The organism is Methanobrevibacter sp. (assembly GCF_015062935.1).
Lineage (GTDB): Archaea > Methanobacteriota > Methanobacteria > Methanobacteriales > Methanobacteriaceae > Methanocatella.
The window spans coordinates 1-50,917 of sequence record NZ_SUTM01000020.1 but is presented as its reverse complement, the minus strand read 5'-3'; the positions used below and the strand labels follow the sequence as shown (position 1 = coordinate 50,917).

Sequence of the window (50,917 nt, the reverse complement as noted above, 5' to 3'; positions counted from 1 at the left end):
ACTTCATAGTATATAAAATTAAAGAAAAATAAAACAATTAAAATTAGAAAAAATTGTGACTTCGTGTCACATCCTCAAAATCAAATAACAAATTTTATTTAATATTATTTTAAAATATTTTATCATATTTTATAGGTGTTATCATGATTTGGATTACAAGTGAAGTTGATGGTGATGTGTATAAAGAGCCGTTTTCTAAAGGAATTTTGTCAAGATCACTTAATATTGCGGATATAGGTTTTGATAGAGCTCATAAAATAGCTAGTGATATAGAAGATGAGTTAATCGAAAGAAAAATATCTGAAATTCCTAGTTATGAGTTGGCTGAAGTTATTTTACAACACCTTAAACGTATTGATCCGGTCATTGCAAGAAAATATAAAAACTGGAGGTCACTTAGAAATTCCAAAAAACCATTAATTATTTTAATTGGTGGTGCTTCTGGAGTTGGTACTTCATCTATGGCATTTGAACTTGCAAATAGACTTAGATTAAAAAATCTGATAAGTACTGATATGATTCGTGAGGTAATGCGTAAAATTGTTTCTAAGGAACTGAGTCCTGTTATTCATAAATCCAGTTTTGATGCTTATGAAAGCATAAGAACTCCTTCTATTCGTATTGATAATGTTATTGAAGGATTCATCAGTCATGTTGATGTTGTCAATGTAGGTATTGAGGCTATTATAGAACGTTCAGTTAAGGAGGGTATCAGTACTATTATTGAAGGGGTCCATATAGTTCCGGGATTTATAAGGAAAGATTTAATGGAAAATAATAATATTATCATTTTCACATTAACTGTTGATGATGAAGAGTCCCATAAGCAAAGATTCTATTCTAGATGTAGGCAGCCATGGGTAAAAAGGTCTCTTGAAAGATATATGGAAAATTTTGACACAATCAGAAAAACTCAAAAGTTTTTGATGGAACAGGCAAAAATTCATGATTCCCGCATAATTAACAATGTTGATATTAATCAAACCATTGATATTATGGTGAATGATATATTAGAAGAATTTGGAGGTGAAGACAATGATGAATAAAAAGGTTAAAGAAATAATGACTAAAGATGTAATTACAACAACTTCAGATATAGATGTTGTGTATGCATTTGAGAAGTTAATGAAACATAAAATTAGTTCTCTTCCTGTTGTTGAAGATGATAAACTAATAGGGATTATAACTGCAACTGATGTTGGCCATAATTTAATTTTAGATAAATATGAATTAGGGACTTCTGTTGAAGAGATAATGATTAAATCAGTAATCACAGTTTCTCCTGAAGACACTCTTGAAGATGCAATCAACATCATGAAAACTGGTGTTTCTTCATCAGGCATATTAAATCAACTTCCGGTTGTTGAAGATGGCAAATTAGTGGGTATTATTTCTGATGGTGATATTATTCAGGAAATATTTTAATTTTAAATCTTTAACTTTTTTATTTTTTATTTTTATCTGTTTTTATTGATTTACTATAATTTTATTTTTTTCTAGAAACTGTTGTTTTCTGTTGTTTTTCTAATTTTCAGTAATAATTTTTATTTCCAGTAATTAATTTTTTGATAACATTTATATAATATTACTGGCATATATATTAGTGGCTAGACCGGAGGGTTAGGGGTCCTCTGTAAGCACACACCCCCTTTGGTGCGGTCGAAGTTCAAAAGGCGGCTTTTCAAGAGAATATGAGCCTAAAAAAACAACATAGAAACCTCGTCCTACAGGATTGGTGGTGGTGAGATTTTTACTGGAGGGTAAAAATTAGTCATCTTTAGTATGGAAATGGGTCAGGCCCGGAAGGGAGCAGCTTTACTGTTAACATTCAATGCTTGTAGAATCCCGGGGTGGAGTTGGATTTTTAGATCACTTATATTTTTGAGATTAGTCCACTCCTTCACATGCCATTTAAATAAATGATTAACTTTATAAATAAGTTTTAACATATAATGTAATATACTGTTTTTTATATGTCGGGATGGCCCAGCCTGGTACGGCGTCGGACTGCTAATCCGATGGTCATATGACCTCCGGGGTTCAAATCCCCGTCCCGGCGCTTTTATTTATTGTTTATTATTTATCTATTTCTTGGCTGTGTTCATATTCTGAACCTATAGGGCATGTATGAACCAGTGCATATTTAATTTCTGGAATTTCTTTAACGATTCTGTTTTCAACATCATGGGCAATTTGATGTGAATCATTTAAAATCATGTTTCCATCAAGTTCGACATGTAAAATTACTGTAGCATATGCTCCCAAGTAATCAACTCTAATGTTATGTGCATTTTGGGCATGAGGAGTGCTGTCCGCAATCTTTTTTATCTTTTTAATCAAATCCTCTGATGGAATTTTTCCCATAATATTATTAACATTTTCTATCAGTATTTCTCCGGCTGTTTTTAAAATTAGAATGCCTATGATGAATCCTATAATTGGATCTAAAATCGGATAGCCCATATTTGAAACTATTACTCCAAATAATATTGCAAGTGAAGAGAAAATATCTGTTCTTTGATGCTTTCCATCGGCCACAATAGCAGGGCTTTTGATTTCTTTACCTATTTGGATAATGCGGTCACTAACTGCCAAATTAACAATTATTCCTACTACAGCCATTACAGCGGCAAAAACATCAGGTATTGTTATTAAACTTGGATTCAGTAGTTTATCTACTGCTCCTTCCATAATTTCCCAAGCTACAATAACCAAAAATATTACAATAATCAATCCGCTAATTGCCTCTGCACGGCCATGACCGAAGGGATGTTCTTTATCGGCTGGTTTTTGACCGGTATAAAATCCTAAATAAGCGATAATTGATGTTGCAACATCTGAAAATGTATGTGCTCCCTCAGAGACTAATGCATAACTTCCAGAAAGGTATCCTACAATAATATTCAGCAAAGTCATAACGCAATTTGCCACTATTGCTACAATCACCGCTTTTTTAGCGCCTTTCAGGCGAATTTCATCCATTAACAACACGCTCTTCTAAGATGTTCATTGCTTTTTCAATGTTTTCGTAGGAATTTGCATAAGACATTCTTACATGTCCAATTCCATTTGATCCAAACGCTTCACCAGGTACTGTTATTACTCCTGCTTTTGCTGCTTTAGTTACAAAATCTTTATCTTCTATTTTAGGGAATACATAAAATGCGCCTTCTGCATTGACGGTTTCATATCCCATTTCATTAAGTCTTGAAACAATCAAATCTCTTCTTTTTTCAAATTCCGCAACCATCTTTGTTACTTCATCCTGTGGTCCGGATAATGCGGCATACGCCCCCCTTTGTGAGGTAGAACTTGCACAGGCTGAATTATATTGATGTATTTTAAGCAGTTCTTCATTAAATGTTTCATTTGCATTCAAATATCCGATTCTAAGTCCGGTCATTGCATATGCTTTAGAAAAACCGTTTAGTGTAATTACATTATCGCTGTATTTTCCAGGGGAGTAATGTTTTTTGTTATAGATTATTTTTTCGTAAATTTCATCTGAAATAACTAAAATATCATTATCATTTGATAAATCTGCAATCGCTTTAATGTCCTCTTTTTCCATAACTGCTCCTGTAGGGTTTGAAGGTGAATTTAGCATGATTGCTTTAGTATCTTTGGTAATTTTTTCAGCCACATCATCAGCTTTCAATTTAAATTCATTTTCCATTTTACAATCCACAGGCACAATTGTTCCTCCCGCCAGGTTTATGCATGCTTCATATGATAAAAAACTAGGATTTGGGAGTATTACTTCATCGCCTTTGTCAATAAATGCCTGTGCACACATAAATAAAGCTTCACTGGCACCCACAGTAACAATAATGTTGTCAGTATTTGTTTTTATTCCATTGTCATTTTTGAATTTTTTTACTATTTCTTCCCTTAGTTCAATATATCCTTTATTAGGAGTATAATGAGTTTCGTTGTCGTCAATGGAATCTTTCATGGCCTGTTTGATATTTTCAGGAACATCAAAATCAGGTTCACCGATACCTAAGTTAATTGCATCGGGATTTGTTATTTCAAACATTTTTCTCACTTGTGACAATTCAATTGATTTTGTTCTTTTTGCAGGATTTATCATAAATTTACCTCACTTATTATATTATATATTATTATAGTAAAAATTATTTTTTCCAGTAATTATTTACAGGAACCGCAATTATAGCATACTGATGTTTCACACCATGGTGTCTGTTTAAGTGTTGTCAGTCTCCTATGCTCTGTTTTTAAAAAATTCTCATTCACGCCAACATTTATATTTTTCCAAGGCAATTCGTCTTCAATACTATAATTTGGAGTCAGTTCCTTCCATTCTTTCAATGTTGGTTTTTTTGTTAATGATTTTTCAATAAGTTCTCCGACATCACTATTTCCACAGGATAGTATATATTGAATCAATCCTTTTTTAGGACTTTCACATTTGACATTATATCTTTTCATTTCCTTTTTAATTAACCTGGTTTTATTTTTTATATCCTTGAAATCATAGGCCTCCCATTGCAGTGGAGTTTGGGGTTTGGGAATAACGGGATTGATACTGAATTTCACATTTTTTGGATTGCTGTGCATTTTCGCAATCTTTTTCATGTATGAAATCAGTTCCTCAATGTCATCCATTGTTTCAGTAGGTATTCCAATTAAAAAGTACAGCTTAATTTTAAAATCCAATTCAACTGCATCTTCAATGACTGAAAAAATTTTCTCATCAGGAATGTCTTTATTGATTACTTTTCTTAATCTTCCAATTGACTCGGGAGCTAATGTAATGGTTTTCAGTCCGCTTCTTTTCAGGGTTTCCAATGTTTTTCTTGTGATGGATTCTATTCTAAGGGAAGGGGTGGAAATTTGAAAACCTTCCTTTTCAAGACCATCAGTTAATTTTTCTAAATCACTGTAATCTGAAACAGCCGCACCAATCAATGTAATTTTATTCAGACCTGTTTTTTCCCGATTTTCAACAGCCACATCAATCAGTTTTTCATAGTTTGTCTGTCGCATTGGTCTGTAGAGATAACCTGCCATGCAGAATCTGCATCCTCTGGTGCATCCCCTTGAAACGTTTAACATTATTGTGTTATTGAATATTGTCTGATAATCCTCATCGTTGCTTTTACTTAATACTGGCTGAGTTATATGATAAGCATTGTCCATGTCACATATAATGTCAATATTGGTCTTGTTGTTGAGCTCTGGAATATATACTCCAGTTATGTCCAGATATTCTTTTAAATTTTTCTTAGAAGTTTTATATCTGTCTAAAACTTTATTGATTGTATTTTCTCCTTCGCCAATAATGAAAAGATCGATATAATCGGATAAGGGCATTGGATTTGCTGTAGGGCAAGGTCCTCCTGCAATAATCAACGGATCATCAGGGGTTCTTTCAGTCCTTTTAAGTGGAATTTCAGATTTCTTGAGAATGTCCAGCACGTTTACATAATCCTCTTCAAATTGGAGTGTGAAACTTATTATGTTAAAGTATCTGGAGGGTGTGTTTGATTCAATGGATTTAATATCTGGATATATGATTCTCTCACACCATGTGTCTTCACGTTCATTGATTTGGTTGTATAAAATATTATATCCTAAAGATGACATGGCTGTTTTATAAACGTTGGGATAAGCTAATCCAAAACGAATATCCACACTTTTATGATGTTTAATGTAGGTGTTTTTTTCATAAATCATACAATCATCTTTTTTTTTAAAAAATTCTTTATTTTTTGATATAATTATTTTATTTTAAATCATTTTTTCCATTATCAACAATATTTTGCTAATTTTTATTATACATTATTAATATTGAATGTTTTTTTATATAAGTGAATATAATATGAAAATTTCATGTTTCATCGTTCATAAAAAATTTTAATTAAAATTCGAGCTATATAATCTTATCTAACTTTATTTCACTATGAATGTTCTTTTATTTTAATTTTATATATGTTTTCTATCTTTTTTTTAGAATATTCTTAATTTTAAATGGTTTTTCATTTTTTTAAGTTTTAAAAACATTTAAATAATATTAAAATATATCTTTATCCACTCATTATGAAATACTATATGTTAGTATAATCATATTTTACTATAAAATTTTCGTAATGAGAACCAAGAGGTGGAAAAATTTCGATAAAAAATAGAGCATTTATCGTTACTGTTGTTCTCATGTTTTTTGTTGTTTTATCAGCGGCATCAGCAGCAGAAATTGATAATGTTTCAAATACAGAAGATTCAAATTTAACTAATGATAATGTTATCGCATTATCTCAAGAAAAATTAGAAGTTTCTAACGAGGTTTCTATCTCAGAAACTAATATAGTTAATTCTCATGATGATAATTTAAAAGATTATCCTGAAGATGATGCTCTAAAACTTAGCGATGATTCTTATTATGAGGATAATGGGGAACAAAAATTAAGTCTTGCAAATGAAAATATTGAAGACACCGTTTCTATTTCAGAAAATGAATCTGTTATAGCAAGTTCAGCTCAGGATGACATACTCGGTGCTTCTAAAATATCAACTACTATATCTGTGTCCAATACACATTATGATAAAGCAGCTACATATTTCAAAGTAACTTTGCAGGACAGTACAGGTAAAGCTTTAAGCAATCAAAAAATTTCTTTGAAAGTTAAAAGTAAAACTTATTCAGCCACCACTGATAAAAATGGAATAGCAGCTGTCAAAACAGCTGCCTTGGCTATTGGAACTTATGATGTTACTGTTACCTATTCCGGAAATGGTAATTACAGCTCCAAATCTCTTTCAAAAAGTGTTAAAGTTTTATCTTCAGTAAGTGGAAAAGATTTAACTAAGTATTACGGTTCATCTACTTATTACACTGCAACTTTCTGGAAGGATAACTCCGTATTGGCAAATACTAAAGTTGCATTTTATATTGGCGGTAAAAAATATACATATACTACCAATAAGAATGGGGTTGCAACTGTAAAAGTAGGACTTAAACCTGGAAAATATACTATAACCGCAACTAATCCTGCTTCAAATGAAAAATTAAGTAATAATTTAGTTGTTAAAAAAGATAAAACCACCATAACTGGTAATTCAAAAACATATATTCTTCCTTATAACTATTATACTTATCATGTCAGTTTAACTACTGCTCATGGAAGTCCGGTAAAAAATAGTAAAGTATACTTCTCTTATGACGGTAAAAACGTTACCGCTACAACAGACTCAAAAGGGAAAGCATCAACTGTTATTCCTCTTCTTGCAAAAGGTACTTACAAAATAACCTATACGTTTAAAGGAAATAGTGGTTTATACTCTTCATCTTCATCAGGAACAATAGTCATTAAATCTGCAAGTAATAAATTAATCGCTTCCGATTTAAAGATGGCCTATAAAGATGGATCAAAGTTTTCTGTAAAATTCACAGATAATAAAAATAAGGTTTTATCCGGTAAAACAATTAAATTTATTTTGAATAATAAAACTTATTCTGCTAAAACAGATTCAAAAGGTATCGCTAAACTGGATATTGGTGATTTAAAACCAGGTACTTATAAAATTAAGTATTTATTTTCAAAATTGGGAGCTAGTGATTATAATTATGAATATAAAAATGTTATTATCAGCAAATTGACTGCTAAATTAAGTGCAAGTAATTTAGTGATGAAATACAAAGATGGTTCATCATATAAAGCCACTGTTAAAGATTCAAACGGCAATGCACTTAAAAATATTGTAGTCAAATTCACCATCAACGGAAAGACTTACAGTCAGAAAACTGACTCCAAGGGTGTTGCTAAATTAACAATAACATGTCCTGTCGGTTATTACACTATTAAATCTGTTGTTTCAAGTGCTTATTATAAATCAGATGCTGTATCTAAACATGTCTTAGTAAATGGAACAATGTTCGAAGCTACTAATGTCTATGTTTCAACTGGTGAAAGCGTTACTTATTCAGTGAAAGTAATGGATGCAAAGAAAAACCCAATAAAAAGTGCATCTGTTAAATTCAAATTCAACGGTAAAACCTATACTAAAAAAACTGATTCAAACGGTATGGCTAAAGTTAGTTTGGGAAAACTGACTGGAGGAGATTATAAAATACAATATACACATAACTCCCGATCCGGTACAAAAACTATTCATGTAATTGATAAGGTCACTTTAAAACAGGTTATTTCCGCTTCCAAAACTGTAAAAAATTATATTATAAGTAATAATAAATTGCCAACAACTGTTAAAATTGGAAATCTTAAAATTTCCATTGCAGATTATTTATATTTGGCTTCTAAAGCTATTATAAATTTAAAATCTGGAAAAACAGCAAGCATTGGTTTAAAAACAATCAAAAACCCATCTAAAGCAGGGGCTGCTTCTGATATGGGTAATTTGAATGATTATCTTACTGTAGCTAAAAATATTGTAAAAACTGCTGACTCCAAAGGGCAAATGCCAAATTCTGTAAGTTCAGCATTAGGTAATATTGGTTATAAAGGATTGGTTTATGCATTTGCTCGTGTGGTTGCATTTTATGATGATAATGGAATCATGCCTGCATATGTTGTAATCAAAACATTAGATGATACAACTTCAACTACAAGTAAACTAAACTCTAAAAATACTATAAGTAATTTAGCGGCGTACTTGGCGGCTTCTACTAATTGTCAAGTTAACAACACTAAAATTAAGCAGTTAGTTACTAAGTTGACTAAGGGTCTAACAACTGATAAAGCAAAAGCTACAGCAATATATAACTATGTACGTGATACCGTATCATACAGTTTCTACTATAATACTAAGTATGGTGCTGTCGGTACATTGGATGCTAAAAAAGGAAACTGTGTAGATCATTCACATCTGCTTGTAGCAATGTTTAGAACAGCAGGTTTAGCTGCCAGATATGCTCATGGTACATGTACTTTTACAAGCGGTACCTACGGTCATGTTTGGACCCAGGTGTTGATAGGTAATACTTGGACTGTCTGTGACGCTACAAGTGCTAGAAACTCGTTTGGAAACGTAGTAAATTGGAATGCTAATTCCTATAGTCTAAAAGGTTACTATGCAAGTATTGCATTTTAATTTACTATTTTTATTTTTTTTTCAATTTTTTCTTTTTTTATATAGCTAATAATTTATAATAGTTCTTATATAGTTTTAAACAGAAACTAATCTAGGACAATATTATGAATTCGAAGAAATATAGTAAAGTGGCTGTAGGTGGAACTTTTGATAAATTTCATGACGGTCATAAAAAATTATTATCTACTGCTTTTGAGATTGCAGACACTGTCGAAATTGGAGTGACCTCTGATGCTTTCGGCGGTTTAAAAGGGGATATAGATTCTTGTGAAGAGAGGATGAGTAATCTTAAATCTTTTTTTAAAGATAAATCTAATTTTATTATAGTTCCTTTGGATGATCCTTATGGAACCACCATTTATGACGTTGATTTTGATGCCATAGTGGTTAGTGAGGAAACAGAGCCAACTGCTGTTAAAATTAATGAAATAAGAGTTTCTAAAGGTATGGATCCTATTGATATTGTTGTTGTTAGTTTTGTTTTGGCCTATGATGGTATTCCTATTTCATCCACTAGAATTCGCAGTGGTGAAATTAATAAAAATGGGGATATTGTCAACTAAACTTAGAAAATAATCGATATGTTTATATGTTCATTTCGATATATTAAATAATAATGTATATAAAATTATGTTCTATTATGATTTTTGTACATTTATGAGGTGGTTATATGGCAGTAAAAATTGATTCAAATTTGTGTGGACACATTGATAATTGTCCTGTTCAAGGGTTATGCATAAAACTCTGCGAACAAGGCGCAATTGTCGAAGAAAATGGAGACGTTGCTATCGTTCCTGAAAATTGTGACGACTGTGACTTATGTATCCAAAATTGTCCAAATCAGGCCATCTCTAAAGCTTGAGGTGGTTACTATGTTTAGTATTGAGAGAGATGGAGAAGAACACCGTAAATTGTCCTACAAAGATGTAAATTGTGTTGGTTGTGGGATTTGTGTTGATGTTTGTCCTACATCCTCTTTAAGATTAGGTCCTGTTGTACCTATTGTTAGAGGATTAATTGAAATGGATTTAGTTTCAGTTAACGCAGATTCTTGTATATTCTGTGGTTTATGTTCTGTTGCTTGTCCGTTCGATGCACTATCATTAGAAATCAATGATGAAGCAATCAGTAAAATGGACAATTATCCGATTTGGGAAACCGAATCAAAAGTTGATGATGAAGAGTGTATTTATTGCGGTCGATGTTATTCAGTATGTCCTAGGGATTCAATTATTTTTGAAAGAAATCTTCCAGACCCAGTATCTTTAATAAGAGGAGAAATTGAAATAAATAAAGATAAATGTATTTACTGTGGTTTTTGCGCAGATTTATGTCCTGCAGAAGCAATAATTATTACTAATAAACCAACATCCTGTGTTGATTTATTAAATAATTCTATCGAAGTAGATCTTTCTAAATGCGTACAATGTGGTGTATGTAAAAGAATCTGTCCGGAACAAGCAATTAAACAAATTTGTTCTACCTGTATGTTAAGGGAAGAAATCGAAGTTCCTGAAATTACCGGTTCAACATTTATTTCTGAAGAATCATGTGTCAATTGTTCCTGGTGTTCTGAAATTTGCCCAGTTGATGCAATCACAATTACTAAACCTTTCGACGGTAAAATTGAATTAGTAGAAATTGAAGATGAAGATAAAATTTGTAAAGGCGATTCTTGTCATGCTTGTCAAGATGTCTGCCCATGTAATGCAATTGAAATTGTTGATGGAAAATCAGTTACTAATTTAGACTTCTGTAATTTATGTGGTGCTTGTGTAACAGCATGTCCACAAAATATTAGAATTTTAACCAGAACTGGCATGAAATTGACTAATATTAATTCAGAGTCATGGGATGAAATTTTAAATTCAATTTTAGGTGGAAAATAGAGATTTCTCTCTATTTTCAAATTTTATTTATTAAATAATCTCTTTCTGTTTTTAGGAAATTATGTATGCTTGTTTGCGTTTTTTGTGTTATATTTGAAATATAACTTCCAACAAAGAGTACTATTACTATTAATCCTCCGGTGATGAGGATCAGCTCAGCGCTTCCTTGCCCTTTGCTGTCTATTTTTTTACACATGGGTTCTGTTGTCAAGAATTGTGTTCCTGACATCCATGATATCGTCTTTTGCTTTGAGACTGGTGTCACTTGTTTCCATATATGTTCTGTATATGGTAAGTGCAAGTAAAGCAATTACTATTACTCCTCCGAAAAGAAGTATGTATTCTGCGGCACCTTGGCCTGAGTTTTCATTGATGAATGGTTGTATTTTTTTCATAGTTTTTCACCAATATTTCATTTGTTTTTTTCATATATTAATATTACTATTTTTTAAAAAAGTATTATCCGTATTGTTTTTTTCTTCTGTTTTATTGTTCTTTTTCCATTAAATTTATTAATAGTGTTGTAGATATTCTATATTAGTTAAAATAATAGAGTGATTAATTATAAATGAGAGTGACATTATGGGAAATACTATTAAATTAGTTTCAGGTTTTATTTTATTTGTAATAGGTATTCTCATAGCATATGAGACAAGTGTTTATAACTTATTGGACATTTTATTGATAGTCGGTCTTATCATTTCTATTGTGGGTTTAATATTAATAGTCAGTTATTTCGTTGAATATAATGCTGATAGGACCACAAACATGATAAAAGACTTCATAAGTTCAAATAATATAAATGCTCCTAATTTTAATAAACTTGAACGAAAATCAAAAGATGATAAACCTAGGTTAAGAGTTCAAAACGATTTTAATGAATATGATGATTCTGATTATAATGATCTTGTTTTGGATGACGATTATCGTGATTTTGATACAAGTCAGTATATCAGAGATGATTATGAGGATAATCCGAAAGCTGTTTTCACTGTGGTTCCACAAGAAGAAGAGAATGTTAATTTTGATAAACAATTAAACTTTACTCCTCATTATGGAAAACCATTAAAGGTAACTAGGGCTCCTAAAAGACGTCAATCTGACTATTTTGTTGAAGAGATTCCTAGATTTCAGGATGAAAATGATAAGTCTGATGAAATCATTAAAGTTTTATCAGAAGAACCTGAAGTTCCTATCGTTCCGGAACATAATGTTGTGGATACTCAAACCCAAGTTCCACCGGAAGTTGCTGAAAATAGGGATATAAAAATTGATATTAATAATCCTGAAAGTTTACCAGTTCCAAAATCACTTAAAAGTTATGTAATTACTGATACAGGATTGCTGTCTTCACAAGAAGCATTTGACCAGTTAGCAGTTAATGTTAATAAGGAAATCATGCTTGAAATTCCATCATTGAATGATTTGTCTGACAGATTTTTATCCCATGTTCCAACAATCTATTCAAGAGTTATCATTGATGAATTTGATGTTTCAGATATGTCTTACATGTTTTTAGTTTCATCTCTTTTAAAACAGGGAGTTCATATTAAAACAGTTCCAAAAGTTCATACTGTTAATTTAATCACTGATGATTCCCATGCGATGATTATCTCAGAAAGTCAAAATGACTTTGAATATGGAGCAATCTACGAAGATAGAAATTCCATTTCTAATATAAGAGCAGACTTCGAAAAAACTTGGAATATTGCATCTAATTTGGATGAAAATGTTATTATTAATGCAATGGGAGGAACTGCTTAATGGAAATTAGATGGTTGGGTCATTCTGCATTTGAAATTATTAGCGATGATAACGTTAAAATCTTAATTGACCCATTTATCAGCAATAATCCTGCCTGCCAAGTTCCTGTAGAGGAATTGAATCCTGATATTATCCTACTTACTCATGGTCATTCTGACCATTTTGGGGATGCATTAGAAATTTCCAATAATACTAATGCACCTATAGCTTGTATTCATGAAATTTCACTCTTTTTAGCTAAACAGGGAATCAGAAACATTGGTGTTAATATCGGCGGTTCATTCATTTTCAGAAACATAAAATTCACTATGCTGGATGCTAAACATTCATCTGATATAGATATAGTTGAAGAAACAGTTCCAGGTGGAAGTGCAGCTAGTTTCTTAATAACATTCGAAGATGGAACAAAAATATTCCACGCAGGTGATACTGGTCTGTTTGGTGATATGAAAGATATTATTGGAAATATCTATAAACCTGATGTAGTTTTAATCCCGATTGGAGATAAATTTACTATGGGTCCGTTTGAAGCGGCACTTGCTTCAATGTGGTTAAATCCGAAAGTAGTTATTCCAATGCATTATAATACTTTCCCACCTATAGAGCAAGACCCGGCAATTTTTGCTAATTTTGTAAGTCAGTTTAACCCTAACATTGACGTAGTGGTAATGAATCCTGACGAATACTTTAAATATAATCCTGAAGATTATCAGGATTAATTTTTTTCATATTTTTTTCTTTCGTGATATTTTTCATCAATATCGCATTTTCCAGATGGTAAAACTCTTATAATGTCATCTAATGTAAGAAGGTCATCTTCATTTATTTTATTAATTATCTTTTTTGCAAGAGCTTCCTTTTTAGTGTATCCTGGTTTTATTACAACGAAATTTTCACAATGTGCTTCGAGTGCTTCTATTGGTCCTGCCATTATTCTTTTTCCTTCATAATCCACAATTCCAATAGCAAGTTTTACTCTAGCTCCTCGAATATAGTTTCTGTGTCCCCTTATAACAAATGATCCTTTTGGTAGAAACTCCCCTGATTCTGGTGTTTTTGAAACTTGGTCAGGATGCACCCAAAATACGTCTTGAGATGAGAAACCGTTTGACCAAGCAGATGAAAATGATGCGGCAAACTCACCTGATTCTTTAAGGATACTGTCATTTAATTCATGGCCATTTAATTTTATTGCTGTTGATGATGCACCATGTATGTCTGCATGCAAATAAATGTCTTGGGGTTCCAAATATTTCTTCACAACATTTTCATTGGAGTTTGCATCTCTGCCTCCTATTACTAAAACTCCCTGTGAACTTACAAACCATCTCATTTTTTCATACCATTTGAGATTTTTCTTGACTCTCTTTTTAGGTGTTGCAATATGCTCCATTGCTATATCTTTTTTAGCTTTAATTTTTTCAAGTTGTTTTTTGGTATTTTCAATAGCTATTAATGCCCCTTTGGTTTTACGTTTGGCTTTTTTACCTTTTTCATAGTAATTTTCAGCATTTTCAGCAATTGTTAATTTCGGATCGATAATTATGGAAGTATCATCTATGTTCAGTGTTAATACACCCAGCTTGTCAATGGATTCATAAATTTGGGCTTCTTTCATTCCGTCTTTTTTTGCTTTTTTTAATATTTTTCCAATTTCACTAAAAGAGTAGTCCTTACTCCTTGCTGAGTTTACAACATTTATTATGTTTTCAATGGTAGGGTAATTAGAATAGATTACTTCTCCTTTATGTTGGCTTTCTTTGATAGTAGTGTTAAAATTATCAAGTGTTTCTTGTTGTAAACGTAATCGTTTTTCAAACTTGTTTACTTTTTTTGTCCATGCGGATTCTTGTATATTTTTTATAGTTGTGTTAACTTTTTTAGAATAAAACTCGTCACATGCTTCATTGAAAGTTTCAAAGGTGGTTTTTTCAAAGTCTTCATATTTCATTAAATCCAAAGGAACTACGTCTTCCTTGGTGTCTTTTTTTACAATTTGCGGTTTGATTGAATCTTCTTTTAAATTATTAAACAGGTCTTTAAGTCCGGAATATAATGCGGAAATTTGTTCTGCAGTCACATCACTGTTCAAGGTGTTTTTATCTATTTCAACTATTTTATTTGCCCTTTGGATAATTTCTTCAGCATATAAACTGCCCAGTCCGTTTCTAGCCAGTGTTCTGACTACATCACTGTCTTCGCTGAACAGTTCATGAAATTCATCTTCACTAACAGTAATCGGATTGATTCCTCTTTCTTCAGGGAAAATGTATTCCCTTTTGGAACTGATGTCTCTGTCACTCATCAGTTTTCTTTTCAGAGGTTGGATGATATTGTTGTCTTCATCTAAAAGAATAATATTTCCTTTATCGAATAATTCAACAATTATTGCATAGTATTTGTCTTTTTTCACTTTTATTTCAACTACACGGTCAAAATTATGCTGTTTTACGGATTCTACATGAGCTCCTTTAATTCGTTTTCTTAAAAGCATTGGAAAGCTTGGAGGAGTAGTGGGATTTTCAAGGGGGTATTGGCTTGTATGTATTCTAGCACCGCATTGCATCACTAAATCTACTCTACCTGTTCCAGCCACATGGAATCTCACGACAACAATGTCCTTTGTAGGTTGGAATGATTTGTCTACTCTGGCACCTGTTAATAATTTATTTAATTCATCACTTACTGTATAAACATCTACGTTAGACATAGATTTCATAATAAACACCTTTGTTAATCAATACTTTAATATATTATAAGAACTAAAATTTATATTAATATATTTAATAATGGAGGATATCAATGGACACAACTATCAAAGTTACAAGTATTCATGTTATTTTTGCTCTGATTGCAGCATTTCTTTCCACAGTCCTCTCAAAAGGATGGATCGGATTTAAAAATGATATTGCTGCTGCTTTTGTTGCATTAATTATTTTGTATTTTATAGGCCAGCTCTGTCAAAAGATGGCTGGGGATGAAATTTCTGGATTCTCTCAATGGTTATGGGATGGAATTTCACCGTTCTTCTTTACATGGGTCATTGCATATACATTATTTATGATGTATTTATAATCCCCCAAAGAAAATCCATATAAATACTATTAGTAATGAAGTAATCAATAATACTGGAGCTATAATTTTACTGACGGCTACCACGGAACTTATTGTTGAAATCAGTTCTGTTGAATTTTTTGGGCCGAAAGTATTAAGATTTTCTATTTTTTCGGTTCCAGTTCCAACTTCAACTTTTTCCAAATCATCTATTGCATTTTGAATACTTGTTTTAACATATTCTATTATTTCTGCTCTTTTTGCAATTCCAATTGGATTATAACCTCTTGAAAGAGTGTTGACTGTATGTGTATCAGTGGTCATAACTTCAATTTCATCTATTTCTAAATTGCCTACTGCATCAATGATTTCCTGTCTGAATCCGATTTCCATATTGTTGGCATCAAAAAGGACATATGCAGTTCTTTGACCTCCAACTTCAATAACCATTGTTTTTACACCGCTTTCACCGACTCCTTCCTGTTTGTCCAATGTGTCCATATTGTCATGTGAGCAACCGATTTTAACCTCGTATTTTTCTTGATTAGGGTCGATTTTATCAATAACTTCTATGAGATGGAACACTTCTGAGTTTCCCGGAAGAACTTCTCCACTTTCAGGGGTAAATGAGTTATGGCAATCAACAATTACAGAGTTCTCGACGCCGCATCTGCTTCTGCTTTGAGCCATCATTGTTAATCCGACACCAAATTCAATATCATCAACAGCTTCAGGAGCGAATGTGGATAGGATTATTAGTCCCTTATTGAAAAACTGCACTCCTATATTTGCCTTTTCATGTTTGTATCTTATGAATTTGCTGGCAGTTTCACTATATTCCACTTTTTCAAGACCTTTTTTGATGGAATCTTCGATTTTATCGATTTCTGAAACTGCAATTGGATTGAAATCATGGGTTGAAGGTCCATGAGCCACCATAGTGAAATAATCAAATTTATTTGCCAGAATTGTAGGCATGTTGGATCCTCCCAGGTCTCCTAGAGGTCCGGGGTGGACTGATGGTGAAATAAATAATGCTTTAATTCCGGCGTCTGTTTTAAAACTAACGAATGTAACAACTGTATCAATTGCTTCACTCATATTTTCAAACAAACTTTCTAATGAGTTTGATCCTTCATTCATATGTGCAATAAATAAGCTTAATAAATCCAGAACTCCTATTCCCAGATTTTTCTGGAATGGGGATGCAATAATTTTGATAAATGCATAAATTGCCAATACAAATATTATGCCTGCAATCAGGGCTTTTATAATGATTTGTATTATTGCCGGGCCTAAAAAACTTGTATCAATTGCAAAAAATGATATTAAAATAAACATTGCCAATATAAGAGTTGGTTGAATTAAACCTACTCCGGCCGCAACAATAAATCTGACTTTTGAAGTTGCCCAAAATACTAATGTATTGAATCCATAAATCAGCACGCAGCCAAATAATAATGAGTTTAAAAACATGTCAATATTGGTTATTCTGGAGATGATTCCTCCGCTAATCAACACAAGTCCTAAAATGATCATTGAAACTCCGGATAAAAACATGGAATGCTTAATTTTTAGATTTATCCCATGAAATCCACTGATGACCTGTTGATTTAGAGCACCGCTCATAATTGAGGTCACTCCAAAACATATTAGTCCAAAAAGACCTCCTAAAACGATATCTTCTAGAAAATTGTAAGTAGGGACTGAATCTATTAAAAAATATAAACTGCCTATTAAAAAACTAAAAATTAACATTCCTAAAATATTGTATTCAGTTTTAGGCAATGTTTTTATATATTTTGAAAGTCCCGCAACACTGCTCATACTTGACATAGTATTTTATCCTACACTTTTTCTCTAATGATTATATAAAATTTAGTCATAACAAATATATTAAAGTTATCAAATGAAACCTATTCCAATAATTAATTATAGATTTCTATTAATATCGGATTTGGTCACACAGTATGTAAACTAATATAATGATTAATTTTTTTCTTAGATACTATATTGAAGCGTTTGATACTAAGTCTGTCAATGTTACTGTTGATAATTATGATTTAATTATCCATTGAGTAATATAAGTCAATAGGTATATTAATATCAGTTTATCTGCCATCTGTTCTCCAAATACGTTATATATTTATATATTCGTTGATAGACTTTTAGTCATGTTTTATAAGTTTTAAACAAAAGGGAATTATTTCAGAGATTGTTTGAATGATATAAAACATTTATCATGAAATTTATTAGGAGTTTGGAAAGGGATGAAATACAAAAAAAGCATGATCCTACTGCTTCTTGCAATTTTCATATTCTCAATTGCAACCGTTAATGCAGGGGATATGAATGATACAACAAGCGAGGGCATCATGCAAATGGAACCGGTAACACTCAAGACAACTGAAAACGAAATAATAACGGATAATCCGAATACATTCTCACAACTGGACAAGGATATTAATGTATCACATGACACATTTGAAATGAAGTATGACTACACTTTCAGCAATGAAACTGACAGTGGTCCGGTTGTTATTAATAAAAGCGATTTCACAATAAACGGAAACAATCATGTTCTGGATGCAAACATGCAATCCGGAATATTCAATATTACAGGAAGCAATATAACAATCAACAATCTCATATTCATCAACGGTAATAGCAATAAAGGAGGTGCAATATATGCTACAGGCAATATTACATTAAACAATGTGACTTTCATCGCCAATAATGCCAGTCGTGGCGGAGCAATTCTCATTCATGACAGTATATTAAATTGCGCAGGGTCCCGCTTTATTGACAATTATGGTGAAAGGGGATCATCAATATATTTAGATAATGCCACATTAAAGGTCTCAAACTCATCTGTCACATCACACAGCACTGGTAAATATGGTCAAATTTTTGCCACACATTCCTCAGTCAGCATAGATGATTCAGATTTCATTAACATAACTTCTGCTTATGCATCCTCACTCTATTTTGAATATTGTGAAAGTTCAATTACTAATTCCAGATTCATTAACCTTACAGCCGAGAAATCCGCAGGAGCAATTGCCATAAGATGGACAGGCAACTCATGTATCAAAGGCTGTGAGTTCATCAACACCAAATCCATTAAAAATGCCGGCGCAATACTGGTTGATTATGGAATGGAAGCCTACAATGCTACAGTAACTGAGTGTGCGTTTATAAATTCATCTTCCATGATGGGTGGGGCATATATTCAGCTGGGAGGTAGTCTTTTCATGAACAATACAAATTTCACCAGCAATAGTGCAGTCCATAACGGTGGAGCGGTGTATTTGGCATTTTTGGAAAATGCTGAGATTAACAATTGTGTTTTTGATTCAAATGCTGTCGAAGACTTTGAGGATTATCCAGGTCTGGGAGGCGCAATATTTTCCGATTACAACAATATTTTGATAAACAACTCCAGTTTCCTCAATAACTCTGCAAGTGCAGGTAATGCAATACTAGCCGTTGATACATATTATGCCATTGCCAATTCCATCTTTGAAAACAATACGAATGCCCTTTTCACTTATTATGATGTTGGAAATTGTATTTGGAAAAATAATACATTTGACAATGAAATCGTCATCACCAATCAGACTCTAGATTATCCGGCATGTGTTGATTCCCCGGCACTGAAATTTGAACCGGTCAACAACACCATAACTGTCGTGGGTCTTCCGGAAAGATTCGATTTGCGTGATTGGGGATGGCTTACGCCAGTAAAGGATCAGGGTAGAATGGGGGCCTGCTGGACATTTGGATTAACCAGTGCTGTTGAATCAGCAATTTTGAAGACATATGGCGTGGAGCTTGATTTGTCTGAAGGCAATCTCCATCATAACATGTTAAAGTACTTCAATTACGGTTGCACCGACTTAGATGAAGGCGGTACCGGTGGGGTTGCTGCATCATATATGGTGGGATGGTATGGTCCTGCTTTTGAAGAAACTGACATATATGATGAGGTTGGAAAACTTTCACCATATATAACAACAGGTTCTGATGTCATTCATGTTCAGGACGTAATATTTGTTTCAAATGATAAAGTATTAAACGGTACAGAAATCAAAACAGCAATCATGAAATATGGAGCATTAAGCGTAGGATATTGGGCAACTTCTGATGAAAAAGAGGGCTATTTGAATTTAAATACATCTGCACAATATACATTTGATGCACCTGGCCTGAATCATGAGGTTTCTGTTATTGGATGGGATGACAATTATTCCAAGGACAATTTCCTTAAAACTCCGCCGGGTGACGGGGCATGGATTATTAAAAACAGTTGGGGAACTTCAGTGGGAGACAACGGTTTCTATTACATTTCATATTATGACAAAACATTTCTTGCAGCATCCTACATTATTAATCAGGGTATTGGAATAATACTTGAAAATAAAGTGCCGTACAATAAGAATTACGGGTATGATACTGTATGGGTTGGTGATTTCTTAATGCCTAATGAAACGGATAATCTGACCTGTTTTAATCGCTATGAAGCTGAAGATGATGATCTGATTGCAGCTGTCGGAACATACTTCAATCAAAGCGGCATCAATTACACCGTGAAAATCTATGTAAACGGCAATCTGATGTTAACGCAGGATGGCGTATCTCCGTTCAGAGGTTTTCACACCATCAAGTTAAATGAATACGTTCCAGTTAAAAAGGGAGATGAATTTATTGCAGAAATAACCTCAAATTGTATACCTGTTTCTTCTTCAGGTCAAATTAGAGTTCATTTAAGTGAAAATAAATCATTTTTAATTGAAAATGGTGTCGTAATTGATTTATATCCAAATCATGTATCCTGCCTGAAGGTTTATACTGTAGAAGATGACTCCAAAGTCACTTCCAACACAGATATTTCAGTTGTTTACGGCAGTGAATCATATTTCAGTGTTAAAGTTGTAACTTCCAATAATCATTCTGTTGTGGGTGCATCTGTTGAGTTTACAATAAACGGGAAGGCGATTAATGCAACAACTGACAATGAGGGTATTGCCAAACTGGAAATAAATGAAGTTCCAGGCAATTATGTGGTTGCAACTTCCTATAATAATCAGTATTATCTAAACAATGTAAGTGTAATGTTGGATTTGCAGAACTGTAAAGTTGTTTCTAAAAATATTGCAGTGGATTATGCCGGAGAATCTTACTTCACCGCAAAACTGGTTTCCAGTGATGGTAAAGTTGCTGTTGGCGGGCAATCAGTAATATTTGTAATTAACGGTAAAACACTAACCGTTAAGACAGACAAAAATGGAATGGCTAAAATCAAAATTACAGAAGTTCCCAATAAATACACCATAATCACAATATATGATGGTAAAACATATAAGAACACTGTAACCGTAAAACAGGTGCTTAAAGTTAGCAAAGTCACCGTCAAAAAGACTGCCAGGAAATTTACCTTGAAAGCAACCCTTAAAATCAACGGTAAACTCGTTAAAGGTAAGGTGATAATATTCAAGTTCAACGGCAAGACATATAAAGTCAAAACCAACTCCAAGGGAATTGCACAAAAGACACTTAAGAGGAATGTTATCAAAAAGCTCAAAAAAGGAAAAACATACACAGTTAAAGTGACTTACCTTAAGGATACTGTAAAATCTAGTGTAAAAGTCAAATAGTGTTTAAAAATTAATTATAAGTGAATTTATTCACTTATTTCTTTTTTTTATCTTGTTTTCATGGTTATTTAATAATTAATGTTAGTGGTGTTTAAATCAAAAGAAATTTTCTATTTTCAATTTAATGAAAAATAACATTAACATTAACGCTCCCGTTTTCACAAATCAATTTGGTTTTCCACTGCGATATATGAAAGGGTTTCGGAAATTAGGTTTTGAATAGCTAATGGCCGATGTTAATGTGAAGAATAATCAGGGAAATATTTGAAACTCTTTCCATACTTTCTAACACAATCAAAACGATAGACAGATAAATATCAGTTTATCTGCCACAGTTCTTCAAAATCGTTATATATTTATATATTTGTGGATAGACTTTTAGTCATGTTTTAGAAGTTTTTAAACAAATGTCATGTATTTTTACAATTGTTTGAATGAAATAAAACATTTTTATTATACAATTTTCAGGAGTTCAGGGAGAAATGAAATACAAGAAAATAATGTTCATGCTGGTGCTTGCTGTTTTTCTATTAAGCATAACTTGTGTTAGTGCAAGTGAAATAGATGATACTTTAGCAAGTGAGGATACAAATACTATTGGGTTATCCGTTGATAAGGATATTATTGAGGATAATCTGCAAACAAGTGAAGAAAACGATGAATTGGCTTCAACTGATAATGATGAGGCTATTGCGCAAACTGATACTGAGGTATTGGGTGTGGATTCAGCTAAATATTCTGATTTGGCTGCAGAAATTAGCCAGCCAGGAAACATTAATTTAACCCATAAAAACTATACTTACGATAAGGGTGAAACCATTACTATCAGTGAGGACAATAAAGTCATTGATGGTAACGGTGCAGTCATTGACATGAACGGATCAACAATCAGGGCATTTCATATTAATGCTTCCGGTGTAACAATTAAAAACCTAACCATTAAAAATGCTAATTATAATGGTAATGGAGGAGCAATTTACTTTGATAGTACTGGTACTGTGACAAATTGTAATTTTACTGACAACACTGCTTCTGGAGATGGTGGTGCAGTTTACTTCTATGATGAGGGTAGTGTGTCAAATTGTAATTTTACTGATAACACTGCAAATTATGGGGGATCAGTTTTCTTTAATCTAACGGGTAATGTGACAGATTGTAATTTCACTAACAACCAAGCAACCAGTGATGGTGGCGCCATTTATTTCGCTGTAGATTCAAATGGTATTATAACAAATTGTAATTTTGTTAATAACGCTGCTGATGGTTGGGTTGGTGCAGTTTGCTTCGATGGCAATGGTGATGTGACAAATTGTAATTTTACCAATAACTCTGCTTATTATGGTGGCGGTGCTGTTTTGATTTATACTGGTACTTTAACAAATAGTAATTTTGTTAATAACAAAGGAACCATTGATTATAGTTATGCTGGTGCTGTCTGCATGTATTCCGGTACTGTTGAAAATTGTAACTTTATTAATAACACTGCTACCGATGGTGATGGAGGTGCCATCTGGATTTGTTTTGGTACTGTAACAAATTGTAATTTTGTTAATAACATTGCTTCCAATGGTAGTGCAGTTTACTTTAATATTACTGGTTCTGTTGACAATTGTAATTTTACTAATAACACAGCAACAGGTAATGGTGGTGCTATTTATCTTGCTGAGTATTCAGAAGGTAATGTGATAAATTGTAATTTTATTAATAATAAAGCAACCACTGATGATAGTTATGGTGGTGCTGTCTGTATGTATTCCGGTACTGTTGAAAATTGTAATTTTGTTAATAATACAGCTACTGATGGTGATGGAGGTGCCATCTGGATTTGTTTTGGTACTGTAACAAATTGTAATTTTGTTAATAATAAAGCAACCACTGATGATAGTTATGGTGGTGCTGTCTGTATGTATTCAGGCAGTGTTGAAAATTGTAATTTTACTAATAACAATGCTGTTGATTGTGGAGGCGCAGTTTTCTTTTGGGATATTAGTAATCTAACAAATTGTAATTTTGTCAATAACTTTGCTTCTAATTATGGTGGTGCTGTTTACTTTAATGGCACTGGTGAAGTAGCAAATTGTAATTTTGTTAATAGCTCTGCTTCTAATTGTGGTGGTGCTGTTTACTTTAATAGTACTGGTGAAGTAGCAGATTGTAATTTTACTAATAACAATGCTGTTGATTGTGGTGGTGCTATCTATATGTATTCCGGTACTGTGTCAAGTTGTAATTTTGTTAATAGCTCTGCTTCTAATCGTGGTGGTGCTGTTTACTTTAATAGTACTGGTGGGGTATCATATTGTAATTTTAACAACAACCAAGTTAATGAAGAGGATAATTCATATGGTGGTGCTGTCTTCATGTCTTCCGGTAGCGTTGAAAATTGTAATTTTACCAATAACAAAGCAGCAGTCTATGGTGGTGCTATTTACTTCAGTATTTCAGGTTCCACTCATACTGTAACAAATTGTATTTTTACCAATAACTCTGCTATGTATGGTGGTGGTGCAATTCTATTTACACTGAATGATTATTTAGCAAATTGTATTTTTATTAATAACTCTGCTAGAGCTGGTGGTGCCGTTTACTTTATAAATAATAGTGAAGTAACAAATTGTAATTTTGTTAATAACTTTGCTTCTGTACAGGGTGGTGCATTGTACTTCAGAAGTTCAAGTACTGTTGAAAAATGTAATTTTACTAATAACACTGCTGATTGGGGTGGTGCAATTAGATTTATTGATATGGGTAATGTAACAGATTGTAATTTTGTCAATAACACTGCTTCCACTTATAATGGTGGTGCAATGCACTTCAGCGGTTCGGGTACTGTTGAAAAATCTAATTTTATTAATAATATTGCTAATACTGGTGGTGCAATCGTATTTCAAGATAGTGATGGTAATGTAACCGATTGTAATTTTACAAATAACTATGCTGTTAGTGCAGTTGGAGCAATCCTATTTTACGGTATTGGTAATGTAACAGACTGTAATTTTGTCAATAACACCGCTTCTATTTATGATGGCGGTGCAGTTTACTTTGACAGTACCGGTTCAGTTGAAAATTGTAATTTTACTAATAACTCCGCCAGATATGGTGGTGCAGTCTATTTCGAACTGGGTTCTAATGGCACTGTTAAAAATTGTAATTTCATTAATAATGTCGCTTTAAATGTTGGAGGTGCAGTTTACTATAATAGTACTGGTTCTGTTGAAAACTGTAATTTCATTAATAACACTGCTTCAAGGGATGGCGGTGCAATTCTATTTGAAGCTAATGCTAATGTAACAGGCTGTAATTTCACTGGCAACTCTGCAAAATCACGTGGAGGTGCAGTTTATTTCAATAGATATGCCAATGTAGAAAACTCTAAATTCTCCGGCAACACTGCTTTTAATGGTGGTGCTGTTTACTTCTATGAAAAAGGAAATGTGACAGATTCTAATTTCGCTGATAACTCCGCTAGAACCGGTGGTGCAATATTTATTCAGACTACTTTTTCAAATTCCAAAATCAATTCCACTTTTATTAATAATAGTGCTTATCAGGGTGGTGCAGTATTCTTTAATGATGAAACTTCTGGTAATGTGATTGATGGTTATTTTGAAGGTAATGTGGCTGAAAGAATTGGTGGAGCTATTTGTTTCCAGAATAAATCTTGTGATAATGTAATTTCTGCCGAGTTTAATAATAATCGTGTTAATGCTGCTAGTGGGGGTGCAATATTTTTCCGTAATGTTGCTGAGAACAATAGTTTTGAAGGCAGTTTCACAAATAATTATGCAGTTAATGGTGGAGCAATCTTTTTCTACAATAAGGCTAACAATAACAGATTTGATTCTGATTTCATGTTTAATTTAGCTAATTCCTCCGGTGGTGCGATTGTATTCTTTGGTACTTCAGATAAGAATAATTTTACTGGTTGTTTTATTAATAATTCTGCTTTAGGAGTGCAAACTGGTGAAATGAATGGTAATGGTGGTGCTATTACTTTCAGGGATGTTTCAAGTAATTCCGTATTTACATGTGATTTCATTAACAACACTGCTGTTCAACATAGTGGTGCAGTAAATTATCGTTTAACTCCTATTAATATTACATTTAATGGTAATTTCGTTGATAATCATGCTACATACGGTGGTGCAATCAATTTCTTTGAAAGCATTGAAAATGTATTATTTAATGGTGAATTTATGGGTAATCATGCTGAATTTGGTGGTGCTCTTTACATTAATGGTACCGGTACTGTGAGTGATTGTAATTTCACCAATAACTCTGCAAAATTTGGTGGTGCGGTTTTCATCTCTGTTAGCGGTAATGTGGCAAATTGTAATTTCATCGGCAATAATGCAACCAGAGGTTCCGCAATTTACTGTGACGACGCTTCAAATAATATTGTTTCCAATTCCGTTTTCTTAAACAACAGAGCAAATGCGGATGATACAACTCCATTTAATGTAACTGTAAATGGAACTAGTATTGAAATTGCATTCCTTGGTCAAAATAACTTTTTAAATGCTATTTACTCTGACAGTAATGCTGAAGTGGCATTTACCAATGTAACCTATTGGGGCAAAAACGGTGTTACAACTATCAGTTCCAATATTTCCGGATCAAACAGGGAAGAAGGTCAAAACATAACTGTTAAAGGATTCGTTAACGGTAAATCTATGGATGCTGTTTACGTCACAGATGAAGATGGTAAAATTGTTTTGGAAGATGTAAGAGATTATTATATCACTGTTCGCCATGATGCAGATTCATATTACACTGAAGCTGAAACAGTTATCTCAGGCACAACTATTATAGCAACAAAATTTGATGATATCGTTGTAGAGGGAAATAATATTTCCATGATATTGAAAGATGCTAATGGAAATGCAATTCCTAATGCAAATATTTCATATACTATAAACAATGTTTCTAAAACTGTTGTTAGTGATGCTAACGGTTCACTTGAGATTGTTGGAGAATCTGGCGCTACAATAATTGTTGATTATGCTGGAAGTGATTTATATATTCCGGTTAATATTTCAATCAAACTTACTGTTCCTGCTGTAATGAGACAATCAACTGTTATTTTAGGAAACGACTTTGCACAATATGCTTGTGATTTCTACGAAGGAGAACGTGGTGGAAACTTCACATTCCAACTTGTAGATGATGAGGGAAATCCTATTGCAAACAAAACCATCTACATCGGTTACAATGGCGTAACATTAAACAGAACCACTGATGAAAACGGTTTCGCAAATGTTCAGATTAACCTCAAAAACGCAGGCCTGTACACCTTTGTAATCGTATTCCTAGGTGACGAAGACTATAATGCAAGCATGGCTGTACACAAAGTAACCATTGAAAAGAAAACAACATCAATATCTGCAAGCGCAAAAACATTTAAGACTACTGCAAAAACCAAAAAATACACAGTAACCTTAAAAACCATCAAAGGATCATCCATCGATGGAAAAACATACCTTGCAAAAGGCAAAAAAGTTACTTTAAAAGTAAACGGTAAAACCTACACTGCAAAAACAAATGCTAAAGGTCAGGTTACTTTCAGTATTAAAATAACCAAAAAAGGCATATTCACTGCAGTAATCAAATTCGCTGGTGACAATACATATAAATCAGTGTCTAAAAAAGTTAAAATTACAATCAAATAGAGGGGATTATATTTCCTCTTCTAACTTTTTTTATCTTTTTTTTAAATCATTTAATCTTTCAATTTAAATTAAAACATCCTCTCAAACTATAATTTTAATGAATGTGATTTCACATTAACGCCAAGTATTCTACAAATCAAGTTGTTTTATAATTATACATATATATCAACTACTTTTTAAAAGTAAATTTCAATTTACAAATAGCTGACGTTAATGTTAATGTGGTTAGGTTTTAAATTGTTAATTCTTTTAATCGGATAATGTTCGCCATTAAATTTATTAAATCAAAAAATTTTATATATTCTTAGTCATATTTTTTTATAAAGAAACTTATTATTTAAGGTGAATAGATGGAAAGAAAATTGAACGTTCCAATTAAAGATGAAGATTTATCAGAATTAAAAGCAGGCGATGTAGTTTATTTAACAGGTAATATTTTAACTGCACGTGACCAGGCGCATAAAAGGTTGCTTGAACAAGGCGCTCCTTTAGATATTGAAGGTGCGGTGTTATTTCATGCAGGACCTATTATCTCTGAAAAAGATGATGGATATGAAATGGTAGCTATTGGACCTACCACTTCAATGAGAATGAATCCTTACCAGAGTGATGTTCTGGATATGGGTCCTAAAATTGTCATTGGTAAAGGCGGTATGGATGATACTGTGCGTGAAGCGTTAAAAAGAAATGAAGCTCTATATGTTGTAGCTACTGGCGGATGTGCAGCATTATATGTTGATGCTGTTGAAGAAATTGAAAGTGTAGACTGGTTAGACTTAGGAATGCCTGAAGCAATTTGGAATTTAAAAGTTAAAGATTTTGGACCACTCATAGTTGCAATGGACAGTCACGGTAACAGTCTTTATGACTGAGTTTTTGATTAAAAGTAATACTTATATATAATTTCATTATATAGTATATTTTAATTTATACATGAATTTTAAAAAATTATTATTGGAAGTGTAATCATGGCTGATATTAATGAAGCGGCAGAAAAAAAATTGAAATCTAGAATGACAAAAATCAGAAAATGTAACAGAGAACCTGAAGAAAAAGAAAAATTCTCAGAAAAATTCGGTGTTTCTGTAGAAATGGAATTCCAAAATAAAAACCCTGATAAACTTTCTGATGGTATAACTCTCATAACTAGTCCTGATGGAAAAGTATTATTCGCAGAATATTTCTATGGAATTCCTGAGGAAGAAGAATACACTACTGTTCCAGTCACAGATAAACAATTAAAATCCATTTTGGAATTTTTTGAAGATTATAAACTACAATTAGACGATTCTGATTAAATGATAATTACTAATTCTTTGGATGAAGTCAAAAAAAGAGAAAAAGCCCTTTCAATTATTAAAAATATTGTTGAAAGCAAAGGCAGAGATTCCTTATTTGACTTAACTGGTTTATCTGGAGGTTTCATAGCTTCACCTTCAGAATTGAGTCTTTTAGAAACTTATGTTGGTCCGGCTATTTTTGAAGAAGACCTTCAAAAAGTAGGTAGGCAGCATATGGGTGGAGAGAAAATTCTACCCTTAAACAGGACTTCTTCAGGAATATTAGCTACAATCCTTGCTCTGGTTGAAAAGGATTCCAATGTTGTACATTATTTAGCTGAATTGCCAGCTCATCCATCTATTCCTCGCAGTTGCAAATTAGTCGGTGCTAATTATTTTGAAACTGATGTTTTTGAGGATTTTTCAATTCCGGATAATACTTCTTTAGTTGTAATAACCGGTTCCACAATGGATCATAAGGTCATTGATGAAGAAGAATTTAGGAAAGTCATTGATTTGGCTCATGAAAACAACATTCCGGTTATGGTAGATGATGCATCTGGCGCAAGACTCAGGACGGTTGTATTTAACCAGCAAAGGGCATGTGATTTGGGTGCAGATATTGCAATTACCAGTACTGATAAATTAATGCCGGGTCCTAGAGGGGGACTTATGGCCGGTCGTGGAGAGCTAATAGATAAAATCAAAGTTAAAGTAAATCAATTCGGTCTTGAAGCTCAGCCACCTCTTGTTTTAGCAATGTTAAATGGCATTAAGAATTTTAATGAGGAAAATTTAATCAATAGTTTTTCCAGAAAGGATGAACTGTTCAAATTATTGAATGAAAAATTTGATTATTTCGAAACTACTCCTACAGGGGTCATGATTTCACCTGAAAATTTAGCAAAGGAGATTAGTGTTCCTCATAATTTATCCAATAATGATTTGGCATTTGTATTATCATTCATATTGCTTAATGATTATGGAATTATTACTATTCCGGCTGTTTCAATGCCGGGTGCATCTGCAACAATAAGATTTGATTTATCAACTAACGATGCATTTAATCTAAATTTGAATGATTTATGTAAAAAAATAGAATCTTCAATTAATAAACTACAAGACGTAGCTATTAATGAAGATAAATGTAGGGAGATTGTATTCTAGTTTTTGATAATACATTCTCCGGAAATTACTTTTTCTAGGGTTCCATCAATTTTTTCAACTATAAGAGCTCCTTCCTTACTGATTCCTAAAACATATGCGTCATAGTATGTGTTGAAAGGTTCTCTTACTTCAACAATTTTTCCGATTGAATATGAACGTTTTCTCCATTCTTTTAGAATGGCTTCATATTCTTTGGCAATGAAAAGTTCATTAATTTTTTCAAATTCTTCTAAGAAAATTTTAATTAAAAGATTTTCGTTTCCTTCTTTTTTAAGTTCTTCTTTAAGGGTTGTTGTTCCTTCTTGCAACTCTTCAGGGAAATCAGTTACATTTAAGTTAGCATCAATACCCACACCTATGATAACACTTTCAATAGTGTTGAATTTGGTTACTGCTTCAGTTAAAATTCCGCAAACCTTCTTACCATTTATCATAATGTCGTTAGGCCATTTGATTTCAGAATTTTCAACACCTATTCTTTCCATGGTTTTTGCGACTGCAACACCAGTTGCCAATGTAATTAAAGGCAATTTTGAATAATCAACAATAGGATTAATAATGATGGATAACCATACTCCTCCTAATGGGGATTCCCAGGATTTTCCGGATCTGCCTTTTGCTTTTGTTTGCTTTTCAGAGATGATTACTGTTCCGTTTTCAGCACCGTTCATGGATAGAAATTTTGCTAATGTGTTTGTTGAAGATACTTCATTGAAAATATACAGGTCTTTACCAATGTATTCGGTTTGCAAATCTTTTGAAATTTCATCTGCCTTAATGTATGTTGTTTCTTCTTTTCCGATTTCTTTAACAATGTTTGAAAAGTCATCAATATTTATATTTTTGAGTTCATCAATTGTGTTATCAGAAAGTTTATTTTCTTTTTTTAATAAATTTACAATTTCATTTCTCATAAATTATCTCCAAAATCTATTTTTGCATTTTCTTTGCAGCATTTTGATATGATCCTACGGCCGCTGAAATAGCAGCAATTTTTTTACTAGGCATAAATGTGGATTTTAATCTATTTTCATATTCTGCATCTTCTTCAATAACTTTAACCATTTCCGCATCAATACCTTTTTTATGTAAATCAATGAAATGAGTATTTAAATCTCCAGAAATGAAATTAGGATTTCTTAAAATAGCCTTATGGAATGGGATTGTGGTTTTTACACCTAAAATGATATATTCACTTAATGCCCTTTTCATTCTATTGATTGCGTCATTTCTGTTTCTTCCATATGTGATTAATTTTGAAATCATTGAATCATAAAATGTCGGAATTGAATAATTCATATACACTCCACTGTCTAAACGCACACCAGGTCCACCAGGGGATCTGTAACCTGTAATTTTACCAGGGTTTGGTGCAAAGTCATTAAGAGGGTCTTCCGCATTAATACGGCATTCAATAGCATGTCCGTTTACCTGAATGTCATTTTGTGATAGGGATAATTCTTCACCCGCTGCAATTCTAATCTGTTCTTTAATCAAGTCAGTGTTAGTTACAAGTTCTGTAATTGGGTGTTCTACTTGGATACGTGTGTTCATTTCAAGGAAATAGTAATTTCCATTGTCATATAAGAATTCAACTGTTCCCGCACTCGTATATCCTATATATTCTGCAGCTTTAACAGCACTTCCGCCCATTTGTTCCCTTAACTCTTCAGTCATAATTGGTGAAGGTGCCTCTTCAAGAAGCTTTTGATGTCTTCTTTGAATTGAACATTCCCTGTCTGCAACATGAATCACATTTCCATGTTCATCTGCCAATAGCTGGAATTCTATGTGACGAGGTTTTTCAAGATATTTTTCAATAAAAACAGTTGAGTCACCGAAGTTGGTTGATGCAACTGATTGGGTAGATTCGATAGCACGTACCAGTTCATCTTCTTCGTAAACTGCACGCATACCAATTCCACCACCTCCTGCAGATGCTTTAACGATTACAGGATAACCGATTTGGCGGGCAATTTCTTTTGCTTCTTCAATGTCTGTTACACCTTCAGGTGTTCCTTCAATAACAGGGACTCCCGCTTTTTTCATTAATGCTTTGGATGTAATTTTATCTCCCATTTGATGGATTACATCTCCAGAGGGTCCAATTAGTTTAATTCCATTTTTTTCACATTCTTCTCCAAATTTTGGGTTTTCCGCTAAAAATCCATAACCTGGGTGAATTGCATCAACACCTGCTTCAAGTGCGATACCTAAAATTTTCTCTATATTCAAATAAGATTTTGCCGGTGAAGGATTACCTAAAGGATAACTTTCATCAGCATATTTTGTATATAAAGAGGTTTTATCAGCATCGGAATAAATAGCTACGGTATCAATGTCCAGTTCACGACATGCACGCATAACCCTTATTGCGATTTCTCCTCTATTTGCAATCAATACTTTTTCAAACATATGAAACCTCAAAGTAATTTTTTATTAATAATATAATATTATATATTAGATAATTATTAAATATGTTGATTATATGAAAAAGATTACTCGTAAAAAACATTTGGAAATGAAACTTCAATCTATTCCTCCACATCCTAAACCAAAAGTGGGGCTTGAACAGTATACCACTCCATCTGTTATTGCATCCGATTTAATTTGGAATGCCTATTCATTAGGCGATATCGATAATAATAATGTTCTGGATTTGGGTTGCGGCAGCGGCATATTTGCAATGGGCTGCGCTTTGATGGGCGCAAATTCCGCATGCGGTGTTGACATTGATGAGGATTCAATCAGTATTGCAGTTGAAACATCACAAAAGTTAAAATTGGATAATGTGAATTTCATTTTAAGTGACATTGATGATTTGGAAAATGTTTCAGGAATTGACACGGTCATTCAAAATCCTCCTTTCGGATCTCAGAAAAATGCCGACCAGGGCCAGGATTTAAAGTTTGTAGATAAAGCCTGTCAGTTTAAACCGAATGTTATATATTCTTTTCATATGGCATCCACAGAAGAGTTTTTAATTGATTACTATAATGACCATGATTTGAAAATTACCCATATTTTCAGATATGACTTTCCGATTCCTAAAATTTATGAGTTTCACACTAAAGAAAAACGTAACGTCAATGTTATTGTAATCAGGGCATTGTTAAATTTTTAAATTTTATTTAAATCTGCTTTTTTTAATTTTTTCATTGCAAAAAACAATACCTTTATATAGTGGTTATTACATACTTTATATTAATATATTCTCTGAGTATAAAAAAGTTGGTAGCATAAAAAGAAGCTACGGATATTATAATTGATATAATATTTTGTAAATGTGTAAGTCTATTTAGTGATAGCTATATAAATGTAGGGTAATCTTTATATACTTTAGTTTACATAACTTAAGGTAATGTATAAAGATGAGCTATCTATATTTATTCCAAATTCATTTCTTTCTGAGTCTAAAGACCTTAAAATTCGTACTTATAAAGTGGGAATTTTAGGAAGAGCTTTGGCTATTTTTCAAGCAGATAATGTGGTTATTTATAATGATGATCATGTTAAAAATGAAGATGGAGCACATGATGGAGATTTTATTGCTGAAATTCTGAATTATATGAATACTCCTCAATACTTGAGGAAAAAAGCGTTTCCTATAAGACCAGAATTGAAGCATGTTGGAATTCTTCCACCGTTAAGGACTCCTCATCATCCTGTTAATAATCAACCAGACGTGGGCGATTATAGACAAGGTTTCACTGTTAAAAGAAATAAGAAAGGAACTTATGTTGATATAGGTATGGATAAACTTGCATTCTGTAAAGAGCAACTTACTGTTAAAAGAATTTTTGACTTTAAGATAACTAAGATTGCTAAGAAAGAAGTAATAGTCACACCTGATAAACCAGATGACGTTTACTGGGGGTATAATGTAATATCCTCTAATAAGAGTCTTAAAAATAGCTTAAAATTAATTAAACCGGATCTTGTTGTTGAAACAACAAGGTATGGAGATTATATTGATTCTATTTTTGATGAATTAAAACATAAAGTAGATGAATGTAAAAGTATTGCTATTTTATTTGGTGGCCCTTATTCTTCAATCGAGGAAGATGTTTCTCATCCGAATTGGGATTTATTTAAGGTAAATACAATTCCAGATCAGGGAACTGAAACCGTAAGGACTGAAGAGGCAGTTGTCGCTACACTTTCTTTATTTAACTTTATGAGATTTTAATTCTCTTTGATTTATTAGTCATATCACGCTAATAGATAACTTGCTCAACTTTTTATACATTAATGTTTTTAGGGCTCTCCTAAAAATTTACTTAGCGCAGAATGATTTATACATTAGATATATTCTTTATTGTGCTTCAATTAATAAAAACTCAATGGAATATATTGAAATTTAATATTTATCTAGTTGTAATTGTTTTTACAGCTATTTATTATTTAGATGAGATTGTACATTGTATGATTCTTATCAACTTGTAAAATAGCTTTATTTAAGCTATTAAACTTTAAAAAATTAAAATAATTTAAAAATAAGGAAAAATATTAATTAGGAGGTTAAAATAAATGGTTAGACACCACCAGCCAAGAAAAGGGTCAGTTGCTTTTAGTCCAAGAAAAAGAGCAGCAAAAGAAACCCCTAGAGTAAAATCTTGGCCGCAAATGGACGAACCAAAATTACTAGGCCTCGCAGGTTATAAAGTCGGTATGACTCACGCTTTAGTCACTGATACTGATAAAAACTCTCCAACCCAAGGTATGGAAGTTTTCACTCCAGTAACCGTATTGGAAGTACCTCCGGTCGTAGTAATGGGAATTAGAGCTTATGAAAAAACTTCTCGTGGTTTGAAAGTAATCACCGAAGTACTTGCAGACAATTTAGATCAAGAACTTTCAAGGAAAATTTCTCTTCCTAAAGAATACAATAAATCTGAAGCTATTGCAAAAATACAAGGTGAATTAGAAAACACAGAAGACATTAGGGTATTAATACACACAAATCCAAAAGTAACTAGTGTACCTAAGAAAAAACCAGATATATTTGAATGTGGTATTGGAGGTGCAAATCCTGAAGAAAAATTAAATACTGCATTAGAATTATTAGGTAACGAAGTAAAAGCTAGTGAAATCTTCAATGAAGGAGAATTTGTTGATGCTATTGCAACTACAAAAGGAAAAGGATTCCAAGGTGTAGTCAAAAGATGGGGAATTAGAATTCAATATGGTAAAGCTGTGAGAGCAGGTAAAGGAAGACACGTTGGTTCTATTGGTCCTTGGACACCTAGAAGAACTATGTGGACTGTTGCACAAGCAGGTCAAATGGGTTACCATAAAAGAACTGAATTCAATAAAAGGATTTTAAAAATCGCATCAGCAGATGAAGTTGATCAAATCAACCCAGATGGCGGATTTGTAAAATACGGTCTCGTTAAAAATGACTATGTTTTAGTAAAAGGTTCCCTCCCAGGTCCTTCTAAAAGATTAGTTATCTTAAGACAACCTATCAGACCTAATAATAAAGCTGAGGATATACCTCAAATTAACTATATAAGTACAAAATCTAAACAAGGGGTATAATCATGAAAGTTAACGTTTATTCTATTAATGGGGAAGTAAAAGAAGAAATTGAACTTCCAGCTATTTTTGATGAAGTATACAGACCAGATTTAATCAAAAGAGCTGTACTTTCTGCACAATCTGCTAGAGTACAACCATGGGGTAATGACCCAATGGCAGGTAAAAGAACTTCCGCTAAAGGATGGGGTTCAGGTAGAGGTACCGCAAGAGTACCAAGGATTAAAAATGGTTCTAAAGCAGCTTTCGTACCAATGGCTATTGGCGGTAGACAAGCACATCCTACTAGAGCTGAAAAAAATCATCATGAAAAAATCAATGTAAAAGAAAGAAGATTTGCAATCAGATCTGCTGTAGCAGCAACTACCAACAAAGAAATTGTTGAAAACAGAGGTCACATTGTAGATGATTTAGAACAAGTTCCTATTATTGTTGAAGATGAATTCGAAGCAGTAAAAACTGCAAAACAAACTCGTGAAATTTTCGAAAATTTAGGAGTTTACGATGACATCATTCGTGCAAAAGAAGGTAAAAGAATCAGAGCTGGTAGAGGAAAAACAAGAGGAAGAAAATACAAAAAAGTAAAAGGACCTCTCGTTGTTGTCGGTGAAGATAATGGTATTTCCTTAGGTGCAAGAAACCACGCTGGTGTAGATGTAGTGGTTGTTGAAAACTTAAATGCTGAATTATTAGCACCAGGAACTCACCCAGGAAGACTCACAGTTTACACAAAATCAGCTGTTGAAAAGTTAGGAGGTTTATTCCAATAATTTGGAAAATAGGTGATTATTATGGATTCATACTCAATTATTATTAAACCTCATGTTACTGAAAAAACCATGAACTTAATCGATATGAACAATGAAATTACTTTTGTTGTAAACCGTAAAGCTAACAAAAGCCAAATCAAAAAAGCTTTTGAAGAATTATACGAAGAAAAAGTAGCAAAAGTTAATACTCATATCACTACCAAAGGGGTTAAAGTAGCATACATCAAACTCGTTGAAGAAGAAATGGCAGAAGAACTTGCTGTCAGAATAGGAGTATTCTAAGGAGGAATTTGAATGGGAAAACGATTAATACATCAAAGAAGAGGTAGAGGAACTCCTGCTCACCGTGTTGCTTCTCATCGTTTCAAAGATAAAATCAGATACAGATCTTACGATGCATTAGAAAAAGAAGGCAGTATCAAAGGTAAAGTTATTGATATTGTACACGACCCAGCAAGAACCGCTCCTATTGCAGAAGTTAAATTCGAAAATGGTGAAAAGAAATATATATTAGCACCTGAAAGCATTCAAATTGATGATGAAATTGAATGTGGTATCTCTGCTCCTATTAAATTTGGAAATACATTACCACTTGCTGAAATTCCTGAAGGTACTCCAATCTATGATATTGAAAACACTCCTGGAGATGGAGGTCGTTTTGTAAGATCTTCCGGAACTTACGCTAATGTTGTTACTCATGATGCTAACCAAACTGTTGTTGAATTACCATCTGGGGAATTAAAATACTTAAATCCTAACTGCCGTGCTAGTATTGGTGTAGTAGCTGGTGGAGGAAGAAAAGATAAACCATTCCTTAAAGCAGGTAAAAAATGGCATGCTTACAAAGCTAAAGGTAAGAAATTCATGACTGTAAGAGGAGTAGCTATGAACGCTGTAGATCACCCTCACGGGGGAGGTAACAGACAACATCCTGGTCGTCCAACTACTGTTTCAAGACATGCACCACCAGGAAGAAAAGTTGGTTCAATTGCAGCTAAGAGAACAGGTTTAAAAAGATAGATAGAGGGTGTTTCATTGGCAAGAAAAATATTTAAATATAAAGGTTATACTCTTGAAGAATTGCAAGACATGTCTTTAGAGGAAGTAATGGAATTATTACCTGCAAGACAAAGAAGGTCTTTAAAAAGAGGATTCTTACCAAGACAACAAATTGTTTTGGATAAAATGAGAAAATTAAATAAAGAAGGAACTAAAGATGGTCGTCCTGTTGTAATTAGGACCCATTGTAGAGACATGATTGTTATACCAGAAATGGTTGGAACCACTTTCGGTATTTATGATGGTCAAAATTTTGTAGAAGTCACTATTGAACCAGAAATGATTGGTCATTACTTCGGTGAATATGCACCAACCAGAAAAAGAGTTCAACACGGAGACCCAGGTATGGGTGCTACTAGATCATCCATGTTTGTACCACTTAAATAAGGAGATTAGAACATGGCTAACAAATATGCTTATAATAATGATGTTGATGAAGCAAAAACCGCACGTGCTATGGCAAAATCTCTTAAGATTTCTCCAAAACACAGTGTTGAAATTTGCAGAGCAATAAGAGGAATGGAAGTAGTTAAAGCTAAAGCTTACTTAGAAGATGTTATCGGAATGAAAAAATCAGTTCCTTTCAAAAGACACAACAAAAAAGTTGGTCACAGAAAAGGTCAAGAAGGATGGCCTAGTGGAAGATACCCTGTAAAAGCTGCTGAACAAATCTTAAAAGTTTTAGAAAATGCAGAAGCTAACGCAGAGTACAAAGGTTTAGACACTGAAAAATTATTCATTGAACATATCTCAAGTCACAAAGGTGTTGTTATACCTGGATACATACCAAGAGCATTTGGTAGAATGACTCCATTCAACACTCCGACTACTCATATTCAAATTGTATTACAGGAGGCTAACTAATGATAGAAAAAGATTTCGTTTCAGAAGGCCTTAGAAGAACTAGAATTGATGAATACTTAGAAAAAGAACTTGAAAGAGCCGGATACGGTGGTATGGAAGTTCAAATTACACCTTTAGGTACCATGGTTATTGTTTACGCAGAAAGACCGGGTATGGTAATTGGTAGAGGTGGAAAAAACGTAAGGACTATTACCAACACTCTTAAAACTGAATTCGGATTAGATAATCCTCAAATTGAAGTTAAAGAAGTTGAAGTTCCTGAACTCAACCCAAAAATCATGGCTTACAAAATTTCTAACATGTTACAAAGAGGTATGCACTTCAGAAGAGTTGCTTACTCCACTATTCGTAGAATTATGGGAGCAGGAGCTCAAGGTGTAGAAGTAACTATTTCTGGTAAAATCAGAGGTTCTAGATCTGCTGTAGCAAAATTCGTAGAAGGATACATTAAAAAATGTGGTGAACCTTCAATCAGATTTGTTGAAGAAGGATTCGCTACTGCTGAATTAAAACCTGGTGTTTTAGGTATCTATGTTAGAATTATGCCTCCGGAAACTGTATTACCTGATTCTGTAGAAATCCTTCCTCCAAAAGTAATCATCGAAGAAGATGGTGAAGTAATAGAAGAAGAAATTGATGTTGAAACTGAAGAAATCATCGAAGAAGAAATCATTGAGGAAGTTGAAGATCTCGAAGAATTAGAAGAAGTTGTTGAAGAAGAATCTACTGAAGAAGTAGAAGAAGATGATAGTTAGATACATAAATTTAATTATCTGAAAAGAGTTGGAACAATGGCGATTTTAAGAAGTAAAGAAATTTGGGACATGGAAGTTGATGAGATTCAAGAAAAATTAGTTGAACTCAGAACTGAATTATCCAAAAATGTTTCTAAAAGTGCAGCTGCCGGGGTTGTTGAAAATCCTGGAAAAATTAGAGAATTAAAAAGAACAATTGCTCGTGTTCTTACAATATTGAATGAAAAACAGAAGGAGAATTAAATGTCAAAAATCTGTGATGTATGTGGGCTTCCTGAAGAACTTTGTGTTTGTGAAGAAATTGCACGTGAAGTTCAAACTCTAAAAGTTTTTACAGTTAGAAGAAGATTCGGAAAACTCATGACTATTATCGAAGGTATAGATGAACACGATATCGATATTAAAGAACTCACAAAAACTCTTAAAGCAAAATGTGCATGTGGAGGAACTGCTAAAAACGGACAAATCGAACTTCAAGGTGACCATAAGGTCAGAGTTAAAGAAGTTTTGTCTGAATTAGGTTTCTCATCAGATACTATCGAAATTCGTGAATCTAAAAAGAATAATAAAAAAAGGAGATAATTCATCTATTCGATAAAATTTCAATAAAATTTTGTAATTTTTCTGCATGATTTATTGTAAATGTTATGTTAAGAGATGGGATTATGATTACTTCAAATAACTTGGTTCATCATGAGTTCATTGGTTTGAAAGTTCATGCGACAAGTTTGAAGAATAAATCTCTTAATTTAAACGGAACTATCATTGATGAGACAAAAAATATCATTAAAATAGAAGATGAGAATAATTGCGAAAAAATTATTCCAAAAAGGGGTTCAATTTTCTTGTTTGAACTTCCTAACGGGGAAAAAATAGAAATTAATGGTAATATCTTGTCTATTCGTCCTGAAGATAGAATTAAAAAAAGATTTAAAAAAATTTAAATGGTGATAATATGGTTGGGCTTAATGTTCAAGAACCAGAAACTACATGTGATGATCCTAACTGCCCTTTCCACGGTACTTTACCTGTAAGAGGTCAAGTCCTTGAAGGTGTTGTTGTAAGTAACAAAGCAGAAAGGACCATTAGTGTTGAACGTAGTTATTATAAATTCATTAAAAAATATGAAAGATACGAAAAAAGAAAATCTAAAATCAATGTTCACAAACCAGATTGTTTAGATGTGAATGTTGGTGATTCTGTAAAAGTTGCAGAATGCAGACCATTAAGTAAAACTAAACATTTTGTTTTAGTAGAAGTTAAAGGAGAGTAATTAATTATGAAACCATTAACCTCAAGTGTATCTAAAGCATTACCAATTGGAGCAACCCTCCAATGTGTTGATAATACCGGTGCACGTGAAATCGAAATTATTTCCGTAAAAGGATTTAAAGGTGTAAGAAGAAGACTCGACGTTGCTGGTGTTGGAGATTTAGTTGTTGCTTCTGTTAAAAAAGGAACTGCAGATATGAGAAGAGAAGTTGTAAATGCAGTTGTAATTAGACAAAAAAAGGAATATAGGCGTGCTGATGGTCTTCGTGTTAAATTTGAAGATAATGCAGCTGTTATTATTACTCCTGAAGGAATTTTAAAAGGATCTGAAATTAGGGGTCCTGTTGCTAAAGAAGCAGCTGACAGATGGCCTAGTGTTGGTAGTGCAGCAAGTATTTTAGTATAAGGTGAAAAAATGTCAAAACAACCAAGAAAACAAAGAAAAGCTCTTTATAATGCTCCTGCTCACGCACGTGGAAAACATTTAAGTGCTTCTTTAAGTAAAGATTTAAGGGAAAAAGTCGGAAAAAGATCTTTACCTTTAAGAACAGGAGATAAAGTTAGAGTTCTCCGTGGAGATTTCGCCGGACAGGAAGGTGAAGTCCTTACTGTGGATTACGGTTCCTACAAAGTAACTATTGAAGAAGTTACATTATCCAAACCTGACGGAACTGCTACATTTCTCCCTGTAGATCCATCTAACTTAGTAATTATTGATGCAGATTTAAGTGATGATAAAAGATTAAAAAATAAAGGAGATAATTAATATGGCTAAAATGGGATCTAGAAAACATCTTAAAAGATATAAAGCACCAAAATCTTGGCCTATTCATCCTAAAGAAGATACCTGGACTGTAAAACCTTCCGCAGGTTCTCATTCCATTAATAGTTCTGTTCCATTAACATTAATTATCAGAGATGTTTTAAAATTAGCAGACAATTCTAGAGAAGCTAAAAGGATCATTAACTCTGGTAATATTTTAGTTGATGGAAGAATTGTTAAAGATTACAAATTCCCAGTAGGTTTCATGGACATCATTGAAATTCCAAAAACTGGTGAATCTTACAGAGTTCTTTTAGATAGAAAAGGCAGATTACAATTAGATTTAATTGATGAGAATAGTGCTAAATTATCAAAAATTGTTAACAAATCTACTATCAAAGGTGGAAAAACTCAATTAAACCTTCATGATGGTAAAAATGTTATTATTGATGAAGATGCATACTCTGTTGGAGATGTAATTTCATTAAAAGTACCTGAACAAGAAATTGAAGAAGTTTACGCTTTAGAAGAAGGAGCTACTGTTCTTGTTACTGGTGGTAAACACACTGGTGAATTAGGTACTGTAACTGAAATAATTGAAAATAAATCTTCTAACCCAAATACTATTATTATTGAAAATAGTTCTAAAGATGAATTTTTAACTTTAAAAGATTATGCGTTTGTTGTTGGTGGCGATGCTCCAGCAATCTCTTTATTGGAGGTTAATAAATGAACCCAATGAACGAAGTACGTGTCGAAAAAGCTACAGTAAGTATTGGTGTTGGTGAAGCAGGTGAAAAATTATCCCGTGCTATCACTCTTTTAGAACAAATGTTTGACCAAACTCCTGTCAAAACTTTTTCTAAAGTAACTAACCCTGAATGGGGAATTAGGAAAAAACAACCAATCGCATGTAAATTAACTTTACGTGGAGAAAAAGCTGATAAAGCTATTGACATGGTATTAGAAGGTATTAGTAGAAATATTAAACCTACTCAATTTGATGCACAAGGAAACCTTTCTTTCGGTATCAGAGAACACATTGATATTCCAGGTATGAGATATAACCCAGATATCGGTATCTTTGGTATGAACGTTTCTGTTACTTTTGAAAAACCAGGTTACAGAATTGCTAAAAGAAAAATTAGACAAAAGAAAGTTCCTCAAAAACATAGAATCTCTAAAGAAGAAACTATGAAATTTATGGAAGAAAACTTCAAAGTTAATTATGTAACTGAATAAGGTGATATTTTGCCAAGAAAATACGGAAAAGCTGCAAAAAAATGTAGTCGTTGTGGAGACCACTCTGCTATGATTAGTAGATATGGATTAAATTTATGCAGACAATGTTTTAGGGAAATTGCTCCTAAAATTGGATTTAAAAAATATAATTAGAGGTATTAAATATGAGTCTTATGGATCCTCTTGCTGATGCTTTAACTAACATTAGAAATAACGAATTACAAGTAAACGATTCCTGTGTTATTTCTCCTGCTTCCAAATTAATTGGACAAGTTTTAAGCACAATGCAAAAAGAGAATTATATTGGTAATTTTGAATATATTGATGACAACAGGGCAGGTAAATTCACTGTTGAATTATTAGGTAACATTAACAAATGTGGTGTTATCAAACCTCGTCACGCTGTTAAAAAAGATGAATTCGAGAAATTTGAAAAAAGATATTTGCCAGCAAAAAACTTTGGTATTTTAATCGTCACTACTCCTGAAGGAATTATGACTCACAATGAGGCTAAAGAAAGAGGAATTGGCGGACGTTTGTTGGCTTACATGTATTAGGTGATAAAATGGTAGTAGCTGCAGCTATAAGGGAAGAAATTGAAATCCCTGAAGGCGTTGAAGTTATAATTGAAAATAATGAGGTTTCTGTTAAAGGACCTAATGGAGAAAACTCCAGAAAATTTACTTATCCTAATGTAAATATTAGTGAAGAAGATGACAAAGTAGTTTTAACTACTTCATTTCCTAAAAAGAAAGATAAAGCAATGATTGGAACCACTAGAGCACACATTAACAATATGATTACTGGTGTAACTGATGGTTTCGAATATCATATGAAAATTGTATACGCTCACTTTCCAATGAACGTAAAAGTTCAAAAGGACAATGTTGTAATTGATAACTTCCTCGGGGAAAGACACCCAAGAACTGCTAAAATAGTAGGTGATGCTAAAGTAGCAGTTAAAGGTGATGAGGTAACAATTACAGGTATTAATAAGGAACATGTTGGTCAAACAATGGCTAACTTAGAACAAGCAACTAAAATTAAAGGAAGAGATCCTAGAGTATTCCAAGACGGAATATACTTAACTAGCAAAGAATAGATTTGGTGATTTAAATGGCTAATAAAAGATTTAAAAGACAAGAATATGCTCGTTATAAAAAACTTGGAATCAAATGGAGACGCCCTAGAGGTAAAACCAGTAAAATGAGAAGATACGAAGCAGGCAAACCTGATATGCCAGCTATTGGTTACAGAACCCCTAGAGCTATAAGGGACTTACACCCTTCAGGGTACAACGATGTTCTTGTTCACAATTTACAAGAATTAGAAGACTTAGACCCAGCAACCGATGCTGCAAGAATAAGCGCTTCTATTGGTAAAAGGAAAAAAGATTTGATGTTACAAAAAGCATCAGAACTCGGAATTAAAGTTTTAAATAAATAAATTATTCATATTTATAAGTTAAGTCAATTCCGGGGTTTAATTTGAATTGATTTGACTTTTTAAATTAAATTTAATAAAAAAGGGAATTTAGATATTGTCTAAATTTATCAGCTATGCTGAATGGAGGATTATATACATGAATCTTACAACTCAAAGAAGATTAGCTGCTAGTATACTCAAAGTAGGGCTTAATCGTGTATGGATTGATCCAGAAAGATTAGAAGAAGTATCCATGGCGATTACTAGAGAAGGAGTAAAGCAGTTAATAAATGATGGAGCTATTAAAGCAAAACCTCAAAAAGGTATTAGTAGCTACAGATCTAAAAAAATCAAAGAACAAAAAGCAAAAGGTAAAAGAAAAGGTAGAGGTAGTATTAAAGGGGCTCAAAAAGCACGTACACCTAAGAAAAAAGCATGGATGACTACTATCAGAGCTTTAAGAAAAGATCTTAAAGAAATGCGTGAAGAAGAAGTAATTGATGCTACTACCTATCGTAAATTATACAAGATGGCTAAGGGTGGCGCATTCAGAAGTAAATCTTACATGAGAAACTACGCCCGTGACCATGATTTAATTAAAGGAGATGACTAAACATGGCACAAGGAACTAACTATAAAGTTGCATTCAGAAGAAGAAGAGAAGGTAAAACTGATTACGGTGCTAGATTAAAATTAGTCGACTATGAAAAATCTCGTTTAGTTGTTAGAGTATCAAACGCTCATGCAACTGTTCAAGTTATTGATTACGCTCCTGAAGGAGATATCACTGTTGCTTCTGCAGTAAGTAAACAATTATCTGGTTTCGGATACAAAGGACACTCCGGAAACATTTCCGCATTCTACTTAACCGGATACCTCTGTGCTAAAAGAGCTTTAGCTAAAGGTGTTGAATATGCAATTTTAGATATTGGTTTAAAATCTCCAATTAAAGGATCTAAAATATTCGCTGCATTAAAAGGTGCTGTAGATGCTGGTTTAGAAGTACCTCACGGTGATTTCATTTTCCCTGAAGATGAACGTATCAGAGGAGAACACGTAGCAAATTATGCTGAATCATTAAACGCTGAAGAAGTTGCTGCAAAATTCTCAAAATATTTAGAAAGAGGTCTCAATCCAACTGATTTACCTGAAAACTTTGATGAAACTTTAAAAAATATTGATGAGGCAGAGGTATAACTATGAGTTTTAATATTGATGAATGGGAACCTAAAACTAAAATGGGAAGATTAGTTAAAGATGGAACCATTACAGATATCGATGAAATTTTTGAAAAAGGTCTTCCAATCATGGAATTAGAAATAGTTGATGCCTTAATTCCAGATTTAGAAGAAGAAGTAATGGATGTTAACTTAGTTCAAAGGATGCACAAATCTGGTAGAAAAGTTAATTTCAGAGTAATTGTTGCTGTAGGTAACAAAGACGGATATGTAGGATTAGGTCAAGGTAAAGCTAAAGAAGTTGGTCCTGCTATCAGAAAAGCTGTTGACAACGCTAAATACAACATTATTAAAGTAAGAAGAGGTTGTGGAGATTGGGGTTGTGTATGTGGAAGAGAACACACAGTTCCATTCAAAGTACAAGGTAAAACCAGTAGTGTAAGTGTTACCTTAATGCCAGCTCCTGCAGGTGTAGGTTTAGTAGTTGGTGACGTTGGTAAAACAATCTTAAAACTTGCTGGTATCCATGATGTATGGTCTCAAACTTTCGGACAAACCCAAACTACTGTTAACTTTGCTAATGCAGTATTTGATGCTTTAAAAGAATTAAGTAATGTTAAAGCTAGTCAAGAAGACCTTAAAAAGATGGGAGTTAACTACTAATTGGTGATTATATGTTTTTAGTTATTAGAGTTAGAGGAACTACTGGTGTCATAAAAAATATTGCTGACACTTTAGACATGTTAAGACTTAACAGAATCAGCCATGCAGTTTTAGTTGAAGAAAATCCTAGTTTTGAAGGTATGCTTCAAAAAGCTAAGGATTACATCACCTGGGGTGAAGTCGATGAAGAACTTTTAGCAGCTATGATTGCAAAAAGAGGTAGACTTCCAGGTAATGTTAAAGTTACTGAGGAATATGTTGCAGAAAATACTGATTACAACGATATTCAAGAATTAGCAAAAGCTTTAATTAATTCTGATGTCAAATTAGCTGATGTAGGTATTAAACCTGTATTCCGTTTACACCCTCCTAGAAAAGGATACGAAGACATTCGTTTATCTGTAAATGAAGGTGGATCCTTAGGTTACAGGGGAGAAGAAATTAACAATCTCGCAAAAAGAATGCTTTAGATTCAGGTGGATATTATGATTAGAACAAAACGTAAAATTAACAAACAAAGAGGTTCTAGATCCAACGGTGGAGGCTGTACTAAAAAACGTAGAGGTGCAGGTAACAAAGGTGGTAAAGGTAAAGCAGGTATGGGTAAACAACACTGGACCTGGACTGTTATCCACGACCCTGACCACTTTGGTAAACATGGATTCAAAAGACCTCAAAAAATGATTAAAAAAGTTAATGCGGTTAATTTAAGTTATTTAGAAGAACAAGCTGACAATTTAATTGCAAGTGGAAAAGCTTCTAAAGAAGGAGATGCAATTGTCATTGATGTGACTGAATTAGGTTATGATAAAGTTTTAGCTAAAGGAACTATTACTAAAGCTTTCAAAATCTCTGCACCTCAATTTTCCGCTGGTGCAATCGAAAAAATTGAAGAATTAGGAGGCGAAGCTATAGAATTATAGCTTCCATCATCTATTTAATTATCGGAGAAGAAAATGTCATCACTAGAAGTATTAGAGCCAATATTTAAAGTTGTTCCTGAAGTTAAATCTCCAGTTCACAGAGAAGACTTCAATGAAAAACTTAAATGGACTGCTCTAGTTTTAGTATTATATTACTTTTTAACACAGATTCCATTATACGGATTAGCTCCTGGAGCTATAGATCAATTTGCTCAATTAAGAGCAGTTATGGCGGGAAGTTTCGGTTCAATTCTTACTTTAGGAATTGGTCCTATTGTTACTGCTTCAATTGTACTTCAATTGTTAGTAGGTTCTAATCTTTTGGATTTAGATTTATCTTCTCATAAAGATAAGTCTCATTTTCAAGCTACTCAAAAAGTTTTATCAATTGTGTTCACTCTTTTTGAAGCTTCTGTTTTAGTTTTAACTGGTAATTTAGTACCTATTGATGGTTCTTATACTGCACTTTTAATTCTACAATTAGTAGTTGGTGCATTAGTTATTATTTATCTTGATGAAGTTGTTTCTAAATGGGGATTCGGTAGTGGAATTGGTTTATTCATTGCAGCTGGTGTATGTCAAGCTATTGTTGTAGGTACATTCAGTATTCTAAATGGTGCTGATGGTTTACTTGCTGGTATTATTCCAAAATTCATCCAATTAGCTACCACTGGAGTATATGACTTCTCTATTTTAATACCATTAATTGCTACTATTATTGTATTCTTAGTAGTTCTTTATGGTGAATCTATGAGAGTTGAAATTCCTATTTCTCACGGTAGTGTAAGAGGTCATGGTAGAATCAGAGGTTCTGTTGGTAAATATCCATTAAAATTCGTTTACTCCAGTAACATGCCAGTTATTTTAACAAGTGCATTACTTGTAAACGTAACTTTATTTGCAAATGTTTTCCAAAAAATTGGTGTTCCTATTTTAGGACATATTCAAAATGGTAAACCTGTTGATGGTATCGCTTGGTTATTATCAACCCCTAGTTTACAGATGTTTATAACTGAACCGATTCACGTTTTAATCTATGCAATCTTTTTCATTGCATTTTGTATGTTATTCTCCTACCTATGGGTAGAAATCAGTGGATTAAATGCTAAAAAGATTTCAGAACAACTTTATAATTCAGGTATCCAAATACCTGGTTTTAGAAGTAGTAAACGTCAATTATATAAAATTTTGAAAAAATATATTCCTGCACTTACCATTATCAGTGGTATTTATGTAGGTCTTATTGCTTTCCTTGCAGATTTAACTGGTGCTTTAGGTGGAGGTACCGGTGTATTGCTTACTGTAGGTATTATTCATAAACTTTATGAAGAAATGGCAGAGGAACAACTTATGTCCTCAAATCCACTTCTTAGAAAATTCTTAGGAGATTAAATCTCCTAATTTTTTATCTTTTTAAAAAAAGGTGAGGGATTAAATTGAAATTAGTAGTATTAACAGGTATTCCAGGTTCTGGAAGTACAACTTTACTTGGTAGGGCACTTGAAAAAGTTGATTATGTACATTTAAACTATGGCGACATAATGACTGAAATTGCTATTAAAGACGGTCTCGTAGAAGATAGAGATTCTTTAAGGAAATTACCGGCTGAAACACAAAAAGATATTCAAGCTAAGGCAGCTAAAGAAATCAAAGCAAGATCTGAAAATGATAATGTTATTGTAGATACTCATTGTACTATTAATACTCCTGCTGGATTCCTTCCGGGTCTTCCAATATGGGTTTTAGAACAGTTACAACCAGATCTTTTTATTTTGATTGAAGCAAATCCTGATGAAATTATCTACAGAAGATTAAATGACGATACTCGTGAACGTGATTTACAAAAAGCAAGTGAAATTCAATTACATCAAGAAATGAACAGGGCAACTTCAATGGCATATGCTACTTTGACTGGTGCTACAGTTAAAATTTTAAGAAATCCTGATAATCATTTAGATGTTTCAGTTTCTAAATTAGTAGATGTATTAAATTTATAGGAGCAATATAAATGGTTGGTATACAAGATGCAGTATTCGGAGCTTTGAATGCGGTTTTTAATCCGATTCTTTCTATTGATCCGAATCCTACAAACCCTGCTTTAACAGTTTTAATCATTGCATTTATAGTATCACTAATTACTACAATTGCAAATAAGTACTTAGTAGACCAAGATGAATTAAACGAACAACAAGCTAAAATGAACGAGTTTCGAAGTAAATTAAGAGAAGCTCAGAAAAAAGGAGATGGAAAAGAAATTGCTAAACTTCAAGCCCAACAGGCTGAAATGATGGGTGATCAAACTGCAATGATGACAAATCAGTTTAAACCAATGATTGTTACTTTCGTACCAATTATTTTGATTTTCTTTTGGATGAGATCATCTGCAATTCATAATTTAGTTGTAATCTTACCAAGTACTGTATACTGGGTTACTTTAACTCCTTTATGGCATGCTATCGGTAGTGTTGTGTATGGAGGTAAAGCTACAATTCCATATGGTATCGGTTGGTTATTATGGTATATGATTTGTACTTTTGGAATGAGTCAGATATTAAGAAAATTCTTAGGATTTAAACAAGGGTTCTAAATCAACCATTAAACTATACATTTATTAATGATGAAAAAAATATATTATAATATTCTATTTTAAGAATACGCTATTACACATTATTAAATATTTTTTTAAAAATTAAATTTATAGGTGATTAAATGCCTGCAAATAGGTTTAGATCAAGATCATATAAAAGAGTTCATAAAAACACTCCTGGTGGAGAAAATGTTTTAAGATATAAAAAGAAAAAACCATCTAAGCATGTATGTGCTGAATGTGGTAAAGTGTTACATGGAGTTCCTCGTGGACGCCCATATGAAATTGGAAAATTATCAAAAACAGCTAAAAGACCTAACCGTCCTTTCGGTGGGTACTTATGCTCAAGTTGTGCTCGTAAACATTTCAAAAACGAGGCTAGAAAATAATGATTATTACTCTAGGTGGATTAGCTGGAACAGGAACTACAACTACTGCTGAACTGCTCAGCGAAAAGTTGGATATTCCTTATATTTCTGCAGGTTTTGTATTTAGGGAAATGGCTGCAGAAAGAGGTATGAGTGTTCTTGAATTTAGTGAATTTGCTGAAGGTAATGATGATATTGATAAAGAGATAGACAGAAGGCAAGCTCAAAAAGCTAAGGAAGCAGAAAATTTAATAATTGAAGGCAGGTTATCTGCGTATTTTGTAGATAATGCGGATTTAAGACTTTGGTTAGTAACTCCATTTGATGTTCGATCTAAACGGATAGCTGAAAGAGAAGAAAAAACTGTGGATGTAGCTAAAAACGAGATTATAATTCGTGAAAAGAGTGAAGCCTTAAGATACATGGAAATTCATAATATTGACATTTCAAATATGGATATCTATGATTTAATTATAAATACTGGTACATTCAATCCTGAAGAAGTATCAGAAATCATTATTCAAACATTAAAGGTGATATAAATGGCATCAATCGAAGTAGGTAGAGTATGTGTAAAAATCGCAGGTAGAGAAGCAGGCGAAAAATGCGCAATTGTTGAAATTATCGATGAAAACTATGTTGAAGTTGTTGGTGAAGCAGTTAAAAACAGAAGATGTAACATTGCTCACTTAGAACCAACTGAAGATTCTATCGATGTTTCTGGTGACATTGACTCTATTAAAGCAGCTTTAGCTGACTTATAAATATTAAATGAATAATTAACATTATTCATAACTTTTTTTTATTTACTATTTTTTTTAAGGGTATATTTTCATGAAATTCAATATGGTTACAAAATCTGAAAGTTTTACTTCTTCTGAATTTGGTTGCAAACCTGAAGACAGGCCTATAATGGAATACATTTCTAAAGGTGTAATCAACTTGGATAAACCATCCGGTCCGACTTCTCATGAGATAGACTCTTGGATTAAAAGAATTTTACCTCTGGAAAAATCAGGGCATGGCGGAACATTAGATCCGAAAGTTACAGGAATTTTGCCTGTGGGTTTGGATGATGCAACTCGTGCAATACAACTATTATTAACCGCTCCAAAGGAATATGTTTGTCTTTTAACTTTCCATCAGGATGTTTCTGAAGAAAAAATTCGTGAAGTATTTGCTGAGTTTACAGGTAAAATTTTCCAGTTGCCTCCAGTCAAATCTGCCGTAAAACGTGAACTTAGAACACGTAATATTTATTATTCCACTATTTATGAAATTGAAGGCAGGGATGTACTTTTCAGAATTGGATGTGAAGCAGGAACCTATGTGAGAACTTATTGCCACAATATCGGTGAGGCATTGGGTGTTGGGGCTCATATGGCGGAGCTTAGAAGAACACAGGTTGGTTCATTCAATGAAAAAAATAACTTAGTTACATTGCAGGATGTTACTGATGCATATCATTTCTATCTTGAAGATGGTGATGAATCATTCCTACGTCAGGCTATTATGCCAATGGAAAGGGCAGCTGATTATTTGCCAAAAATTGTTATAAAAGATTCTGCAGTTGATGCTGTATGTCATGGTGCAGACCTTGCATGCGGAGGAATCGTGTCACTAGCGGACAATATTCAAAAAAATGATATTGTAGCTATTGAAACTCTTAAAGGAGAACTTGTTGCTGCAGGTAATTCATTTTTAAATTCAAATGAAATTTTAGATGCTGACTCAGGTTTTGCAGTTAATGTGTCTAAAGTTTTCATGAAACCAGATACCTATCCGAGATTCTGGAAATAATTTTATTGAATTCTTTTTTATTTTTTTTAATTATTCATCAATCTTTTGAGTGTTAATAAGTTATATCATTCTTATTTATTGAAGGCTCTTTCAAAAACTTAAGTGATTCGGATTAAAAAATTTTTGAGGAGCAAGATTTTTTTCTTTTCTAATTTTTC

Annotated in this window: 56 protein-coding genes, 1 tRNA gene and 1 other RNA gene; 49 read left to right on the top strand and 9 right to left on the bottom strand. The window is 32.9% G+C overall.

The features are described 5' to 3' along the window. The first annotated feature begins 143 nt into the window (after positions 1-143). From E7Z81_RS09610 to E7Z81_RS09595, 4 genes are all read left to right on the top strand, one after another. A complete protein-coding gene (locus tag E7Z81_RS09610; RefSeq protein ID WP_292746998.1) occupies positions 144-1,046 on the top strand; it encodes a 2-phosphoglycerate kinase in 903 nt (300 codons plus the stop codon). After that, positions 1,036-1,425, top strand: coding sequence for a CBS domain-containing protein (locus tag E7Z81_RS09605; RefSeq protein ID WP_292746995.1), 390 nt, complete (start codon positions 1,036-1,038; stop codon positions 1,423-1,425). Before E7Z81_RS09610 ends, E7Z81_RS09605 begins: the two co-directional genes overlap by 11 nt. A gap of 175 nt (positions 1,426-1,600) precedes the next feature. After that, positions 1,601-1,914: signal recognition particle sRNA (gene ffs / locus E7Z81_RS09600), an RNA gene on the top strand. A 61-nt stretch (positions 1,915-1,975) separates the two neighbouring features. After that, positions 1,976-2,059: transfer RNA gene (locus E7Z81_RS09595), tRNA-Ser, on the top strand. 17 nt (positions 2,060-2,076) lie between these two features. Here E7Z81_RS09595 and E7Z81_RS09590 read toward each other — a convergent pair. Genes E7Z81_RS09590 through E7Z81_RS09580 form a run of 3 tightly spaced genes read right to left on the bottom strand, consistent with a single transcriptional unit; the run spans position 2,077 to position 5,700 of the window. Beyond that, positions 2,077-2,982, bottom strand: coding sequence for a cation diffusion facilitator family transporter (locus E7Z81_RS09590; RefSeq protein WP_292746992.1), 906 nt, complete (start codon positions 2,980-2,982; stop codon positions 2,077-2,079). Further along, complete coding sequence (locus E7Z81_RS09585; protein WP_292746989.1) at positions 2,975-4,093, bottom strand: pyridoxal phosphate-dependent aminotransferase; 1,119 nt, start codon at positions 4,091-4,093, stop codon at positions 2,975-2,977. Before E7Z81_RS09585 ends, E7Z81_RS09590 begins: the two co-directional genes overlap by 8 nt. 59 nt (positions 4,094-4,152) lie before the next feature. Further along, positions 4,153-5,700 (bottom strand): radical SAM protein, encoded by a 1,548-nt coding sequence (locus tag E7Z81_RS09580; protein ID WP_292746986.1) that lies wholly within the window; start codon positions 5,698-5,700, stop codon positions 4,153-4,155. Positions 5,701-6,177: 477 nt separating this feature from the next. Here E7Z81_RS09580 and E7Z81_RS09575 point away from each other — a divergent pair, with 477 nt between their 5' ends. From E7Z81_RS09575 to fwdF, 4 genes are all read left to right on the top strand, one after another. Then, positions 6,178-9,072 (top strand): Ig-like domain repeat protein, encoded by a 2,895-nt coding sequence (locus tag E7Z81_RS09575; protein ID WP_292746983.1) that lies wholly within the window; start codon positions 6,178-6,180, stop codon positions 9,070-9,072. A 104-nt stretch (positions 9,073-9,176) separates the two neighbouring features. Beyond that, a complete protein-coding gene (locus E7Z81_RS09570; RefSeq protein ID WP_292746979.1) occupies positions 9,177-9,635 on the top strand; it encodes a phosphopantetheine adenylyltransferase in 459 nt (152 codons plus the stop codon). 107 nt (positions 9,636-9,742) lie between these two features. Next, complete coding sequence (locus E7Z81_RS09565) at positions 9,743-9,934, top strand: 4Fe-4S binding protein (protein WP_292746977.1); 192 nt, start codon at positions 9,743-9,745, stop codon at positions 9,932-9,934. A 10-nt stretch (positions 9,935-9,944) separates the two neighbouring features. Beyond that, positions 9,945-10,961 (top strand): tungsten-dependent formylmethanofuran dehydrogenase subunit FwdF, encoded by a 1,017-nt coding sequence (gene fwdF, locus E7Z81_RS09560; protein ID WP_292746974.1) that lies wholly within the window; start codon positions 9,945-9,947, stop codon positions 10,959-10,961. A gap of 16 nt (positions 10,962-10,977) precedes the next feature. Here fwdF and E7Z81_RS09555 read toward each other — a convergent pair whose 3' ends face one another. Continuing rightward, positions 10,978-11,157: a class III signal peptide-containing protein gene (locus E7Z81_RS09555; protein ID WP_292747000.1), complete on the bottom strand. Its 180-nt coding sequence runs from the start codon at positions 11,155-11,157 to the stop codon at positions 10,978-10,980. Continuing rightward, a complete protein-coding gene (locus E7Z81_RS09550) occupies positions 11,150-11,356 on the bottom strand; it encodes a class III signal peptide-containing protein (RefSeq protein WP_292746970.1) in 207 nt (68 codons plus the stop codon). Before E7Z81_RS09550 ends, E7Z81_RS09555 begins: the two co-directional genes overlap by 8 nt. A gap of 187 nt (positions 11,357-11,543) precedes the next feature. On the opposite strand from E7Z81_RS09550, the gene E7Z81_RS09545 reads away from it, so the two are divergent. Together E7Z81_RS09545 and E7Z81_RS09540 are read left to right on the top strand one after the other, a co-directional pair. Beyond that, positions 11,544-12,725, top strand: a complete 1,182-nt coding sequence (locus E7Z81_RS09545; protein ID WP_292746967.1) for a hypothetical protein — start codon at positions 11,544-11,546, stop codon at positions 12,723-12,725. Then, positions 12,725-13,444, top strand: coding sequence for a metal-dependent hydrolase (locus E7Z81_RS09540; RefSeq protein WP_292746964.1), 720 nt, complete (start codon positions 12,725-12,727; stop codon positions 13,442-13,444). Before E7Z81_RS09545 ends, E7Z81_RS09540 begins: the two co-directional genes overlap by 1 nt. On the opposite strand, the gene rqcH is transcribed toward E7Z81_RS09540, so the two are convergent. After that, positions 13,441-15,444 (bottom strand): ribosome rescue protein RqcH, encoded by a 2,004-nt coding sequence (gene rqcH / locus E7Z81_RS09535; RefSeq protein ID WP_292746961.1) that lies wholly within the window; start codon positions 15,442-15,444, stop codon positions 13,441-13,443. The two genes, E7Z81_RS09540 and rqcH, sit on opposite strands and share 4 nt — an antisense overlap. Before the next feature lie 83 nt (positions 15,445-15,527). Here rqcH and E7Z81_RS09530 point away from each other — a divergent pair, with 83 nt between their 5' ends. Beyond that, a complete protein-coding gene (locus E7Z81_RS09530) occupies positions 15,528-15,800 on the top strand; it encodes a hypothetical protein (RefSeq protein ID WP_292746958.1) in 273 nt (90 codons plus the stop codon). Here the strand turns inward: E7Z81_RS09530 and E7Z81_RS09525 are convergent. Further along, complete coding sequence (locus E7Z81_RS09525; RefSeq protein WP_292746955.1) at positions 15,795-17,615, bottom strand: DUF2070 family protein; 1,821 nt, start codon at positions 17,613-17,615, stop codon at positions 15,795-15,797. The two genes, E7Z81_RS09530 and E7Z81_RS09525, sit on opposite strands and share 6 nt — an antisense overlap. Positions 17,616-18,049: 434 nt before the next feature. On the opposite strand from E7Z81_RS09525, the gene E7Z81_RS09520 reads away from it, so the two are divergent. From E7Z81_RS09520 to E7Z81_RS09500, 5 genes are all read left to right on the top strand, one after another. Beyond that, the gene (locus tag E7Z81_RS09520) at positions 18,050-21,436 is read left to right on the top strand and encodes a C1 family peptidase (protein ID WP_292746952.1); all 3,387 of its coding nucleotides are present in this window, start codon (positions 18,050-18,052) and stop codon (positions 21,434-21,436) included. Between the two features lie 482 nt (positions 21,437-21,918). Then, positions 21,919-27,105 carry a right-handed parallel beta-helix repeat-containing protein gene (locus tag E7Z81_RS09515; RefSeq protein WP_292746949.1) on the top strand — a complete coding sequence of 1,729 codons (5,187 nt, stop codon included), beginning with the start codon at positions 21,919-21,921 and terminating at the stop codon, positions 27,103-27,105. A gap of 350 nt (positions 27,106-27,455) precedes the next feature. Further along, positions 27,456-27,977 (top strand): FumA C-terminus/TtdB family hydratase beta subunit, encoded by a 522-nt coding sequence (locus tag E7Z81_RS09510; RefSeq protein ID WP_292746946.1) that lies wholly within the window; start codon positions 27,456-27,458, stop codon positions 27,975-27,977. 96 nt (positions 27,978-28,073) lie between these two features. After that, positions 28,074-28,403: a hypothetical protein gene (locus tag E7Z81_RS09505; RefSeq protein WP_292746917.1), complete on the top strand. Its 330-nt coding sequence runs from the start codon at positions 28,074-28,076 to the stop codon at positions 28,401-28,403. Beyond that, entirely contained in the window at positions 28,404-29,552 is a 1,149-nt protein-coding gene (locus E7Z81_RS09500) for a TIGR03576 family pyridoxal phosphate-dependent enzyme (protein ID WP_292746914.1), read from the top strand. Here the strand turns inward: E7Z81_RS09500 and E7Z81_RS09495 are convergent. Continuing rightward, positions 29,549-30,466: a biotin--[acetyl-CoA-carboxylase] ligase gene (locus E7Z81_RS09495; protein ID WP_292746912.1), complete on the bottom strand. Its 918-nt coding sequence runs from the start codon at positions 30,464-30,466 to the stop codon at positions 29,549-29,551. The two genes, E7Z81_RS09500 and E7Z81_RS09495, sit on opposite strands and share 4 nt — an antisense overlap. Before the next feature lie 16 nt (positions 30,467-30,482). Beyond that, positions 30,483-31,967: an acetyl-CoA carboxylase biotin carboxylase subunit gene (locus E7Z81_RS09490; RefSeq protein ID WP_292746909.1), complete on the bottom strand. Its 1,485-nt coding sequence runs from the start codon at positions 31,965-31,967 to the stop codon at positions 30,483-30,485. A gap of 73 nt (positions 31,968-32,040) precedes the next feature. On the opposite strand from E7Z81_RS09490, the gene E7Z81_RS09485 reads away from it, so the two are divergent. The 33 genes from E7Z81_RS09485 to E7Z81_RS09325 all read left to right on the top strand — a co-directional run bounded on the left by E7Z81_RS09485 (position 32,041) and on the right by E7Z81_RS09325 (position 50,759). Further along, positions 32,041-32,676 (top strand): METTL5 family protein, encoded by a 636-nt coding sequence (locus tag E7Z81_RS09485; protein ID WP_292746906.1) that lies wholly within the window; start codon positions 32,041-32,043, stop codon positions 32,674-32,676. 237 nt (positions 32,677-32,913) lie between these two features. Next, complete coding sequence (locus tag E7Z81_RS09480) at positions 32,914-33,741, top strand: putative RNA uridine N3 methyltransferase (protein ID WP_292746903.1); 828 nt, start codon at positions 32,914-32,916, stop codon at positions 33,739-33,741. A 341-nt stretch (positions 33,742-34,082) separates the two neighbouring features. Further along, complete coding sequence (rpl3p, locus tag E7Z81_RS09475) at positions 34,083-35,093, top strand: 50S ribosomal protein L3 (RefSeq protein ID WP_292746901.1); 1,011 nt, start codon at positions 34,083-34,085, stop codon at positions 35,091-35,093. 2 nt (positions 35,094-35,095) lie between these two features. Beyond that, positions 35,096-35,860 (top strand): 50S ribosomal protein L4, encoded by a 765-nt coding sequence (gene rpl4p / locus E7Z81_RS09470; RefSeq protein WP_292746898.1) that lies wholly within the window; start codon positions 35,096-35,098, stop codon positions 35,858-35,860. Positions 35,861-35,881: 21 nt separating this feature from the next. Further along, on the top strand, positions 35,882-36,142 hold the full coding sequence (locus tag E7Z81_RS09465; RefSeq protein WP_292746895.1) for a 50S ribosomal protein L23: 261 nt from the start codon (positions 35,882-35,884) through the stop codon (positions 36,140-36,142). A gap of 12 nt (positions 36,143-36,154) precedes the next feature. Continuing rightward, the gene (locus E7Z81_RS09460) at positions 36,155-36,880 is read left to right on the top strand and encodes a 50S ribosomal protein L2 (protein WP_292746892.1); all 726 of its coding nucleotides are present in this window, start codon (positions 36,155-36,157) and stop codon (positions 36,878-36,880) included. Positions 36,881-36,895: 15 nt separating this feature from the next. Next, a complete protein-coding gene (gene rpsS / locus E7Z81_RS09455; protein WP_292746889.1) occupies positions 36,896-37,306 on the top strand; it encodes a 30S ribosomal protein S19 in 411 nt (136 codons plus the stop codon). Between the two features lie 12 nt (positions 37,307-37,318). Continuing rightward, entirely contained in the window at positions 37,319-37,783 is a 465-nt protein-coding gene (locus tag E7Z81_RS09450) for a 50S ribosomal protein L22 (protein ID WP_292746887.1), read from the top strand. Next, positions 37,783-38,538, top strand: a complete 756-nt coding sequence (locus tag E7Z81_RS09445) for a 30S ribosomal protein S3 (protein ID WP_292746884.1) — start codon at positions 37,783-37,785, stop codon at positions 38,536-38,538. Before E7Z81_RS09450 ends, E7Z81_RS09445 begins: the two co-directional genes overlap by 1 nt. 36 nt (positions 38,539-38,574) lie before the next feature. After that, a complete protein-coding gene (gene rpmC / locus E7Z81_RS09440) occupies positions 38,575-38,781 on the top strand; it encodes a 50S ribosomal protein L29 (RefSeq protein WP_292746881.1) in 207 nt (68 codons plus the stop codon). Beyond that, positions 38,782-39,120: a stress response translation initiation inhibitor YciH gene (gene yciH, locus E7Z81_RS09435; RefSeq protein WP_292746878.1), complete on the top strand. Its 339-nt coding sequence runs from the start codon at positions 38,782-38,784 to the stop codon at positions 39,118-39,120. A gap of 83 nt (positions 39,121-39,203) precedes the next feature. After that, positions 39,204-39,482: a ribonuclease P protein subunit gene (locus E7Z81_RS09430; protein WP_292746875.1), complete on the top strand. Its 279-nt coding sequence runs from the start codon at positions 39,204-39,206 to the stop codon at positions 39,480-39,482. A gap of 11 nt (positions 39,483-39,493) precedes the next feature. Further along, positions 39,494-39,811: a 30S ribosomal protein S17 gene (locus tag E7Z81_RS09425; protein WP_292746872.1), complete on the top strand. Its 318-nt coding sequence runs from the start codon at positions 39,494-39,496 to the stop codon at positions 39,809-39,811. Positions 39,812-39,817: 6 nt separating this feature from the next. Continuing rightward, positions 39,818-40,216 (top strand): 50S ribosomal protein L14, encoded by a 399-nt coding sequence (locus E7Z81_RS09420; RefSeq protein ID WP_292746869.1) that lies wholly within the window; start codon positions 39,818-39,820, stop codon positions 40,214-40,216. A gap of 9 nt (positions 40,217-40,225) precedes the next feature. Beyond that, complete coding sequence (rplX, locus tag E7Z81_RS09415) at positions 40,226-40,576, top strand: 50S ribosomal protein L24 (protein ID WP_292746867.1); 351 nt, start codon at positions 40,226-40,228, stop codon at positions 40,574-40,576. 1 nt (position 40,577) lies between these two features. Further along, a complete protein-coding gene (locus E7Z81_RS09410; protein WP_292746865.1) occupies positions 40,578-41,306 on the top strand; it encodes a 30S ribosomal protein S4e in 729 nt (242 codons plus the stop codon). Beyond that, a complete protein-coding gene (locus E7Z81_RS09405) occupies positions 41,303-41,815 on the top strand; it encodes a 50S ribosomal protein L5 (RefSeq protein WP_292746862.1) in 513 nt (170 codons plus the stop codon). Before E7Z81_RS09410 ends, E7Z81_RS09405 begins: the two co-directional genes overlap by 4 nt. Before the next feature lie 9 nt (positions 41,816-41,824). Further along, positions 41,825-41,968, top strand: a complete 144-nt coding sequence (locus tag E7Z81_RS09400; protein WP_069574686.1) for a 30S ribosomal protein S14 — start codon at positions 41,825-41,827, stop codon at positions 41,966-41,968. Positions 41,969-41,979: 11 nt separating this feature from the next. Further along, entirely contained in the window at positions 41,980-42,372 is a 393-nt protein-coding gene (locus E7Z81_RS09395) for a 30S ribosomal protein S8 (protein WP_292740329.1), read from the top strand. A gap of 8 nt (positions 42,373-42,380) precedes the next feature. After that, positions 42,381-42,917 carry a 50S ribosomal protein L6 gene (locus tag E7Z81_RS09390; protein WP_292746858.1) on the top strand — a complete coding sequence of 179 codons (537 nt, stop codon included), beginning with the start codon at positions 42,381-42,383 and terminating at the stop codon, positions 42,915-42,917. A 14-nt stretch (positions 42,918-42,931) separates the two neighbouring features. After that, positions 42,932-43,261, top strand: coding sequence for a 50S ribosomal protein L32e (locus E7Z81_RS09385; protein ID WP_292746855.1), 330 nt, complete (start codon positions 42,932-42,934; stop codon positions 43,259-43,261). A 136-nt stretch (positions 43,262-43,397) separates the two neighbouring features. Beyond that, entirely contained in the window at positions 43,398-43,853 is a 456-nt protein-coding gene (locus E7Z81_RS09380) for a 50S ribosomal protein L19e (protein ID WP_292746852.1), read from the top strand. Between the two features lie 2 nt (positions 43,854-43,855). After that, complete coding sequence (locus tag E7Z81_RS09375) at positions 43,856-44,437, top strand: 50S ribosomal protein L18 (RefSeq protein ID WP_292746848.1); 582 nt, start codon at positions 43,856-43,858, stop codon at positions 44,435-44,437. Positions 44,438-44,439: 2 nt separating this feature from the next. Further along, a complete protein-coding gene (gene rpsE / locus E7Z81_RS09370) occupies positions 44,440-45,081 on the top strand; it encodes a 30S ribosomal protein S5 (RefSeq protein WP_292746845.1) in 642 nt (213 codons plus the stop codon). Positions 45,082-45,092: 11 nt separating this feature from the next. After that, positions 45,093-45,551, top strand: coding sequence for a 50S ribosomal protein L30 (rpmD, locus tag E7Z81_RS09365; RefSeq protein WP_292746842.1), 459 nt, complete (start codon positions 45,093-45,095; stop codon positions 45,549-45,551). 15 nt (positions 45,552-45,566) lie between these two features. After that, on the top strand, positions 45,567-46,004 hold the full coding sequence (locus E7Z81_RS09360; RefSeq protein ID WP_292746839.1) for an uL15m family ribosomal protein: 438 nt from the start codon (positions 45,567-45,569) through the stop codon (positions 46,002-46,004). Between the two features lie 33 nt (positions 46,005-46,037). Next, a complete protein-coding gene (secY, locus tag E7Z81_RS09355; protein WP_292746836.1) occupies positions 46,038-47,396 on the top strand; it encodes a preprotein translocase subunit SecY in 1,359 nt (452 codons plus the stop codon). 44 nt (positions 47,397-47,440) lie between these two features. Continuing rightward, positions 47,441-48,001 (top strand): adenylate kinase, encoded by a 561-nt coding sequence (locus tag E7Z81_RS09350; protein ID WP_292746832.1) that lies wholly within the window; start codon positions 47,441-47,443, stop codon positions 47,999-48,001. A gap of 11 nt (positions 48,002-48,012) precedes the next feature. After that, positions 48,013-48,591 carry an EMC3/TMCO1 family protein gene (locus tag E7Z81_RS09345; RefSeq protein ID WP_292746828.1) on the top strand — a complete coding sequence of 193 codons (579 nt, stop codon included), beginning with the start codon at positions 48,013-48,015 and terminating at the stop codon, positions 48,589-48,591. Between the two features lie 122 nt (positions 48,592-48,713). Then, a complete protein-coding gene (locus tag E7Z81_RS09340) occupies positions 48,714-48,980 on the top strand; it encodes a 50S ribosomal protein L34e (RefSeq protein WP_292746777.1) in 267 nt (88 codons plus the stop codon). Next, a complete protein-coding gene (cmk, locus tag E7Z81_RS09335) occupies positions 48,980-49,501 on the top strand; it encodes a (d)CMP kinase (RefSeq protein ID WP_292746774.1) in 522 nt (173 codons plus the stop codon). Before E7Z81_RS09340 ends, cmk begins: the two co-directional genes overlap by 1 nt. Next, positions 49,502-49,723 carry a 50S ribosomal protein L14e gene (locus E7Z81_RS09330; RefSeq protein ID WP_292746772.1) on the top strand — a complete coding sequence of 74 codons (222 nt, stop codon included), beginning with the start codon at positions 49,502-49,504 and terminating at the stop codon, positions 49,721-49,723. It begins immediately after the preceding gene. A gap of 70 nt (positions 49,724-49,793) precedes the next feature. Then, a complete protein-coding gene (locus E7Z81_RS09325) occupies positions 49,794-50,759 on the top strand; it encodes an RNA-guided pseudouridylation complex pseudouridine synthase subunit Cbf5 (protein ID WP_292746769.1) in 966 nt (321 codons plus the stop codon). Positions 50,760-50,917 lie beyond the last annotated feature (158 nt).

What these genes read in the sequence shown, in the direction of transcription:
- E7Z81_RS09610 (WP_292746998.1), top strand. Translation starts at nt 144, where the DNA reads ATGATTTGGATTACAAGTGAAGTTGATGGTGATGTGTATAAAGAGCCG.
- E7Z81_RS09605 (WP_292746995.1), top strand. Translation starts at nt 1,036, where the DNA reads ATGATGAATAAAAAGGTTAAAGAAATAATGACTAAAGATGTAATTACA.
- E7Z81_RS09590 (WP_292746992.1), bottom strand. Translation starts at nt 2,982, where the DNA reads ATGGATGAAATTCGCCTGAAAGGCGCTAAAAAAGCGGTGATTGTAGCA.
- E7Z81_RS09585 (WP_292746989.1), bottom strand. Translation starts at nt 4,093, where the DNA reads ATGATAAATCCTGCAAAAAGAACAAAATCAATTGAATTGTCACAAGTG.
- E7Z81_RS09580 (WP_292746986.1), bottom strand. Translation starts at nt 5,700, where the DNA reads ATGATTTATGAAAAAAACACCTACATTAAACATCATAAAAGTGTGGAT.
- E7Z81_RS09575 (WP_292746983.1), top strand. Translation starts at nt 6,178, where the DNA reads ATGTTTTTTGTTGTTTTATCAGCGGCATCAGCAGCAGAAATTGATAAT.
- E7Z81_RS09570 (WP_292746979.1), top strand. Translation starts at nt 9,177, where the DNA reads ATGAATTCGAAGAAATATAGTAAAGTGGCTGTAGGTGGAACTTTTGAT.
- E7Z81_RS09565 (WP_292746977.1), top strand. Translation starts at nt 9,743, where the DNA reads ATGGCAGTAAAAATTGATTCAAATTTGTGTGGACACATTGATAATTGT.
- fwdF (WP_292746974.1), top strand. Translation starts at nt 9,945, where the DNA reads ATGTTTAGTATTGAGAGAGATGGAGAAGAACACCGTAAATTGTCCTAC.
- E7Z81_RS09555 (WP_292747000.1), bottom strand. Translation starts at nt 11,157, where the DNA reads ATGTGTAAAAAAATAGACAGCAAAGGGCAAGGAAGCGCTGAGCTGATC.
- E7Z81_RS09550 (WP_292746970.1), bottom strand. Translation starts at nt 11,356, where the DNA reads ATGAAAAAAATACAACCATTCATCAATGAAAACTCAGGCCAAGGTGCC.
- E7Z81_RS09545 (WP_292746967.1), top strand. Translation starts at nt 11,544, where the DNA reads ATGGGAAATACTATTAAATTAGTTTCAGGTTTTATTTTATTTGTAATA.
- E7Z81_RS09540 (WP_292746964.1), top strand. Translation starts at nt 12,725, where the DNA reads ATGGAAATTAGATGGTTGGGTCATTCTGCATTTGAAATTATTAGCGAT.
- rqcH (WP_292746961.1), bottom strand. Translation starts at nt 15,444, where the DNA reads ATGAAATCTATGTCTAACGTAGATGTTTATACAGTAAGTGATGAATTA.
- E7Z81_RS09530 (WP_292746958.1), top strand. Translation starts at nt 15,528, where the DNA reads ATGGACACAACTATCAAAGTTACAAGTATTCATGTTATTTTTGCTCTG.
- E7Z81_RS09525 (WP_292746955.1), bottom strand. Translation starts at nt 17,615, where the DNA reads ATGTCAAGTATGAGCAGTGTTGCGGGACTTTCAAAATATATAAAAACA.
- E7Z81_RS09520 (WP_292746952.1), top strand. Translation starts at nt 18,050, where the DNA reads ATGAAATACAAAAAAAGCATGATCCTACTGCTTCTTGCAATTTTCATA.
- E7Z81_RS09515 (WP_292746949.1), top strand. Translation starts at nt 21,919, where the DNA reads ATGAAATACAAGAAAATAATGTTCATGCTGGTGCTTGCTGTTTTTCTA.
- E7Z81_RS09510 (WP_292746946.1), top strand. Translation starts at nt 27,456, where the DNA reads ATGGAAAGAAAATTGAACGTTCCAATTAAAGATGAAGATTTATCAGAA.
- E7Z81_RS09505 (WP_292746917.1), top strand. Translation starts at nt 28,074, where the DNA reads ATGGCTGATATTAATGAAGCGGCAGAAAAAAAATTGAAATCTAGAATG.
- E7Z81_RS09500 (WP_292746914.1), top strand. Translation starts at nt 28,404, where the DNA reads ATGATAATTACTAATTCTTTGGATGAAGTCAAAAAAAGAGAAAAAGCC.
- E7Z81_RS09495 (WP_292746912.1), bottom strand. Translation starts at nt 30,466, where the DNA reads ATGAGAAATGAAATTGTAAATTTATTAAAAAAAGAAAATAAACTTTCT.
- E7Z81_RS09490 (WP_292746909.1), bottom strand. Translation starts at nt 31,967, where the DNA reads ATGTTTGAAAAAGTATTGATTGCAAATAGAGGAGAAATCGCAATAAGG.
- E7Z81_RS09485 (WP_292746906.1), top strand. Translation starts at nt 32,041, where the DNA reads ATGAAAAAGATTACTCGTAAAAAACATTTGGAAATGAAACTTCAATCT.
- E7Z81_RS09480 (WP_292746903.1), top strand. Translation starts at nt 32,914, where the DNA reads ATGTATAAAGATGAGCTATCTATATTTATTCCAAATTCATTTCTTTCT.
- rpl3p (WP_292746901.1), top strand. Translation starts at nt 34,083, where the DNA reads ATGGTTAGACACCACCAGCCAAGAAAAGGGTCAGTTGCTTTTAGTCCA.
- rpl4p (WP_292746898.1), top strand. Translation starts at nt 35,096, where the DNA reads ATGAAAGTTAACGTTTATTCTATTAATGGGGAAGTAAAAGAAGAAATT.
- E7Z81_RS09465 (WP_292746895.1), top strand. Translation starts at nt 35,882, where the DNA reads ATGGATTCATACTCAATTATTATTAAACCTCATGTTACTGAAAAAACC.
- E7Z81_RS09460 (WP_292746892.1), top strand. Translation starts at nt 36,155, where the DNA reads ATGGGAAAACGATTAATACATCAAAGAAGAGGTAGAGGAACTCCTGCT.
- E7Z81_RS09450 (WP_292746887.1), top strand. Translation starts at nt 37,319, where the DNA reads ATGGCTAACAAATATGCTTATAATAATGATGTTGATGAAGCAAAAACC.
- E7Z81_RS09445 (WP_292746884.1), top strand. Translation starts at nt 37,783, where the DNA reads ATGATAGAAAAAGATTTCGTTTCAGAAGGCCTTAGAAGAACTAGAATT.
- rpmC (WP_292746881.1), top strand. Translation starts at nt 38,575, where the DNA reads ATGGCGATTTTAAGAAGTAAAGAAATTTGGGACATGGAAGTTGATGAG.
- yciH (WP_292746878.1), top strand. Translation starts at nt 38,782, where the DNA reads ATGTCAAAAATCTGTGATGTATGTGGGCTTCCTGAAGAACTTTGTGTT.
- E7Z81_RS09430 (WP_292746875.1), top strand. Translation starts at nt 39,204, where the DNA reads ATGATTACTTCAAATAACTTGGTTCATCATGAGTTCATTGGTTTGAAA.
- E7Z81_RS09425 (WP_292746872.1), top strand. Translation starts at nt 39,494, where the DNA reads ATGGTTGGGCTTAATGTTCAAGAACCAGAAACTACATGTGATGATCCT.
- E7Z81_RS09420 (WP_292746869.1), top strand. Translation starts at nt 39,818, where the DNA reads ATGAAACCATTAACCTCAAGTGTATCTAAAGCATTACCAATTGGAGCA.
- rplX (WP_292746867.1), top strand. Translation starts at nt 40,226, where the DNA reads ATGTCAAAACAACCAAGAAAACAAAGAAAAGCTCTTTATAATGCTCCT.
- E7Z81_RS09410 (WP_292746865.1), top strand. Translation starts at nt 40,578, where the DNA reads ATGGCTAAAATGGGATCTAGAAAACATCTTAAAAGATATAAAGCACCA.
- E7Z81_RS09405 (WP_292746862.1), top strand. Translation starts at nt 41,303, where the DNA reads ATGAACCCAATGAACGAAGTACGTGTCGAAAAAGCTACAGTAAGTATT.
- E7Z81_RS09395 (WP_292740329.1), top strand. Translation starts at nt 41,980, where the DNA reads ATGAGTCTTATGGATCCTCTTGCTGATGCTTTAACTAACATTAGAAAT.
- E7Z81_RS09390 (WP_292746858.1), top strand. Translation starts at nt 42,381, where the DNA reads ATGGTAGTAGCTGCAGCTATAAGGGAAGAAATTGAAATCCCTGAAGGC.
- E7Z81_RS09385 (WP_292746855.1), top strand. Translation starts at nt 42,932, where the DNA reads ATGGCTAATAAAAGATTTAAAAGACAAGAATATGCTCGTTATAAAAAA.
- E7Z81_RS09380 (WP_292746852.1), top strand. Translation starts at nt 43,398, where the DNA reads ATGAATCTTACAACTCAAAGAAGATTAGCTGCTAGTATACTCAAAGTA.
- E7Z81_RS09375 (WP_292746848.1), top strand. Translation starts at nt 43,856, where the DNA reads ATGGCACAAGGAACTAACTATAAAGTTGCATTCAGAAGAAGAAGAGAA.
- rpsE (WP_292746845.1), top strand. Translation starts at nt 44,440, where the DNA reads ATGAGTTTTAATATTGATGAATGGGAACCTAAAACTAAAATGGGAAGA.
- rpmD (WP_292746842.1), top strand. Translation starts at nt 45,093, where the DNA reads ATGTTTTTAGTTATTAGAGTTAGAGGAACTACTGGTGTCATAAAAAAT.
- E7Z81_RS09360 (WP_292746839.1), top strand. Translation starts at nt 45,567, where the DNA reads ATGATTAGAACAAAACGTAAAATTAACAAACAAAGAGGTTCTAGATCC.
- secY (WP_292746836.1), top strand. Translation starts at nt 46,038, where the DNA reads ATGTCATCACTAGAAGTATTAGAGCCAATATTTAAAGTTGTTCCTGAA.
- E7Z81_RS09345 (WP_292746828.1), top strand. Translation starts at nt 48,013, where the DNA reads ATGGTTGGTATACAAGATGCAGTATTCGGAGCTTTGAATGCGGTTTTT.
- E7Z81_RS09340 (WP_292746777.1), top strand. Translation starts at nt 48,714, where the DNA reads ATGCCTGCAAATAGGTTTAGATCAAGATCATATAAAAGAGTTCATAAA.
- cmk (WP_292746774.1), top strand. Translation starts at nt 48,980, where the DNA reads ATGATTATTACTCTAGGTGGATTAGCTGGAACAGGAACTACAACTACT.
- E7Z81_RS09330 (WP_292746772.1), top strand. Translation starts at nt 49,502, where the DNA reads ATGGCATCAATCGAAGTAGGTAGAGTATGTGTAAAAATCGCAGGTAGA.
- E7Z81_RS09325 (WP_292746769.1), top strand. Translation starts at nt 49,794, where the DNA reads ATGAAATTCAATATGGTTACAAAATCTGAAAGTTTTACTTCTTCTGAA.